Genomic DNA, 57,671 nt, shown 5'->3' on the forward strand with positions numbered 1-57,671 from the left:
AGTGCACCTGCACTAATGAAAGCTGCTTTTTTACCACGTTGCAAGTTTTCCATCATTCGTTTACCATCAATTACTTCATCTTCTCGTCCTTTAGGAGCATCAGCAATTTCTGAAGCAATAGAAACATAACCACCCAATGGTAATAGTCTTAAAGTATAACGTGTTTCTTTTTTACCTCACTGCAAAAGTTTTGGTCCCATACCAATAGCAAATTCATATACATATGCTCCTGATAATTTAGCAATTACAAAATGAGCAAATTCATGCAATGTAATTAAAAATAATATTGTAAATAAACCAATTAAAATGGCTAAAAATATATACATAACTTCATCCTTAAATTTTATATATTAAGCAATAGCTGCTAGAGTAATTAGAGAACCAAAAATAACTACTGTTGAAAATGAATCTAAACGATCTAATAATCCTCCATGTCCAGGTAAAATATTTGAAAAATCCTTAACATGATAATTACGTTTCAAATAAGAAAATAATAAATCACCCATTTGACTAACGATTGAAAGAATAAAACTAGTAGCAAAATAAGCAATATAGATTGGTGCTTTACTATTAACTTCTAAAAAAGGCAATGGATTATAATTACTTGTTTCTAAAAAAACAGTTACTGTTATCATACTTAAAATAACTGCTGTTATTAAACCAGTAATAGCACCTTCTCAAGTTTTATTTGGTGATATACTTGGTTCCATTTTTGTTTTACCATAAATTATACCACCAATAAAAGCACCAACATCATTAGACATAACAATAATGAATAAAAACAATAATGTTGGTCATCCTAGTTTTGAAAGTTTAATTTCTGATAACATTAAAAAATTAACAGCTTTAACAACAAATACTAAATAAATAATTCAAGTAAAAATAAAAATAACATCACTTAATTGAAAATTTTTACTTCGTCAAGCAATTAAAATAAAAATACAAATGAAAAATAATAAAGTTAATAAAGTCATTCAAGTTTCAAATCAATAATGATTATAAATATATGGACCAAAAGTTTCTTTACCAAGCGGAACTCATAAAAGTATGACTCCTGTTAAAATTATAGAAATTTTAAGTACAATTGATCAATTTGATTCTTTTTTTAAATTAATAATTTCTCATAAACAACCAATAAAAATTAAAGTATTAATTATCATAAATGTATAGGCTGATCACTGTGGTTTATTACCAAAAATTGGTTCTAAATAAACTGCCCCAATAAACATTCATAATACACCACAAGCAATTAACATAAAGCTTGTAAGAATACGATTTCGATAGGTTCTAAAAAAATTACTAAGTTTTGCAAAAAAAGAAATTTTAGATTTTATATTTTCTTTATTTATTATCTTTTTTTTCACAATATTTAACCCCTAACTTTTTATTGCTTTATTGCTAAATTTTCATTAAATCGGCTTTTTTATTGTTTTCTATTAATACAAGTTCTTTAATTTTACTATCAGTTAAATCTTGAATTGTAGTTTCTGCATGCTTTTCTTGATCTTCTGGTAATTTTATTTTTTTCAGATTTTGAACAGCATCACGTCGACAATTACGGATTTTAACTTTATATTCTTCAGTTTTTTTACTCAAATCTTTAACTAAAGATTTACGAACGTCTTCTGTTAATTGTGGGAAAATTAAACGTATATTCTCTGCTTCGCTTTTAATTTGTAATTTCAAATCAGCTTTTGTAACAGCTTCTGTAATGTCTTTAATTAAACTGCGATCATATGGTTTAATTAATAATTGATGTGCTTCTGCTACTTTAACTTGCGCAATATTACTTAAACTATCAACACCACCATAACATTTAACATTAACTCCTTCTAAGATATTAGGATTAGCTCTTCCGGTGCGAATTTTGTTAATTTCATTTTTATAACGTAAAATTATTTCATTCATCAGATTTGTGGCTTCTAAAATAATAACTTCCATATTTGTTTTCCTCCTAGTTAATAATTTTAAGTTGTTTTTAAATCAAACTATAAAAATTATATAATAATTTTTATTAAAACCAATGGAAAACTATTTAAAAAAATAAAAAACATCATTAATTAATGATGTTTTTTTATTAATATCTTTGGATTTTATTTTCATCATTGTTTAAATCAACTAGGGCGGTTGTCAAAGTTACGAAATAATTAATTATCATATTAGTAACTTATTTCCGAAATTACCATTTAAAAATGATGATAGACAAATTAAATTCTCTTTTACCCTTAAATTTATATTCGACGTACTTTAAAAAATATAGATTTTATAAGATAAAATAAAAATTATTAACAAGGAAAAAGACAAGAAATAATCTTGTCTTTTTTTGTAATTGTAAAATTTTAAAATTTTTAATAACCGTCTTTAACGCTATTATCAACACGTGTTAGGGAACTAAAAAAGTGAACTACAACACAGTTGTTAAAAATAGTAGCTAGAACATGTGGACTTGCATGAATAAATAAAAAGTGGAGTGATACCTAATAAATTATACTAACCATTTAATGGTAATTCTTGGGGTGGGAGCGAATTGGAAACTAGTATATATAGACCTACTAGGGAACCTACTATATTAATTCTATTCTTTATTTAACCAACCTTGCCACTCCCCAGTGAGCAAGTGTTGGTTTTATTTTTTATTTTTTTTGAAAAATTTTTTTGGGCGAGAAAATAAATTTCAAACTTGTAAAAAAAATTGAGCGGTGCCGGTTCAATTAAAATATTAATTTGTTTAACACAAATTAAATAAATATTGAATCGAATGCCTCAATGTTTTTTAAAATTTCACAATTTATTTTTGAGCCCAGAATTTCTGGAATGAATAAAACTAATAATAGTATTATTAATAATTTAAAAATCAAAATATATGTCCTTTATGCTAGAAGCAACAGGACATATTAGGAAAGGATTATTATGCAAATAGAATTTAAAAAAGAACAAATTGTTAAAGATAAACCACAATCTATTCTTATTGATTATGTTGAATATAAATTATCACTTCCAAAATGAATGATTAAAAATAATTCTTTTATTGTTGATAATAATTACACATATTGGGTTTTTAATTCTGAAAATATTAAAAGAGAATTAAATGGTGATGAATTAACAAAATTATTAGAACCATATATTTCTGAACAGAAAATAACTGTTAATAAACAAGAAACACCCAAAGAATATTATCTTAATGATATAAAACTTGAACCATTAACATTTTATGAACAGCATAATAGTTGATTTATTGGTGAAATAACTGATAGTAAAACAAAGATTACTAATCCTTGTTTTAAATATAATGTTACATGAGAAGAAAACAGAAAAGGTTTTAAACTAAATAATCCATATAACCATAATGATTTGTCAATTAATTATATAGTCACTTCTTATAAACATATTTCAACTCATAATGAAAAGATATTTTATTTATAAAGAAAAAAAACTATGAATAATAAAAATAAAAAATGTGAATTAAGAGTTTGTATGGATAAAGTTTGAAAAGAATGTATTAATAATTCTACTAAAACTATTAAATATAAAAATTGACCAATACCTTATTTAATATGTGACAGTTGTTATAACAAAATACCTAAATACCTTAAACAAACAGCAAAAATAATTGAAAAGGGATGATTTACATAATGGAAAAAAAGATTATTGAATATAAAGTAGGATTAATCAAACAAATTGATAGTTTACAAAAAAATAATTTAGTTTGTGGACATAAAGAGTTTATCGAAGAATGTAAATATTGCTGAAGTAATTGTGATTTAGAAATTATTAAAACAATTGTTAGAGGTTAATTTGATTAATGCAATATGACTTAATTATTGGAATTGACCCTGCTGGTATTGGTAGTAATGGAATTATTATATACTCAAATGAAACTAATAATATTGTTTTTAATGAAACATTTAAAACTAAAACAGTTTTAAAAAGCAAAAATCTATTTAAAGAATACTTTTTATTAATTAAAAAACATTTTGATAATAAAAAAATATTAGTTATTGTAGAAAATTTCTTTTTAAATTCAAAACAATTATTAACAAATCCATTAGCAACTCCTAAAATTATTGGTGCTTTAATAGTATTAGCAGAAGATGTTATGAATTGAGATTATTTAGAAAGTGAACCAAAAAATAAAAACAAAATAGAAAATTATAAAGGAAATATAAAATTAACAAAACATGAACAAGATGCATATAAGCATATTAAATATTATTTAAGGAATTATAAAAATGAAAGAGAAAGCCAATTATGTCAAATTAACAGTAAAACTGAGTAACACTATTGAAACAAAATATTACGAAAAAGGTAATAAAGAATTATATTATAGTGTTCGAGGTCAATGAAATGGATTAAACTATGTTACTTTAATTTTTAACAACCCAAAATTTTATAGACGCTGTATTTTATTAAACAAAAACGATGAAATTATTGTAACTGGTCAAATTTTTAACACTTTAAATATTCCTAAAAATCGTGCATTTTGTTCAATAAATGTTAAATGATTTAAAAAATGAAAAGAGTAAAAAATGATATTATGAAAAATTTTATTAATAGTACCAATATTAATAACAAGCATAACACTAATAATATTTTTAATATTTATTAGTAAAGAATTAAAAAATGAATATAAAGTATTAAAAATATTAAGTGAAATTGCTAATCAAATTGAAAATAAGGAGAATAAATAATGAATAGATGTACATGAACTGAAACAATAACATTTGAAAAATTTATTCATGAACCACATTATGATGAAATTAAAAATGAACAAAGACAAAGACAATGTGAAAATATGACAGAAGAGCAATTTGATGAATATTGTAGAGCATATTGTAAAGAACATAGAATTAAAGTTGATGAAATTAATAAATCAAGACATAAAAATTGTATTAATAAAGAAAAATTAGTATCTTTTTTATCTGAATTTTATAATAATTTTAATCAAGTTGAAGACAAATGATTTCAATCAAAAGCAGATACTTATGCAAATATATTAGAATATTTAGAAAGTAATGAATTTTATAATGATAATAAAAATTAAAAAGAATAATAAATGTGGTTATGGTAGAGTTTTTGCTCATAAATGTAATAACTTATGTAAACAAAAACAAAATAAAAGAGTTAGGAAAGAAAGGTTAAATTATGAATAAAGAAAAATTAATTAAAGATTTAGAAGAACGAATAACATGACTTACAAATGAAATATCTAATGTTAAATATTTTAAACAAATAGAATTTTATATATGAGAAAAAATATGTTTAAAAAATCTATTAATTAAAATTGAACAAGGAGAATTTGACTAATGTGTTTTTGTTATGAAGATGAAGCAATAAAATGTGATAAAGGATATTGTGATAACTGTTGTGAAAAATATTGTAATCAAGGAGATGAACATTAATGATAATATTACCTACTTTGTTTGAAAATAAAGATGAAATTGAAATATTGTCACCATTTCCAAAATCAATTCATACCAGTAATGATATTAGAGCAATTATTTTAAGACAATACCCAAATGTTAAATCAAAACACATAATTGTTTCTGACCCAGAAAGTAATGTTGCATTAATAGTTGGTGATAATGATGTTTATCAAGGTTGAATTAAAGTAACCATTAAAAAATTAGAAAATTAAAAAAATTAAAATTAGAATTCATGAATTTGAATTATATGATTATCAAGTAAATACTTTATTAGATATTGTAAGAGAAATGTTAAAAGCAAATAAAGGAGAATAGAAATGGAAACAAATAATTATACATTAACAAAAATAATACGCTCTTCAATAAGTCCTTTAAGTGCAATGATTGGTACAAGTGCTTATTATGGTCAAGTAATAAGTAATCCAGTATTAGGTTCAATTAATAGTTTATTATTTGGTAAAAAATTAGGTTTAGATATATGAAATTTAAATCAAAGACCAAATACTAAAACTAAATTAATTAATAGTTCTAAAAAAATCTTATTAGGTTTAGGAACAATTGGTTTAGCAAATTATAGTAAATGAACAGAAAATAATATTAATCCTATTATTCCAACAACACCAATGCCAATAACTACTACAACTACAACTGAGGGTCCTCCATGATTATTATTAAATAAACAAGAACATCAGTCATTAATGGATTGAGATACTTATATTTCATTAAATGCTTATGGTATTTCAAATCTTATTAGTGGATTAACTGAGTTAATACCTAATAAATTTGAAGCGATAAGAAAGATTTGTAATATGGCTACTGGTGGATGTTTAATATCAAGTGGTGTTGCAATGGGAATTAATAATGATTTTAATAATGCTTATGCAGTACCTACTATTATTGCTGGTGCAAGTGAAATAATCAATAATTTACTACCTATGGAAACAACACATCATAATCAAGAAATGCAAGAAACATCATTTAATGATGAAACTACAAGATTAATTAATGATAATAGATTTACTATTAATAGTGAAACAACTAGTCAATATGGTAGTGATAATATGAGCGAAGTACCATTAAATAATGATAATGCTTCATTAAATTGAGATTATAATCACATGAGTTTATAAAGGAGGTGAATAATTTATGAATAAAGAAAAAATAATTGAATATTATAATCAGGAAATAAAAACATATAAAGAAAGAATAGAAGAATTCAATAAAGAAATATCTGTATTAGTAGAAATTATAAGTAATTCACAATCAATGATTGAAAGAATTAATGGTGGTCAATTTGATGAATAATTAAAAATAAACAATTGAAAGGAAAATATTCAGATGAAAGAATTTTTACATGAATTAATAATTATTGGAACAAATGTTGGAACATTAATTTGCAGAGAAATTATTGTTTTATTAAAAAGATTTATCACAACTCCAAAACATGTTAGAGCAAATAACAAAATTATAAAACATCAAAAAAAATTAGCAAAATTAAACGAAAAAATTAATAAAGAAAATAAATAATAAAGGGTGATGTAAATGTTAGAAAATGAAGATAATGTTCAACAAACAACTGAACCTTTAACTGAAAATAATGCTCAACAAGAAATAGAAAATAAAGTTAATGAAGCAGAAAATAAGTTAAATAAACTTAATCAAGAAATTAAAGAAAAAGAAATAATTAATATATTTAAAAAATATCAAGTTAAAACTGAATTTTATGATTTTTTAAAATTTAAAACTAATAATTTAGAAAATTCAAAAATTGAAGAAACTATTAAAAAAATTATTAAAGAACAACCAGTATTTAAAGAAATAATTAATACAGGTGGTAAACAACAAACAATAATAACAAATCAACAAAATTCAATAAAAAGTACATTATTGGATTATAAAAAAAATAATAATTTATAACAGAAAGGAAATCAAAAAATGGCAATACAATTCAATAAAAATTTAGATAATACCGAAAAATTAGTAGAAGCACCAGAGTTTATAGAATTTTATAAACAATCAAATTCACCATGAGCAAGTTTTTTTCCTATCGAAATGGTTAATTCAACAAAAATTGAATTTATAGTTAAAAAACCAAAAAATTCAGAAATTAAAGTATTAAAATGAAATGATAAAAGCAAAGGATTAGATGTTAGTTATGCTGAAACTGTTAAAATTTTAAAAGAAATTAAAGAAGAAGCGGTTGCGGGTGAAATAATTGCTAATGTTGATTTAAATGCTGAAAATGGACAAAATTTATTAAATACAATGCAATATGAAGTTGCTAATGACTTAGCAGATTATTTAGCAAATAATGATACAAATGTAATTGCAAAATATGCAACTAAAATAGACATTACTGATAAAACACCATTAGGATATTTAAAATCAATGTTAGATGCTTGAAATACTTTATTTCAACTAAGAAATAGTAATAATTGTCGTTTTTTTATTACTAATAATCTTTATGATACTATTGTTTATTTAGCCAATAATAAAGGTCTAATTACTGATAATCAAATTGCTCAACAATTAAGATTAAATGGAAATGATTTATACATCAAAGGTGTACTATGTCAAATTGTAATGGATGATTATATGACATTTACTGATAATAATGAAACTAAAATTATGTCTTTTGTTTTAGCAACACCAAGAGCAATGAAAAGATATATGTTACAAAATACAGTTGTATATGTTCAAGATATTGCTGATGGTAAAGTTGGAAGAAGATATTTAGTTGGTGGAGAAGTAACTGGTGAATCAATACCCTATATAACAGATGAAGAAACAACTTCACGCTGAATGTTATGTGCAATTGTTAATAATGATAAAAATGATTTAAAGAGGCTTTTTAATAATCTGTGTATCTTTGTTTTACAAAGTTACTAATTTAGATTAATTCTGTCTTCAAATTTTATCATAAAATGAGCAATTGCTGTATTTCAATTTTGAATAGGCAATGTTCATTTTTTTGTTATATTTTCAATTGCCAAGTAAAATATTTTGAAAACTGCCATATCATTAGGAAAAACTTTTTTATTTCTGATGATTTTTCGTAATTGACTATTAACAGATTCAATAGCATTTGTAGTATAAATCACTCTTTTGATTTCTACTGGATAACTAATAAAAACCATTAAATTATCTCAATTTTTATATCAAGATTTAGTAATTTGAGGATATTGTTTATTTCATTTACTTTCAAACGATTCTAAAGCTTGCATTGCTTGTTCTTCACTACATGCACTATAAATTGGTTTTAAATCTGCAAATAGACCTTTTCGATGTTTGTATGAAACATATTTTAAACTATTTCTAATTTGATGAACAATGCATAATTGATGTTCTGTTTTAGGATAAACTGATTGTATTGCTTCTGACATGCCTGTTAAATTATCACTACAAGCAATAAGAATATCATTTAAGCCTCGATTTTTCATTTCTGTGAAATTAGATAATCAAAACTTAGAACCTTCATTTTCACTAATTCATAATCCTAAAACATCTTTTTTGCCTTCTAAATCAACTCCTAATGCTATATAAACTGATTTGTTAATAATCCGTTTATCTTGTCGTACTTTAACTACTATACAATCAAAATAAACAATAGGATAAATACTTTCTAATGGTCGATTTTGTCATGCTTTAACATCATCAATAACATCATCAGTAATTTGACTAATAACACTTTCACTAATATCAGCACCATGATATAACTCTTGCAACTGCATTCTAATGTCAGATAATGTCATTCCTTTTGCATACAAGGAAAGAACTTGTTGATCAAAACCATCAAATCTTCTTTGCCTTTTAGGAACTATTACAGGAGTAAAATTACTATTGCGATCTCTTGGTACATCAATTTCAATTTTACCTTGTTGAGTTATTAATTTTTTTGAACTTGTACCATTACGAGCATTTTCAGTAGTACTATGTTGATTTTTTTCATATCCTAAATAATTTTGTATTTCAGAATTCAACATTTTTTCAACTAATCTTTTTGTTAATTCTTTATATAAACCGCCAGGTTTAAAAACTGTTGTTAAATCTTCAGTATTTTCTAGTAATAAATCTACTGCTTTTGATATTGGATCATTATTATTAAAGTTATCTTTTTTAGCCATCTGTAACTCACTCTTTCTAGTCATTTAATTATATTTACTAGAATTAATTAAACATAGTTATTTTTGTAAGTTACACAGATTACTAAACATTTCCGATTTAAAAACTAAAATTACAAGTTTAACAACTGATATTACTGCAAATGTTAATAACAATAATAGTGAATTAAATACACAAATAAAAAGTTGGAATGGCAACCCTTTTTAGGACTATTTTTTGGTAGACATTTGTTTTTGATAACTAATTGGAGTTAGGTAGTTTAGAGTACTGTGAATTCTTATGTTGTTATATCAATTGATGTAATCAAATAATTCTAATTTTAATTGGATTAATGATGTAAAATTTTATCATTAATAAATTCAATTTTGAAAGTTTTAAAGGTTGCTTCAGCAACAGCATTGTCATAAGGACATCCTTTTTTGCTTAAAGATCGAGTTATGTTGAAAGCTAATAAAAGTTTATCAATAGTTTTATTATTGAATTCATTACCGCGATCAGTATGAAATATTTCAATATCTTTTAAACAGTGATTTGATTGCATAAATGCTTGATATACTAATGATGCATCTTTTTTAACTCCAACACTATGTCCAATAATTTCGCGGTTAAATAGGTCGATTAATAGGCAAATATAGTTTCATTTACCATTAACTTGAACATAAGTTAAATCACTAACAATAACTTCATTTTTAATTCTATTATTAAAGTTTCTATTAACAAGATTGGTTATTTGACTATCATTGACTTTATTATGATAATTTTTGAATGATAATTTAGTGTATTTTGATATTAAATTATGCTTATTCATAATTTCTTTAATTTTTCTGCGTGATAAATAAATTTCTTGGTTTGCTAGTATGACTTTTAATCTTCTAGTACCATAAACTTCTTTATTTTCTTTAAAAGCACTAATAACAGCTTGTTCATAAATATTATTTTGAATTTTATTTTTTTTCTTTAAATTAAAATAATATGTTGATTTAGAGAGTTTTAAAAAATGACACATTGTGCGAATTTTATATTTAGATTTATTATTTGCAATAATCTCTACTTTCTGCCTATTATTAGTGCTGCTTGCTTTAAAATATCAATTTCCATTCGTAACTGTTTTAATTCTTTATTTGCTTGAATTAATTGTTTTTCTAAGTCTGAAAGATTATCTTTAGTTTTAAAACTACCTGAATTAGTAAATTGCTTAATTCAATTGTAAGTAGCTGCTCTTGTAACATTGTATTCTTTAACAAGGCAAGATACTGATTTGCCACTTTGATATAAAGCTACTATTTGTTTTTAAATTCATCTGAATATGAGTTAATATTGACCATAATTATAATTCCTTTCTTTTAACTAATTTGTTCACTTGTCTATGCAATTAGTGTCCAATAAAGTGTAACCCATCCAAGTACTAATGAACTTAAATCATTAAATCCTAATTTAACAAATCCAACTATTAAATATTTTAGTGATGCACAAGGCAAAACTGATGTAAGTAATCAAAATCAAAAAGCAGGAGATTTATATGTAATTATTACTGCAGATATTAATGATGCAAATTATCAAGGTTCAACAAATCCTATAAAAATAACTCTTAAATAATAAGGACATTAATTATGCCTATTGGTACAGCAAATACAGCCACACTCTTAAAAATAAATAAACCCAAACATACTAGAATTAGTCAACAACAAGAACATAAAAGTTTATGATGAGAAATTTTAGAAATGATTGGTGTACAAGTTATAGCAGTAGCACTTGCTCCTTTTACTGGTGGTTTAAGTGAAGATTTAGCACTTGGATTAGGTGCAAGTGATTTAATTGCTAGTATTAGTGCTGTTGGTGTAGAATTTTTAACTGATTTTACTATTAATCAAGTTTATGATTATTTAAAAGGAAATGTAACACCATTAAATACTTTTTTTAATATATTACCAGCATTTGCTGGACTTAATAAAATTAGTCGTGGTTATCGTACAACTAAATTTATTAAGTTAGCACAAAAAACTAAAACATTAGAACAAGTTGGTATTAAAGAAGCAAAAAACTTACAAGAAATTATTAGTCAAGTAAGTGGAAAAGAAATTTTAACAGATAAAATTATTGGTAATAAACGTTATTTAATGAAGTATAGTTTTACTCCTAATCGTGAAACAGTATTACGAGATTTAGGATATGTTGCTGAAAGACAATATAAGAATAATTTTCAAAAACTAGAAACAGAAAAATTAATGGAACACTTATTATTACAAAATACATTAATAAAATTAAGTCCACAATTAACTCCTAAATTTAAAATTAAAGATATTGAAAAAGCAAATAACTTTTTAAAAAAATTTAATACTGATTTAAAAGAAGTATTAAAAATGAATCAACATGATTGATTAAATTTAGTTCATACAATACATACAGAAAATAGATATGGAAAAACTTTAATTTTAGATTTACAAAAAATTTGTGCTAATGCTATTAAATTTAATTTTAAAAATAATGTTATTCATCAACTTGTTTTAAAAGCAAATCAAACTTTTAAATATTTTGATATTAGATTTTATTTAAAAAAAGGTTTAAATAAATTTTGAAAAGATACACCATATTTTGAAAAAATACGAGAAAGTATATATAAATTACAAGAAAAATTTGAAAAGTTAGAAAAACAAGTATTTGAAAAAATTAATTAAGGAAATGTTTAGTAATCTGTGTAACTTACAAAAATAACTATGTTTAATTAATTCTAGTAAATATAATTAAATGACTAGAAAGAGTGAGTTACAGATGGCTAAAAAAGATAACTTTAATAATAATGATCCAATATCAAAAGCAGTAGATTTATTACTAGAAAATACTGAAGATTTAACAACAGTTTTTAAACCTGGCGGTTTATATAAAGAATTAACAAAAAGATTAGTTGAAAAAATGTTGAATTCTGAAATACAAAATTATTTAGGATATGAAAAAAATCAACATAGTACTACTGAAAATGCTCGTAATGGTACAAGTTCAAAAAAATTAATAACTCAACAAGGTAAAATTGAAATTGATGTACCAAGAGATCGCAATAGTAATTTTACTCCTGTAATAGTTCCTAAAAGGCAAAGAAGATTTGATGGTTTTGATCAACAAGTTCTTTCCTTGTATGCAAAAGGAATGACATTATCTGACATTAGAATGCAGTTGCAAGAGTTATATCATGGTGCTGATATTAGTGAAAGTGTTATTAGTCAAATTACTGATGATGTTATTGATGATGTTAAAGCATGACAAAATCGACCATTAGAAAGTATTTATCCTATTGTTTATTTTGATTGTATAGTAGTTAAAGTACGACAAGATAAACGGATTATTAACAAATCAGTTTATATAGCATTAGGAGTTGATTTAGAAGGCAAAAAAGATGTTTTAGGATTATGAATTAGTGAAAATGAAGGTTCTAAGTTTTGATTATCTAATTTCACAGAAATGAAAAATCGTGGCTTAAATGATATTCTTATTGCTTGTAGTGATAATTTAACAGGCATGTCAGAAGCAATACAATCAGTTTATCCTAAAACAGAACATCAATTATGCATTGTTCATCAAATTAGAAATAGTTTAAAATATGTTTCATACAAACATCGAAAAGGTCTAGTTGCAGATTTAAAACCAATTTATAGTGCATGTAGTGAAGAACAAGCAATGCAAGCTTTAGAATCGTTTGAAAGTAAATGAAATAAACAATATCCTCAAATTACTAAATCTTGATATAAAAATTGAGATAATTTAATGGTTTTTATTAGTTATCCAGTAGAAATCAAAAGAGTGATTTATACTACAAATGCTATTGAATCTGTTAATAGTCAATTACGAAAAATCATCAGAAATAAAAAAGTTTTTCCTAATGATATGGCAGTTTTCAAAATATTTTACTTGGCAATTGAAAATATAACAAAAAAATGAACATTGCCTATTCAAAATTGAAATACAGCAATTGCTCATTTTATGATAAAATTTGAAGACAGAATTAATCTAAATTAGTAACTTTGTAAAACAAAGATACACAGATTATTAAAAAGCCTCTTTATTATGATAATTTTTGAATGATAATTTAGTGTATTTTGATATTAAATTATGCTTATTCATAATTTCTTTAATTTTTCTGCGTGATAAATAAATTTCTTGGTTTGCTAGTATGACTTTTAATCTTCTAGTACCATAAACTTCTTTATTTTCTTTAAAAGCACTAATAACAGCTTGTTCATAAATATTATTTTGAATTTTATTTTTTTTCTTTAAATTAAAATAATATGTTGATTTAGAGAGTTTTAAAAAATGACACATTGTGCGAATTTTATATTTAGATTTATTATTTGCAATAATCTCTACTTTCTGCCTATTATTAGTGCTGCTTGCTTTAAAATATCAATTTCCATTCGTAACTGTTTTAATTCTTTATTTGCTTGAATTAATTGTTTTTCTAAATCTGAAAGATTATCTTTAGTTTTAAAACTACCTGAATTAGTAAATTGCTTAATTCAATTGTAAGTAGCTACTCTTGTAACATTGTATTCTTTAACAAGGCAAGATACTGATTTGCCACTTTGATATAAAGCTACTATTTGTTTTTTAAATTCATCTGAATATGAGTTAATAGTGACCATAATTATAATTCCTTTCTTTTAACTAATTTGTTCACTTGTCTATGTAATTAGTGTCCAATAAAGTGTAACCCATCCAGTTATTAAAAATTTTAAAATTTTACAATTACAAAAAAAGACAAGATTATTTCTTGTCTTTCTCCTTGTTGATAATTTTAATTTAACTTACAAAATGTATATTTTATTTTTTTTTAAATACGTCGAATATAAAATATAAATTTAATGTTTTAAGAAAAGAGAGTAATTTTGTCTAATTTTCATTATTTTTCAAATAATTCATTTTTGGAAATAAGTTACTAATATGATAATAAATTATTTCGTAACTTTGACAACCGTCCTTTTAATTATTAATAATATTTTTTAAATGATAAAAAAAGAATATAAATTAAAAAAGATTGCAATTGCAATCTTTTAAAATATATTTAAGCTTGTGGAGTTCCAAAATCTAGAGTATTTGTAACTTTTACTTCTCCAAATTTTACGGTTAAGTATACTTTTTGAGCTGTATACTTAGGTATCACTGTTTGACCTTGATCATCAGAAGTTCAAACTAATGATACTTTATCTTTGCTAAATAAGTTAACTAAAGAATTATATAGATTTTTTTCTTTAGAATTATCAGTTTTTCAAGGTAAAGACTTAAGTACATCTTTGCCTTGTTCAAATCCATTAGCTTTAGTTAAATCCAATTTTGCTAATTGTACAAGCGTATCTACTTGAGCAGGAACACCTAATGTATCTTTCTTAAGAGTACTAATAGTATATTTTTTTACAGATTTGGCATCATCTTCAGTTGCCTTATCCATAATATTAATTTGACAAGTACCAGCTGCAACTTTAAAATCAGTTGTACCAACAGCTTCAATTTTACCTGCTTCAGTACTTTCAACTTTTGCAGATAAAGCAGTAATAGATGTAACTTCTTCAGCTTTATAAAAAGCAGTAGTGCTACCAGATGTAAATCCTAAATCTTTTAAAAACGCTGCAGCATCAGCATCTTTTGCTTTAAATTTGCCAACATCAGCACCGTCACCTGCTTTTAATAATTTTTCGTTAAATTTAGTTGTTGTAATTTTTGTACTATCAGCAGCAGGAACAGAAATTGAATAACTTTCTTTACCAGCAGTATCATCCTTTTTTAGTTCTTGATTAATTGTACTTGTATTTTCATCACTATATCATTCTAGTAATGCTGCATATTTGCCATCTAATGTTGGCGCTTTTGTTTGAGTTCCACATGCAACAACTGAACTTGCTGCAACTGTTGTTAAAGCAGCAGCACCCATTAGTCGTAGTAATGTTTTCATGTTTCTCATATTGTTTTTCCCCCTTAGATAATTTTTCTGAAAAATATAAACTATTTTCTGTTCATAATTATACATTCTTTTTTATTTGGTGTTCTTTTTATAATATTTTTCATTATTAAGTGTTATTTTGCTTTTTTTAAAAAAATAATTTCAAAAATGTTAGGATTAAATTGTTCATTAACTGAACATTCTTATTATTTTTTATATATACTCTACAGTACTTCCAAGATTATTGAGTAATATAATGTAAAAAGACCTGAAAATTTTTCAGGTTTTTTTATATTTAAAAATTAAGAACAGAAAATAAAAATACATTTTTTTAATTAAAATTTCAAGGACAGAAGATTATTAGAAAAATTAATTTATTAAATTTTGTTCGCTTATAACTGTGTTTTTAATAGTCTAATTGTTCTTTATGAATTTGAATGTTTTCTGGATTATTATTATTTAAAATAATTTGATTCATTATATTTCTTTGAATATTAGAAGAAGAAGTACATTTTCCTGAATTTTCTTCAATTTTATTTTTAATATATTCAGATAATTCAAATAAATTTAATGCTTTCTCATTTATTTTTAAGTTACTATTTTCAGTAATTTGTAAATTATTTTGAACAAATACTACAAGACTAAAAAATTTAAATTGTTTTAAATTAATGTTTTCTTTTTTTAAAAGATACAGAATAGTTCTAACATGACTTCTATTTTGATAAAGAGGTGATGGAATAAATTCTTGTCTTTCACCATGATATTGGATTCAATTTTTTTAAAATAATCTCCATAAGTTTTTAAAGATCAATTTTTAGTCTCAATTATAAAAATACAACTATTTAAAATTAATAAATGATCAATTTGATTAATTTTTCCTTCAATAGATGGTAAATATAAATTGTTAAATAATTGTAAATCTTCTTCATTAAACATACTTATTATTTTTTCTTTAACAATTAATTCACCTTTAATACCTAACGTATTATTTAAATTATCATTATATTGATAAGGATGTTCAAAATTTTTTAAATTTGGATAAATTTTTTCATAATTTTTAATTCGATTTTCTAATTCTATTATTTGATAAGAATATTCTATTTCTTTACTTTTTTCTAAATTAAAATAATTTTTTTTATATTTTAAATATTTATTTGCCAATATAATAGTAGTTAAAATTGAAACAATAATTATAGAAAATATAATAATTATAGTTATTCAAACATTATTAACAATTCATTTTTCTAAACCTTTAAATAATGACTTAATCAAAAATATAATAGTGATAATAATTATTAATGAAATAAAAACTACAATACTAATATTTTCATTCTTTTTCTTATTTTTACTCATAATATTTACTCCAAATTTTTATTATTTAATAAAATTTAATAAATAAATCTTAACATTTTTACTAATGTTTGAAAATATTTTAAAAAAATGTCTAATCTTTGATAAGCAGAATATATAGGAAATTAATATCAATATAAGAACAAATTAGTATTGAAAATCGATTTAGTTCCCCTTGATTTTAAAAAAATAGAAACTTTAAAATGAATGTTATATCTTTCAATGATAATAGAACATGGATGGGTTACACTTTATTGGACACTAATTACATAGACAAGTGAACAAATTAGTTAAAAGAAAGGAATTATAATTATGGTCACTATTAACTCATATTCAGATGAATTTAAAAAACAAATAGTAGCTTTATATCAAAGTGGCAAATCAGTATCTTGCCTTGTTAAAGAATACAATGTTACAAGAGCAGCTACTTACAATTGAATTAAGCAATTTACTAATTCAGGTAGTTTTAAAACTAAAGATAATCTTTCAGATTTAGAAAAACAATTAATTCAAGCAAATAAAGAATTAAAACAGTTACGAATGGAAATTGATATTTTAAAGCAAGCAGCACTAATAATAGGCAGAAAGTAGAGATTATTGCAAATAATAAATCTAAATATAAAATTCGCACAATGTGTCATTTTTTAAAACTCTCTAAATCAACATATTATTTTAATTTAAAGAAAAAAAATAAAATTCAAAATAATATTTATGAACAAGCTGTTATTAGTGCTTTTAAAGAAAATAAAGAAGTTTATGGTACTAGAAGATTAAAAGTCATACTAGCAAACCAAGAAATTTATTTATCACGCAGAAAAATTAAAGAAATTATGAATAAGCATAATTTAATATCAAAATACACTAAATTATCATTCAAAAATTATCATAATAAAGTCAATGATAGTCAAATAACCAATCTTGTTAATAGAAACTTTAATAATAGAATTAAAAATGAAGTTATTGTTAGTGATTTAACTTATGTTCAAGTTAATGGTAAATGAAACTATATTTGCCTATTAATCGACCTATTTAACCGCGAAATTATTGGACATAGTGTTGGAGTTAAAAAAGATGCATCATTAGTATATCAAGCATTTATGCAATCAAATCACTGTTTAAAAGATATTGAAATATTTCATACTGATCGCGGTAATGAATTCAATAATAAAACTATTGATAAACTTTTATTAGCTTTCAACATAACTCGATCTTTAAGCAAAAAAGGATGTCCTTATGACAATGCTGTTGCTGAAGCAACTTTTAAAACTTTCAAAATTGAATTTATTAATGATAAAAATTTTACATCATTAATCCAATTAAAATTAGAATTATTTGATTACATCAATTGATATAACAACATAAGAATTCACAGTACTCTAAACTACCTAACTCCAATTAGTTATCAAAAACAAATGTCTACCAAAAAATAGTCCTAAAAAGGGTTGCCATTCCAACAAAAACAATTACGACTATATAAATAATTATATTTAATCAATTTAAAACTTGAAAATTACCATTAATATAATGAAAGATATTTCTATAATATAATCTACGATAATAAAACTCTATCCTTTAATAAATTTCTATTGTTTTCAAATTAATAATATTGTATAATGAACAATGAATTAGAATTATAGCAAGACAGCTACCAGCTGTCTTTATTATTTCTAGTGTAATATATTTTTTTATTTAAGTATATTTTCATTTTGAAATAAATCTATTTCAAATACTATTAAATAATAAACAACAATGTTTATAAAAAACAAGGAGGAGAAAAAGTGGACAAAGAAATTAGTCAAATCATTTTAAATGCCATAAATGAAATTGCTGAAGAAAAACAAATAGCAAAAGAAGATATCATTGAAGCTTTAAAAGAAGGACTAAAAAAAGCATATGAATATCAAAGTCATCGTGATGATAGTACAAATATCAGAATTGAAATTGATCAAAATAAAGGTACTATTAAAATTTTAAAGGATTTAATTGTTGTTCCAAAAGTTGAAGATCCTGAATTAGAAATTGCACTTTCAACTATTAAAACAAAGAATCCCGGCTTAACAATTGGTGATACATATACGCAAATAATTCCTAGTGATCAATTCTCTCGTTTATCAATTTTTAAAGCCATTCAAGTAGTTAAACAATCAATTCGTGAAGCAGAAAAAACATCAATTTATGATGAATTTATTGATAAAAAAGATCACATATTAATTGGTACTATTGAAAGCGTTGAAGAAACTTATATGTTAATTAAAATTGGTAGAGCCTATGCTTTCTTACCAAAACAAAATCAAATCCCTAGTGAGATCTTACCAAAAAATAAACCAATCGCTAATAATACTTATATCAAATTTTATGTTGAAGATATTATTAAAAATAAAAACTATGGTCAAATTTTAGCATCAAGAACTCACGTTAATTTTTTACGTTGTTTACTAGAATTAGAAGTTCCTGAAATCGCACAAGGTGTAATCGAAGTTAAAGATATTGCTCGTATTCCTGGAATTAGAGCTAAGGTTGCAATTGTTAGTCATGATCCAAGCATTGATGGGATTGGTGCATGTATTGGCCCAAAATGCGAAAGAACAAAACTAATTACGCAAGAATTAAGTGGCGAAAAAATTGACATTATTGCCTGAAATCCTAATATAAAAGAATATATAATTAACGCTTTAACACCAGCTAAAGTTATTTCAATTGATATTAATGAAGAAGAAAAACAAGCAAATATTATTGTTCCTACTGAACAATTATCATTAGCTATTGGTAAAAATGGTATGGCTGCTAAATTAGTTGCCGGTGTAACTCACTGAAATATTAATATTACTTCATTAGAACAAGCAAAAGAAAATAATATTAAATTTACTTGAAATGGTAATATTAAAGAAAGTGAATATGAAAAGTTTATATCTGAATTATTAAAAAAAACACAATGAAAAAATAAAAATCAATAAACAATAAAGTAGGTCGTTATGAATAAAATACCTTTAATTCAACGTAAAAAAATACCAATGCGTAAATGTATAGTTACAAATACTATTTTACCTAAACGTGAATTAATTAGAATTGTTATTAATAAAGAAGGACAATTATTCATTGATAAAACTGGCAAACAAAATGGTCGAGGTGCCTACATCCAACCTAAACTTGAATTAATACCTTTGCTTATTAAAAAGCAGGCATTAGAACGAGCATTAAAAACAAAAATTCCAAATGAATTTTATGAACAATTAATTAATGAAATTAAAAAAAATTGAGATTAATTTTCCCAAGCGAAAGGCGGGATGCAAATGGCAAAAAAACGAATATCTCAACAAACACAAAATATTAATCAACAACTAAAACAAAAAACATCTCAAATTAATGAAAAAGGAGTATTTTTATATAACGAACCATTAACTATTTCAGAATTTGCTAAAGCATTGCATCATCCAGTAACTGACATTATTAAATACTTCATGAAACAAGGCAAACTATTTAATCAAAATCAAATATTAACTCAAGAATTAATGCTTGAACTTTGTTTGGAATGAAATATTGATTTTGAAAAAGCTAAAGTGGTAACATATGAAAACTTATTAGAAAATATTAATCTCGAAGATGATAAAAAAAATTTAGTAACTCGACCACCTGTTGTTACAATTATGGGCCACGTTGATCATGGAAAAACAACACTATTAGATACTATCCGTAATTCTAAAGTTACTAATCAAGAACACGGTGGTATTACTCAACATATTGGTGCTTATCAAATTAAAACTAATAATAAATTAATTACTTTTATTGATACCCCAGGTCACGAAGCATTTACTGAAATGCGTTCACGTGGTTCTAAAATTACTGATATTGTTGTTTTAGTAGTTGCTGGTGATGATGGTGTGATGCCACAAACTCGTGAAGCAATTGACCATGCAAAAGTAGCTGGTGTTTCAATTATTGTTTTTGTTAATAAAATGGATAAACCAAATGTTAATACTGATCGCATTATGAATGAACTAGCTAATTGTGATTTAACTAGTGAAGAATGAGGTGGCAATACTATTTTTGTTTATGGTAGTGCTTTAAAAAATCAAGGAATTGATGAATTATTAGAAGCAATATTAGTAATTGCTGAATTAAAAGAACTAAATGCTAATCCAAATCGATTTGCTAATGGAACTGTTATCGAATCTCATCATGATAAAAATGTTGGTTCAATTTGTACTTTATTAATACAAGGTGGAACACTAAAAGTTACTGATATTGTAGTTGCGGGTAGTGTTAAAGGAAAAATTAAACGCCTTATTAATGATACTGGTAAAATAATTACTAAAGCCGGACCTTCAATGCCTGTTCAAGTTTTAGGATTTGAAACAGCCCCTACTCCTGGTGAATCTTTTATTGTTTTTAATGATGATAAATTAGCAAGAAAAGTAGCACTAGTACGCCAAACAGAAGAAACAAATAAAATTAGAAATAATCGACAAATTAGTTTAGGTAATTTAACACAAGATGTTGCTACAGGTGAATTAAAACAAATTAATGTTATTTTACGAGCAGATACTCAAGGTTCAGTGCAAGCAATCGTTCAAGCAGTAAATAAAATTAATGTTAATGATATTACTGTTAAGTTTATTAGAGCAACTATTGGTGGTATTAGTGAATCAGATATTAAACTTGCTCAAACTTCACGAAGTATTATTTATGGTTTCAATGTTCGCCCCAATCATGTTATTCGTGAAGCTGCTAACAATGCCGGTGTTGAAATTAGATTACATAATATCATTTATAAAATAACTGAAGAATTAGAATTGGCTGCTAAAGGTTTATTAGAACCAACTTATGAAGATAAAATTCTTGGTCAAGCACGAGTTATTAAAACTTTTCATTTTTCAAAAGTAGGAACAATTGCTGGTTGTGTTGTCATTAATGGTTTCATTCAACGTAATAGCAAAGTTCATATCATTCGTGATGATGTTGTTATTTATAACGGTGAAATCAGTGGTTTAAAACATGAAAAAAATGATTTAAAAATTGCTAAAAAAGAAACTCAATGCGGTATTACTATTAAAAATTTTAATGACTTAAAAGAAAATGATATTATTGAATCATATTTAGTAGAAGAAGTGGAGACAAAATAGGATGTCTATCATTAAATTTGAACAACAAGAAAGTTTCTTAAAAAAAGAAATTACTAATATATTAAAAAAAGAATCAAAAAATATTCTTTTCAAAGATATCACTATTACTAATGTAAAAATAACAAAAGATAACAGTTATGCTACCATTTATTGAACAGTTTACTTAGATAATTTAGATATTAAAACCATTAGTACTGCTTTAGAAAAAGCGAAAGGTTTTTGTCGAAGCGCACTTGCTAAAACAAGTAATAAATATAAAGTTCCAGAATTACGCTTTAAATATGATAATACCAACACTAGAGTTAAAAACATTGAAGAAATATTAAAAAATATCAAAAATAATAATTCTTCAAATGAATAAAAAAATAAAATGAGATTATAAATCTCATTTTATTTTTTTAAATTTAAAATTTTTTTATAATAATTATTTAATAATTACTATAAAACACTATTTAAAAAAATAAAATTATTAGTATAATAAAAAAAGGAATCATCAATAAAATAAGGGAATTATTCAGTAGCTACTAAGTAAGAAAGGAAAGCTACTATTAATGGCACAAAAAATTTATTCAACACCAAATAGTGATGATTTTTATGTTATTCCTGAATTTTTAGAACATCAACAATGTTGAATGGTATGACCAGAAAGAACCGATAATTGAAGATTAGGCGCTAAACCAGCACAAGAAAAAATAAGTAAACTTGCTAATATTATTAGTGAACATGAACATGTAAATATGATTGTTAGTAAAAATCAATTTAATAATGCTAGAAATTTATTAAATAAAAATATTACAATTTGGATGGGTTACACTTTATTGGACACTAATTACATAGACAAGTGAACAAATTAGTTAAAAGAAAGGAATTATAATTATGGTCACTATTAACTCATATTCAGATGAATTTAAAAAACAAATAGTAGCTTTATATCAAAGTGGCAAATCAGTATCTTGCCTTGTTAAAGAATACAATGTTACAAGAGCAGCTACTTACAATTGAATTAAGCAATTTACTAATTCAGGTAGTTTTAAAACTAAAGATAATCTTTCAGATTTAGAAAAACAATTAATTCAAGCAAATAAAGAATTAAAACAGTTACGAATGGAAATTGATATTTTAAAGCAAGCAGCACTAATAATAGGCAGAAAGTAGAGATTATTGCAAATAATAAATCTAAATATAAAATTCGCACAATGTGTCATTTTTTAAAACTCTCTAAATCAACATATTATTTTAATTTAAAGAAAAAAAATAAAATTCAAAATAATATTTATGAACAAGCTGTTATTAGTGCTTTTAAAGAAAATAAAGAAGTTTATGGTACTAGAAGATTAAAAGTCATACTAGCAAACCAAGAAATTTATTTATCACGCAGAAAAATTAAAGAAATTATGAATAAGCATAATTTAATATCAAAATACACTAAATTATCATTCAAAAATTATCATAATAAAGTCAATGATAGTCAAATAACCAATCTTGTTAATAGAAACTTTAATAATAGAATTAAAAATGAAGTTATTGTTAGTGATTTAACTTATGTTCAAGTTAATGGTAAATGAAACTATATTTGCCTATTAATCGACCTATTTAACCGCGAAATTATTGGACATAGTGTTGGAGTTAAAAAAGATGCATCATTAGTATATCAAGCATTTATGCAATCAAATCACTGTTTAAAAGATATTGAAATATTTCATACTGATCGCGGTAATGAATTCAATAATAAAACTATTGATAAACTTTTATTAGCTTTCAACATAACTCGATCTTTAAGCAAAAAAGGATGTCCTTATGACAATGCTGTTGCTGAAGCAACTTTTAAAACTTTCAAAATTGAATTTATTAATGATAAAAATTTTACATCATTAATCCAATTAAAATTAGAATTATTTGATTACATCAATTGATATAACAACATAAGAATTCACAGTACTCTAAACTACCTAACTCCAATTAGTTATCAAAAACAAATGTCTACCAAAAAATAGTCCTAAAAAGGGTTGCCATTCCAAATGTTATATATGATTGTAAAAAATTATTGACGTTGAACATATATTATTGTATATCATAATATTTATATAAATTAATACATATAAGTATTAAGTTTAATATATAATTTTATTAATTTCTTTTTCTGTAATAAACTTATCAATCTTCCCTTGCGCTAAGATTGGGCTACCACCACCCTTACCATTATATGTTTTTAATATTTTTTGTAAAATATTATTACTTTGATACTGTTTATTATTATGCAATTCTTTACTTGAAGCAACTAATACTAAATATTCTTGATTATTAATTTTATTAATAAAAATAATAATAATATTTTGATATTGATTACGATAATGTTCAATTATTTCTCTTAATGTTTTAATATCTAAATTTTCAAAATTTGCAATTAATAATTTATAATTATTTTCATTTTTTGGAACTAAAGTTAAATATTTTTTCACTATCTTCTGACGATTTAATTCTTCAAAATTAATTTGTCATTTTTTAAATAAACCATGTAATTCTAGTAATAACATTTTTCCTTTTCTTCAATCAGCAGCTACCACTTTTAAATTATTAATAGTATCATATATTTTTTCAATTTCTTCTTCTTGCATACAATTATCTTTATTTTTTTGATATTGAATAAATAAACTATTTCTTTGTTCTTTAATCATCATTATTTGTTGTGTTAAGTATTCATTAATAGTTTTTAATGATGTTAAAGCATGAATTCGATAAGAACCAGATCCTTTTGACTCAACATTAGTTATTAATAATTGTTCTACTTCTTGTGAATTATAACAATGAGTACCCCCACAAAGTTCAATTGAAAAATTACCAAACTTAATTACTCGAACTTTTTCTTCATATTTTTCACCAAAAAAAGCTAAAGCTCCAATTTTGATTGCTTCTTCATATGTACAATAAATAATTTCACAAGGATATTTACCTTTAATTCATTTACTTACTTGTTGTTCTATACTTATAATTTGTTCTAAAGTTAACATTTGATAATGACTAAAATCTAATCGTAAATATTGATAATTATTAAAACTTCCAGATTGCATAACATGTAAACCTAATAATTTTCTTAAAGCAGCATGTAATAAATGAGTTCCTGAATGATTTTTTCTTGTATAAAAACGATGTGAACTATTAATTTGTGCTTCAACAATTTCTGTTTGTGTTAATTCACCTTTTACTTCCACTTGATGAATATGCTGTTTTTGTGGTCCTTGTTGTACATCAATAACAGAGGCCGTTCCATTTTCTCCTGTGATAATGCCATCATCAGATGCTTGTCCCCCCTTTTCTGCATAAAAAGGTGTTTCATTTAAAATTAAATAACCTTTTTCATTTTTTAAAAATTTTACCTCATGCTCTGATTTAAACATAAAAACAATATTTGTATTTATTTGTTCTTTATCATAACCAACAAAGGTTGAAGGAACTTTTAAATTAGTTAGTAATGAAGATTGAATTGTTAATGCTTGATGATTAATTCTTACTTTTCTTGTATTATCTTTACTGTTATCCAATAACTTTTGAAAACCTTTTAAATCAACAGTAGCATTTTCTTCATTTGCAATCTCTAATATTAATTCAATAGGATAACCATAGGTATCAAATAATTTAAAAGCCGCAGTTGCATCTACTTTTTTATTATCACTAATAACTTGTAATAATAATTGTTTTCCTGTTATTAATGTTGTTCAAAATTTTAATTCTTCGCTTTTAATAATATTAGTTACTAAATCGACTTTTTCATGTAATTCTTGATAATGTTGACCCATAACTTTTATAATAATTGAAACTAACTTAAACAAAAATGGTTCATTAATATTAAGTTTTTGTCCATATACAACAGCTCTTCTAATCAATCTTCGTAATACATAACCACGATCTTTATTACTAGGAAAAACACCATCACTAATTGCAAAAACTAAGCAACGAATATGATCAGCAATAATTTTAAATGCAGTATTAATAGTTTTTTGCTTAATCTCTTGTGTAAAATAATTATTAATATCATAACGAAAATTTGTCAATTTTTCACATTCATGAATAATATTTTGAAATAAATCAGTATCAAAGTTAGTTGGCACATCTTGTAAAATTGCTACTAGTCTTTCTAATCCTGCACCAGTATCAATATTTTTTCTTGGTAAATCAGTATAATTATTTTTGCCATCATTATTAAATTGTGAAAAAACAATATTTCAAATTTCAATATAACGATCATTTTCAATATCATCTTTTAATAATTTAATACCAATATTTTTAGGATCATATTTAATACCACGATCATAATAAATTTCAGTATTAGGACCACAAGGACCTTGACCCATATCTCAAAAGTTAGTAGATCTTGTACCTTTAATAATACGTTCTTTTGGTAATTTAATAATATTTAATCATAAATTATATGTTTCTTCATCTTCATTAAAAACTGTTACATATAATAAATTAGCATCTAAATTTAATCATTTTTTACTAGTTAAAAATTCTCATCCTCAAATAATAGCTTCTTTTTTAAAATAATCACCAATTGAAAAATTACCTAACATTTCAAAAAAAGTTTGATGTCTTGCTGTAATACCAATATTTTCAATATCATTAGTTCTAATTGCTTTTTGTGAATTTGCTAATCTTTTAGCAATTGGGGTTTGTCGTCCATCAAAATATGGTTTTAATGTAGCAACTCCAGAATTAATCCACAATAATGAAGGATCATCATTTGGAACAAGTGATGCACTTTCTAAAATGTGATGATCATAACTTTTAAAAAAATTTAATCAAGTTGTTCTAACTTTATCTGTTGTTCATTTTATTGACATAATAATTTCTCCTCAAAATAATAAAAATTCCTATCAAAATAGGAACGTTTTTTAACGCGGTACCATCCTAATTCACTTACAAAGTAAATGCGCTTAATTAATGATTAAAATTGTTAAATTAGGAGCTTCTAATTAATAATGGTTAAGTGCTTACACTATTCACTCTCGCTGAAAACTAATTATTATTAATTATACTTATCTAATTTAGATTAATATAAATATTAATTTCAATTTTAATATTAACCATAAATATTAGTTATTACAAGCAAAAAGATAAAATTATGAAATATTTTTATAAATTAAAAAGAAAAAATATTAATTATTAACTTTATATAATAAAAATTACAAGAAAGATTTTTTCTATTTAATTAAAAATATAATTTAACTGGTATTTTTTTTATTGTATATTCATTTTTTCAGATATAAACTTTAGTTAAGATTTGCTTAGAATAACTTTTAAAAAATAAAAATTTATCATTAAATTATATAAAATTAATTCATTTAATTCAATATTACTTACTATTTAATATAGTAACTAATTTAATATATTAATGCATTTTTTATATTTTTAAATCTATAATTTTAAATAAAAAAATATTTTAAGTAAATCTTAAATATAAAAAATAAAAATGATAATTAATTGAAGTTTTATAATCAAATCTAGCATTAAAAATTTTATTAATTTATTAAAATTAATCCTTGTAAGAACAATAACTATTAAATTACTATTCATTTTTTTAAAATGAAATTTTAAACAACTGAATTTATTTATTATTTCAAAAAACAAAAAAATAATTTAATTTCTACTCTAAATTTGTGTTTTATTAAAATATTACTATAAAAGGAGTCCAAAAATAAATCAAATTAATAAATAAAAAGGAGACAAATTTTATGTCAAGTAAACTAAATAATAATGAAATAGATAATACAATAAATGAATTTGAAGAAGAAACTGAAGAAGAAAAAGAAGAGGAAGAAAAAGAAACTGAAGAAGGAGAAAAAGAAGAAGAAAAAGAAGAGGAAAAAGAAGAGGAAGAAGAAACCGAAGAGGAAGAAAAAGAAGAAGAAAAAGAAGAGGAAGAAAAAGAAACTGAAGAGGAAGAAAAAGAAACTGAAGAAGGAGAAAAAGAAGAAAAAGAGGAAGAAAAGAGGCTTTTTAATAATCTGTGTATCTTTGTTTTACAAAGTTACTAATTTAGATTAATTCTGTCTTCAAATTTTATCATAAAATAAGCAATTGCTGTATTTCAATTTTGAATAGGCAATGTTCATTTTTTTGTTATATTTTCAATTGCCAAGTAAAATATTTTGAAAACTGCCATATCATTAGGAAAAACTTTTTTATTTCTGATGATTTTTCGTAATTGACTATTAACAGATTCAATAGCATTTGTAGTATAAATCACTCTTTTGATTTCTACTGGATAACTAATAAAAACCATTAAATTATCTCAATTTTTATATCAAGATTTAGTAATTTGAGGATATTGTTTATTTCATTTACTTTCAAACGATTCTAAAGCTTGCATTGCTTGTTCTTCACTACATGCACTATAAATTGGTTTTAAATCTGCAACTAGACCTTTTCGATGTTTGTATGAAACATATTTTAAACTATTTCTAATTTGATGAACAATGCATAATTGATGTTCTGTTTTAGGATAAACTGATTGTATTGCTTCTGACATGCCTGTTAAATTATCACTACAAGCAATAAGAATATCATTTAAGCCACGATTTTTCATTTCTGTGAAATTAGATAATCAAAACTTAGAACCTTCATTTTCACTAATTCATAATCCTAAAACATCTTTTTTGCCTTCTAAATCAACTCCTAATGCTATATAAACTGATTTGTTAATAATCCGTTTATCTTGTCGTACTTTAACTACTATACAATCAAAATAAACAATAGGATAAATACTTTCTAATGGTCGATTTTGTCATGCTTTAACATCATCAATAACATCATCAGTAATTTGACTAATAACACTTTCACTAATATCAGCACCATGATATAACTCTTGCAACTGCATTCTAATGTCAGATAATGTCATTCCTTTTGCATACAAGGAAAGAACTTGTTGATCAAAACCATCAAATCTTCTTTGCCTTTTAGGAACTATTACAGGAGTAAAATTACTATTGCGATCTCTTGGTACATCAATTTCAATTTTACCTTGTTGAGTTATTAATTTTTTTGAACTTGTACCATTACGAGCATTTTCAGTAGTACTATGTTGATTTTTTTCATATCCTAAATAATTTTGCATTTCAGAATTCAACATTTTTTCAACTAATCTTTTTGTTAATTCTTTATATAAACCGCCAGGTTTAAAAACTGTTGTTAAATCTTCAGTATTTTCTAGTAATAAATCTACTGCTTTTGATATTGGATCATTATTATTAAAGTTATCTTTTTTAGCCATCTGTAACTCACTCTTTCTAGTCATTTAATTATATTTACTAGAATTAATTAAACATAGTTATTTTTGTAAGTTACACAGATTACTAAACATTTCTGAAATAAACAATATCCTCAAATTACTAAATCTTGATATAAAAATTGAGATAATTTAATGGTTTTTATTAGTTATCCAGTAGAAATCAAAAGAGTGATTTATACTAGAAATGCTATTGAATCTGTTAATAGTCAATTACGAAAAATCATCAGAAATAAAAAAGTTTTTCCTAATGATATGGCAGTTTTCAAAATATTTTACTTGGCAATTGAAAATATAACAAAAAAATGAACATTGCCTATTCAAAATTGAAATACAGCAATTGCTTATTTTATGATAAAATTTGAAGACAGAATTAATCTAAATTAGTAACTTTGTAAAACAAAGATACACAGATTATTAAAAAGCCTCAAATAATACGATCAGCAATAATTTCTGTATAGTAAAAATCATTAGATTTATTAGCAAATGTTTGAATTCTACCTTTAATACCAATAATTGCATTCTTTTTTAATAGTGTTTTTAATTCCTCTGTATTAGCTATTCAAGTTTTAATAGTGATAAAATCAATTTCAAATTGATTTTGACGATTTTTAAAAGGTCTTTCAACTGTCATTATAAACTTGGTTCATTTTGTTGGAATTTGTTCTCTGGTTGGTATTATTTCTGGTTCATTCATTAATTTACCTACTAATACAACATTATTTATCATTTTAACACCCCCTCTTATTTGATAATTATAAATTTAGTTCATAAATAAAATATCAAATTATTTTATTTATGAATAAAAGAAAAAATAAATTAATTCAACAAACTCAAATATTAAAATAAGATTAGATAAAATAATTTATTAATTAACACAAAAAGAGCATTGTCAACTGCTCTTTTTGTAAAATATAATTGTGTTAATATAGTTTTAATCTAAAACTGGTAATGATCCAATTCTTGAATCTTTTAGTGCATTTACTTTCCCAAAATCTACTTGTAATCACACTCTCTGAACATTAATAAATCTAGTAATTTTATTACCATTTTTAGCGGCATCATAAAAAAATGTATAAACTTTTGTATTTAATAAACCAATTAAAGCTTCTCATTGCTTTTGTTTATATGGTGAAAATTCTAATTTAAAACCAGAGGCTAAACTTCCTTTTTTAACTCCCAGATTATTATAAAGTTTCAAATCAGGTAAAATTTTTCGAAATTCTTCACTAACATCTAAATCCTTATTGTCGGCTGTATTAATAATATAAGATTTTAAAATTTCATTATTTTTGATAATATCAATTTGACATTTACCTGCTTCTAATTCAAAACCATCTTCGGTATATTTTTCTTTAATTTCTCCTGGAAAAGTATTTTTAATACTAACAGTTAAACTAACAATTTCAGCATATTCTTCATCTGAATAAACACCAATTTCATCACCAGTTTTGAAACCTAAATCTTTTAAAAATGTGCTGCATTAGCATTTTCTGCCCTATATTTATGAGGTGGTACACCTGTTCTTAACAATTTATTTTTAAAAAGATCATTAATTTTCATTAAGTGATCATCTGCAATAACCGAATATTTTTCACTATCAGATGTATTATCATAGTTTAATTTTTGTAAAATTAAACTTTTACCATCAGTATCATATCAACCTAATAATTGTGCATATTTACTGTCTAATTGTGGTAATGAATAATTATCACATGCAACTGTACTAAGGGTTGCTGTTGTTGATATTCCCACAGTAGCTGTCGTTGCTAATATTTTTTTAAATTTATACAAAACTGTTTCAACAAAATTAAGTATTAATCTACTTTTTTAAATCTATAACAAAACTAGTAATATATTATTGATTAAATTATATATATATATATATGATGTTATTATTACTATTTTAACTTTATAAATAATATAAAAAGACTAATTTTTATATGAATTAAATTAATTAACAATATTTTACATTTTTTTTCTAAACCTACGATATTAAATAATAAAAAATCAAATTTTTGGTAAATCTTAATATTAAAAATTAATATTTATATTAATTTAAAGAAAGAGGTACTTATTAAAAAATGATAAATAATAAAAAGAAAATATTAGAAAAAGAAAGTCTAACTAATAATAAATATAAAACCAAAATTGAAAAATTAAATAAAAAACTACAAGAAACTCTTGATGATTTAAAAGAAATAAGTGATCTCTATGCAAAATCAGAAAGAGATGCATTAGATAAAAGAAAAATAATTATAAATCTTGCAAATAAAATTACAGAATTAGAAACACAGTTAACAGAAACTCAACAACAAGCAGAAATAAAAAATAATAATAAAAAAATTATAATTCCAAAAATAAATTTAATAATACCTGGTGAAATATGTTCTTTAGCAACTGATACAAAAAGTAATCTTTATCTTGGAACTAGAAATAGTTCTTGACATGGTGCTTTTTATAAATGTTTAGCAGGAGAAACAAACTTTAAACCAATATTAGGAATATATGGTGAAATATGAACAATAGCTATTGATAAAAATGAAAATGTTTATATAGGTACTAGAGAAAGTAGTTTTAAAGGTAACGTTTATAAATATCAAAAAAATCAAAATACTTTTAAAAAAATGGATGGTATAAATAAGAGGCTTTTTAATAATCTGTGTATCTTTGTTTTACAAAGTTACTAATTTAGATTAATTCTGTCTTCAAATTTTATCATAAAATGAGCAATTGCTGTATTTCAATTTTGAATAGGCAATGTTCATTTTTTTGTTATATTTTCAATTGCCAAGTAAAATATTTTGAAAACTGCCATATCATTAGGAAAAACTTTTTTATTTCTGATGATTTTTCGTAATTGACTATTAACAGATTCAATAGCATTTGTAGTATAAATCACTCTTTTGATTTCTACTGGATAACTAATAAAAACCATTAAATTATCTCAATTTTTATATCAAGATTTAGTAATTTGAGGATATTGTTTATTTCATTTACTTTCAAACGATTCTAAAGCTTGCATTGCTTGTTCTTCACTACATGCACTATAAATTGGTTTTAAATCTGCAACTAGACCTTTTCGATGTTTGTATGAAACATATTTTAAACTATTTCTAATTTGATGAACAATGCATAATTGATGTTCTGTTTTAAGATAAACTGATTGTATTGCTTCTGACATGCCTGTTAAATTATCACTACAAGCAATAAGAATATCATTTAAGCCACGATTTTTCATTTCTGTGAAATTAGATAATCAAAACTTAGAACCTTCATTTTCACTAATTCATAATCCTAAAACATCTTTTTTGCCTTCTAAATCAACTCCTAATGCTATATAAACTGATTTGTTAATAATCCGTTTATCTTGTCGTACTTTAACTACTATACAATCAAAATAAACAATAGGATAAATACTTTCTAATGGTCGATTTTGTCATGCTTTAACATCATCAATAACATCATCAGTAATTTGACTAATAACACTTTCACTAATATCAGCACCATGATATAACTCTTGCAACTGCATTCTAATGTCAGAAAATGTCATTCCTTTTGCATACAAGGAAAGAACTTGTTGATCAAAACCATCAAATCTTCTTTGCCTTTTAGGAACTATTATAGGAGTAAAATTACTATTGCGATCTCTTGGTACATCAATTTCAATTTTATCTTGTTGAGTTATTAATTTTTTTGAACTTGTACCATTACGAGCATTTTCAGTAGTACTATGTTGATTTTTTTCATATCCTAAATAATTTTGCATTTCAGAATTCAACATTTTTTCAACTAATCTTTTTGTTAATTCTTTATATAAACCGCCAGGTTTAAAAACTGTTGTTAAATCTTCAGTATTTTCTAGTAATAAATCTACTGCTTTTGATATTGGATCATTATTATTAAAGTTATCTTTTTTAGCCATCTGTAACTCACTCTTTCTAGTCATTTAATTATATTTACTAGAATTAATTAAACATAGTTATTTTTGTAAGTTACACAGATTACTAAACATTTCCGCATTGTTTTCAGTTAAAGGTTCAGTTGTTTGTTGAACATTATTTTCATTTTCTAACATTTACATCACCTCTTTATTATTTATTTTCTTTATTAATTTTTCATTTAATTTTGCTAATTTTTTTTGATGTTTGATAATTTTGTTATTTGCTCTAACATGTTTTGGAGTTGTGATAAATCTTTTTAATAAAACAATAATTTCTCTGCAAATTAATGTTCCAACACTTGTTCCAATAATTATTAATTCATGTAAAAATTCTTTCATTTCAATATTTTCCTTTCAACTATTTATTGTTTATTTTTGATTATTCATCAAATTCACCTTTATTAATTCTTTCAATCATTGATTGTGAATTACTTATAACTTCTACTAATACAGATAGTTTTTTTCTAATTCTTCTATTTGTTCTTTATATGTTTTTATTTCATTATTATAATATTCAAGTATTTTTTCTTTATTCATAAATTATTCACCTCCTTTATAAACTTATGTGATTATAATCTCAATTTAATGAAGCATTATCGTGATTTAATGCTACTTCGCTCATATTATCACTACCGTATTGACTAGTTGTTCACTATTAATTGTGAATCTATTATCATTTACTAATCTTGCAGTTTCATCATTAAATGATGTTTCTTGCATTTCTTGAATATGATTTGTAGTTTCCATAGGTAGTAAATTATGGATTATTTCACTTGCACCAGCAATAATAGTAGGTACTGCATAAGCATTATTAAAATCATTATTAATTCCCATTGCTACACCACTTGATATTAAACATCCACCAGTTGCCATATTACAAATCTTTCTTATTGTTTCAAATCTTATTAGATATTAACTCAGTTAATCCACTAATAAGATTTGAAATACCATAAGCATTTAAACTAATATATGTATCTCAGTCCATTAATGACTGATTTTCTTGTTTATTTAATAGTAATCATGGCGGACCTTCTGTTGTAGTTGTAGTAGTTATTGGAATTGGTGTTGTTGGAATAATAGGACTAATATTACTTTCTGTTCATTTACTATAATTTGCTAAACCAATTGTTCCTAAACCTAATAATATTTTTTTAGAACTATTAATTAATTTAGTTTTAGTATTTGGTCTTTGATTTAAATTTCATATATCTAAACCTAACTTTTTACCAAAAAATAAACTATTAATTGAACCTAATACTGGATTTGCAATTACTTGACCATAATAAGCACTTGTACCAATCATTGCACAAATTGGACTTATTCCAGTTCTAATTAATTTAGTTAAAGTATAATTATTTGTTTCCATTTTTATTCTCCTTGTTTTTAATTTTTTCCCATTTTTGGTGATTTTCATCTTATTTTTCTAATTTTTTATTTATTAAGTCTAATTTGAATATTGGCATTTTCTATTCTCCTTTAATTTTGATAACATAATCAATTGTTATATTTTTGTAATTATTAAAATGAGTTTTACATAATCCTAATTTTTTATCTTTTTTAATTGAGCAAACATATATTTCTTGATTACTATTGTTATTTTTACAACCATAACTATCACAATATCATAGTCATTCATAATTATTAATCATTTTATTGTCCTTTAATTTCTAATTTTTTAACTGTTACTTTAATTCAACCTTGATAAACATCATTATCACCAACTATTAATGCAACATTACCTTCGGGGTCAGAAACAATTATGTGTTTTGATTTAACATTTGGATATTCTCTTAAAATAATTGTTCTAATATCATTACTGGTATGAATTGATTTGGGAAATGGTGATAATATTTCAATTTCATCTTTATTTTCAAACAAAGTAGGTAATATTATCATTATTCAAATTCTCCATTTTCTATTTTTATAATCAGTTCTTCACGTATTATTAAATTCGTTGCAATAATTGTTTGTTTTTCTCAATTATCAGTTTCCATAAATAAAGTTTTTAAATATTTAATTAATTTTTCTTTATTCATAATTTAACCTTTCTTTCCTAACTCTTTTATTTTGTTTTTGTTTACATAAGTTATTACATTTATGAGCAAAAACTCTACCATAACCACATTTATTATTCTTTTTAATTTTTATTATCATTATAAAATTCATTACTTTCTAAATATTCTAATATATTTGCATAAGTATCTGCTTTTGATTGAAATCATTTGTCTTCAACTTGATTAAAATTATTATAAAATTCAGATAAAAAAGATACTAATTTTTCTTTATTAATACAATTTTCATGTAATAATTTATCTTCTTTAATACTTTCAATTTTACCTATTTCATTAAATACTCATTGTTCTAACTCTTCTTTATTCATTATTATTTCTCCTTAGTTTTAATTTGATTAGAAATTTCACTTAATATTTTTAATACTTTATATTCATTTTTTAATTCTTTAATAATAAATATTAAAAATATTATTAGTGTTATGCTTGTTATTAATATTGGTACTATTAATAAAATTTTTCATAATATCATTTTTTACTCTTTTCATTTTTTAAATCATTTAACATTAATTGAACAAAATGCACGATTTTTAGCAATATTTAAAGTATTAAAAATTTGACCAGTTACTATAATTTCATCGTTTTTGTTTAATAAAATACAGCGTCTATAAAATTTTGGGTTGTTAAAAATTAAAGTAACATAGTTTAATCCATTTCATTGACCTCTAACACTATAATATAATTCTTTATTACCTTTTTCGTAATATTTTGCTTCAATAGTATTACTTAGTTTTACTGTTAATTTGACATAATTTGCTTTATCTTTCATGTTTATAATTTCCTTAAATAATTATCAAAAATTAATATTTTTTTATGATTTTTTAAATAATATTGAATATGCTTATAAGCATCTTGTTCATGTTTTGTTAATTTTATATTTCCTTTATAATTTGTTATTTTATTTTTATTTTTTGGTTGGTTTTCTAGATAATCTCAGTTGAAAACATCTTGAACTAATACCATTAATGCACCAATGATTTTAGGCGTTGATAATGGATTAGTTAGTAATTGTTTTGAATTTAAAAAGAAATTTTCTACAATAACTAATATTTTTTTATCAATAAATTTTTCTTTATACATATTTTTAGTTCATAAAACAGTTAATGTATTGAATGTTTCATTAAAAACAATATTATTAGTTTCATTTGAATATATAACAATTCCATTATTACCAATTCCAGCGGGGTCAATTCCAATAATTAAATCATATTGCATTAATTAAGTTAACCTCTAATAACTGTTTTAATAATTTCTAAATCACAATTACATCAACAATATTTACATTCTTCAATAAATTCTTTATGACCACAAACTAAATTATCTTTTTTTAAATCATCAATCAGTTTAATTAGTCCTATTTTAAATTCAATATCATCACTGTCTGGTATGCAAATCGTTCCTCTTTTAGTTAAATATTCTTTATCCATATTTATACCTCCTACTTAACCTAATATTTAAAATACAATCATAACAAATCACTTTACTATTTTTATCTCTTAAAAAATATTTTCTTGTTTTTATATCATTAGTATTAAAGAATAAATAATCTAATTTATTTTGTTTACATGTTCAACAAAAATATTTTTTCATTATGAGTTGAAATTTCCTTATAAGAAGTAACTAGATAATTAATTGGTAAATCATCATGTTTATATGGATTATTTATTTTAAAACCTTTTCTGTTTTCTTCTCACGTAATGTTATATTTAAAACAAGGATTAGTAATTTTAGTTTTGTTATCTGTTATTTCACCTATAAATCAACTATTATGCTGTTCATAAAATTTTAATGGTTCAAGTTTTATATCATTAAGATAATATTCTTTTGGAGCAGTTGGTTTATTAACAGTTATTTTTTGGTCTTTAATATATGGTTCTAATAATTTTATTAATTCATTACCACTTAATTCTCTTTTAATATTTTCTAAATTAAAAACTCAATATGTGTAACTGTTATCAACAATAAAAGAATTATTTTTAATCATTCATTTTGGAAGTGATAATTTATATTCAACATAATCAATAAGAATAGATTGTGGTTTATCTTTAACAATTTGTTTTTTTTAAATTCTATTTGTATAATAATCCTTTCCTAATATGTTCTGTTGCTTCTAGCATAAAGAACATATATTTTGATTTTTAGATTATTAATAATACTACTATTCGTTTTATTCATTTCAGCAATTCTGAGCTCAAAAATAAATTGTGAAATTTTAAAAAACATTGAGGCATTCGATTCAATCTTTATTTAATTTGTGTTAAACAAATTAATATTTTAATTGAACCGGCACCGCTCAATTTTTTTTACAAGTTTGAAATTTATTTTCTCGCCCAAAAAAATTTTTCAAAAAAAATAAAAAATAAAACCAACACTTGCTCACTGGTAAGTGGCAAGGTTGGTTAAATAAAGAATAGAATTAATATAATAGGTCCCTACAACAGGTCTATATATACTAGTTTCCAATTCGCTCCCACCCCAAGAATTACCATTACTGGTTAGTATATTTTATTAGGCATCATCCACAATATCTTGAACATATACAATTGTATTTTGTAACATATATCTTTTCATTGCTCTTGGTGTTGCTAAAACAAAAGACATAATTTTAGTTTCATTATTATCAGTAAATGTCATATAATCATCCATTACAATTTGACATAGTACACCTTTAATATATAAATCATTTCCATTTAATCTTAATTGTTGAGCAATCTGATTATCAGTAATTAATCCTTTATTATTAGCTAAATAAACAATACTATCATAAATATTATTAGTAATAAAAAAACGACAATTATTACTATTTCTTAGTTGAAATAAAGTATTTCAAGCATCTAACATTGATTTTAAATATCCTACTGGTGATTTATCAGTAATGTCTATTTTAGTTGCATATTTTGCAATTACATTTGTATCATTATTTGCTAAATAATCTGCTAAGTCATTAGCAACTTCATATTGCATTGTATTTAATAAATTTTGTCCATTTTCAGCATTTAAATCAACATTAGCAATTATTTCACCCGCAACTGCTTCTTCTTTAATTTCTTTTAAAATTTTAATAGTTTCAGCATAACTAACATCTAATCCTTTGCTTTTATCATTTCATTTTAATACTTTAATTTCTGAATTTTTTGGTTTTTTAACTATAAATTCAATTTTTGTTGAATTAACCATTTCGATAGGAAAAAAACTTGCTCATGGTGAATTTGATTGTTTATAAAATTCTATAAACTCTGGTGCTTCTACTAATTTTTCGGTATTATCTAAATTTTTATTGAATTGTATTGCCATTTTTTGATTTCCTTTCTGTTATAAATTATTATTTTTTTTATAATCCAATAATGTACTTTTTATTGAATTTGGTTGATTTGTTATTATTGTTTGTGATTTACCACCCGTATTAATTGTTTCTTTAAATAGTGGTTGTTCTTTAATCATTTTCTTAATAATTTCTTCAATTTTTGAATTTTCTATATTATTTGTTTTAAATTTTAAATAATCATAAAATTCAGTTTTAACTTGATATTTTTTAAATATATTAATCATTTCTTTTTCTTTAATTTCTTGATTAAGTTTATTTAACTTATTTTCTGCTTCATTAACTTTATTTTCTATTTCTTGTGAAGAAGCATTATTTTCAGTTAAAAGTTCAGTTGTTTGTTGAACATTATTTTCATTTTCTGGAATGGCAACCCTTTTTAGGACTATTTTTTGGTAGACATTTGTTTTTGATAACTAATTGGAGTTAGGTAGTTTAGAGTACTGTGAATTCTTATGTTGTTATATCAATTGATGTAATCAAATAATTCTAATTTTAATTGGATTAATGATGTAAAATTTTTATCATTAATAAATTCAATTTTGAAAGTTTTAAAAGTTGCTTCAGCAATAGCATTGTCATAAGGACATCCTTTTTTGCTTAAAGATCGAGTTATGTTGAAAGCTAATAAAAGTTTATCAATAGTTTTATTATTGAATTCATTACCGCGATCAGTATGAAATATTTCAATATCTTTTAAACAGTGATTTGATTGCATAAATGCTTGATATACTAATGATGCATCTTTTTTAACTCCAACACTATGTCCAATAATTTCGCGGTTAAATAGGTTGATTAATAGGCAAATATAGTTTCATTTACCATTAACTTGAACATAAGTTAAATCACTAACAATAACTTCATTTTTAATTCTATTATTAAAGTTTCTATTAACAAGATTGGTTATTTGACTATCATTGACTTTATTATGATAATTTTTGAATGATAATTTAGTGTATTTTGATATTAAATTATGCTTATTCATAATTTCTTTAATTTTTCTGCGTGATAAATAAATTTCTTGGTTTGCTAGTATGACTTTTAATCTTCTAGTACCATAAACTTCTTTATTTTCTTTAAAAGCACTAATAACAGCTTGTTCATAAATATTATTTTGAATTTTATTTTTTTTCTTTAAATTAAAATAATATGTTGATTTAGAGAGTTTTAAAAAATGACACATTGTGCGAATTTTATATTTAGATTTATTATTTGCAATAATCTCTACTTTCTGCCTATTATTAGTGCTGCTTGCTTTAAAATATCAATTTCCATTCGTAACTGTTTTAATTCTTTATTTGCTTGAATTAATTGTTTTTCTAAATCTGAAAGATTATCTTTAGTTTTAAAACTACCTGAATTAGTAAATTGCTTAATTCAATTGTAAGTAGCTGCTCTTGTAACATTGTATTCTTTAACAAGGCAAGATACTGATTTGCCACTTTGATATAAAGCTACTATTTGTTTTTTAAATTCATCTGAATATGAGTTAATAGTGACCATAATTATAATTCCTTTCTTTTAACTAATTTGTTCACTTGTCTATGTAATTAGTGTCCAATAAAGTGTAACCCATCCAAACTCATGTGATTATAATCTCAATTTAATGAAGCATTATCATGATTTAATGCTACTTCGCTCATATTATCACTACCATATTGACTAGTTGTTTCACTATTAATTGTGAATCTATTATCATTTACTAATCTTGCAGTTTCATCATTAAATGATGTTTCTTGCATTTCTTCATTATGATGTGTAGTTTCCATAGGTAGTAAATTATGGATTATTTCACTTGCACCAGCAATTATGGTAGGTACTGCATAAGCATTATTAAAATCATTATTAATACCCATTGCTACACCACTTGATATTAAACATCCACCAGTAGCCATATTACAAATCTTTCTTATTGCTTCAAATTTATTAGGTATTAACTCAGTTAATCCACTAATAAGATTTGAAATACCATAAGCATTTAATGAAATATATGTATCTCAATCCATTAATGACTGATGTTCTTGTTTATCTAATAGTAATCATGGAGGACCCTCAGTTGTAGTTGTAGTAGTTATTGGAGTTGGTGTTGTTGGAATAATAGGATTAATATTATTTTCTGTTCATTTACTATAATTTGCTAAACCAATTGTTCCTAAACCTAGTAATATTTTTTTAGAACTATTAATTAATTTAGTTTTAGTATTTGGTCTTTGATTTAAATTTCATATATCTAAACCTAATTTTTTACCAAATAATAAACTATTAATTGAACCTAATAATGGATTACTTATTACTTGACCATAATAAGCACTTGTACCAATCATTGCACAAATAGGACTTATACCAGTTCTAATTAATTTGATTAAAGTATAATTATTTGTTTCCATTTTTATTCTCCTTTAATTTGTTTTAAATCATTTAATAATTCTATAAATTTTTTCATCTCTTTTGAATAATAATCAATGCTTAAATAATTATCATTTCAATTAAAAATTATATGTGTATCTGAATGTAAAAATTCAACATTATTAATAAATCATAATTTTTCATCTACATTTCATTTAATTAAAAATTCGCGTTTAGTCATGTTTATTCTCCTTTATTTGTTTTTATCAGTTCTCTTATAACATCTAATAAAGAATCTACTACATAAGAATTTAATTCAAATTCATAATTTCTAATTTTAATTTTTTCCTTTTGCATTTGTTTATTCTCCTTTAATTTTCTAATTTTTTAATTGTTACTTTAATTCAACCTTGATAAACATCATTATCACCAACTATTAATGTAACATTACTTTCTGGGTCAGAAACAATTATGTGTTTTGATTTAACATTTGGGTATTGTCTTAAAATAATTGCTCTAATATCATTACTTGTATGAATTGCTTTTGGAAATGGTGATAATATTTCAATTTCATCTTTATTTTCAAACAAAGTAGGTAATATTATCATTAGTCAAATTCACCCTTTTTTATAGAATCTATAATACTAATAATTACCGCTTTTGCTCATCAATTATCACCAGTAAGTTTTAAATATTCATCTAATTTTTTAATTATTTTTTCTTTATTCATAATTTAACCTTTCTTTCCTAACTCTTTTATTTTGTTTTTGTTTACTAAGTTATTACATTTATGAGCAAAAACTCTACCATAACCACATTTATTATTCTTTTTAATTTTTATTATCATTATAAAATTCATTACTTTCTAAATATTCTAATATATTTGCATAAGTATCTGCTTTTGATTGAAATCATTTGTCTTCAACTTGATTAAAATTATTATAAAATTCAGATAAAAAAGATACTAATTTTTCTTTATTAATACAATTTTCATGTAATAATTTATCTTCTTTAATACTTTCAATTTTACCTATTTCATTAAATACTCATTGTTCTAACTCTTCTTTATTCATTATTATTTCTCCTTAGTTTTAATTTGATTAGTAATTTCACTTAATATTTTTAATACTTTATATTCATTTTTTAATTCTTTAATAATAAATATTAAAAATATTATTAGTGTTATGCTTGTTATTAATATTGGTACTATTAATAAAATTTTTCATAATATCATTTTTTACTCTTTTCATTTTTTAAATCATTTAACATTAATTGAACAAAATGCACGATTTTTAGCAATATTTAAAGTATTAAAAATTTGACCAGTTACTATAATTTCATCGTTTTTGTTTAATAAAATACAGCGTCTATAAAATTTTGGGTTGTTAAAAATTAAAGTAACATAGTTTAATCCATTTCATTGACCTCTAACACTATAATATAATTCTTTATTACCTTTTTCGTAATATTTTGCTTCAATAGTATTACTTAGTTTTACTGTTAATTTGACATAATTTGCTTTATCTTTCATGTTTATAATTTCCTTAAATAATTATCAAAAATTAATATTTTTTTATGATTTTTTAAATAATATTGAATATGCTTATAAGCATCTTGTTCATGTTTTGTTAATTTTATATTTCCTTTATAATTTGTTATTTTATTTTTATTTTTTGGTTGGTTTTCTAGATAATCTCAGTTGAAAACATCTTGAACTAATACCATTAATGCACCAATTATTTTAGGCGTTGATAATGGATTAGTTAGTAATTGTTTTGAATTTAAAAAGAAATTTTCTACAATAACTAATATTTTTTTATCAATAAATTTTTCTTTAATTAATTGAAATTTTTCTTTATACATATTTTTAGTTCATAAAACAGTTAATGTATTGAATGTTTCATTAAAAACAATATTATTAGTTTCATTTGAATATATAACAATTCCATTATTACCAATTCCAGCGGGGTCAATTCCAATAATTAAATCATATTGCATTAATTAAGTTAACCTCTAATAACTGTTTTAATAATTTCTAAATCACAATTACATCAACAATATTTACATTCTTCAATAAATTCTTTATGACCACAAACTAAATTATCTTTTTTTAAATCATCAATCAGTTTAATTAGTCCTATTTTAAATTCAATATCATCACTGTCTGGTATGCAAATCGTTCCTCTTTTAGTTAAATATTCTTTATCCATATTTATACCTCCTACTTAACCTAATATTTAAAATACAATCATAACAAATCGCTTTACTATTTTTATCTCTTAAAAAATATTTTCTTGTTTTTATATCATTAGTATTAAAGAATAAATAATCTAATTTATTTTGTTTACATGTTCAACAAAAATATTTTTTCATTATGAGTTGAAATTTCCTTATAAGAAGTAACTAGATAATTAATTGGTAAATCATCATGTTTATATGGATTATTTATTTTAAAACCTTTTCTGTTTTCTTCTCACGTAATGTTATATTTAAAACAAGGATTAGTAATTTTAGTTTTGTTATCTGTTATTTCACCTATAAATCAACTATTATGCTGTTCATAAAATTTTAATGGTTCAAGTTTTATATCATTAAGATAATATTCTTTTGGAGCAGTTGGTTTATTAACAGTTATTTTTTGGTCTTTAATATATGGTTCTAATAATTTTATTAATTCATTACCACTTAATTCTCTTTTAATATTTTCTAAATTAAAAACTCAATATGTGTAACTGTTATCAACAATAAAAGAATTATTTTTAATCATTCATTTTGGAAGTGATAATTTATATTCAACATAATCAATAAGAATAGATTGTGGTTTATCTTTAACAATTTGTTCTTTTTTAAATTCTATTTGCATAATAATCCTTTCCTAATATGTTCTGTTGCTTCTAGCATAAAGAACATATATTTTGATTTTTAGATTATTAATAATACTACTATTCGTTTTATTCATTTCAGCAATTCTGGGCTCAAAAATAAATTGTGAAATTTTAAAAAACATTGAGGCATTCGATTCAATATTTATTTAATTTGTGTTAAACAAATTAATATTTTAATTGAACCGGCACCGCTCAATTTTTTTTACAAGTTTGAAATTTATTTTCTCGCCCAAAAAAATTTTTCAAAAAAAATAAAAAATAAAACCAACACTTGCTCACTGGGGAGTGGCAAGGTTGGTTAAATAAAGAATAGAATTAATATAGTAGGTTCCCTAGTAGGTCTATATATACTAGTTTCCAATTCGCTCCCACCCCAAGAATTACCATTAAATGGTTAGTATAATTTATTAGGTATCACTCCACTTTTTATTTATCCATGCAAGTCCACATGTTCTAGCTACTATTTTTAACAACTGTGTTGTAGTTCACTTTTTTAGTTCCCTAACACGTGTTGATAATAGCGTTAAAGACGGTTATTAAAAATTTTAAAATTTTACAATTACAAAAAAAGACAAGATTATTTCTTGTCTTTTTCCTTGTTAATAATTTTTATTTTATCTTATAAAATCTATATTTTTTAAAATACGTCGAATATAAATTTAAGGGTAAAAGAGAATTTAATTTGTCTATCATCATTTTTAAATGGTAATTTCGGAAATAAGTTACTAATATGATAATTAATTATTTCGTAACTTTGACAACCGCCCAAATTATTTAAAAATGTAATTGATTTAAATAATTATAAAAGTATAGATGGTAATGAATAATGATTTTTTTTAGAAAAAGTACTTATTTATTAGGGAGTAGTTCAATTTTTCTTTTTTTAAGACTCTTATTAGGTTTAAAAATTATTAATATTCCTCATGTTTATGCTGGTAATGGTCAAACTATTTTTATAAGTGAGACAAGATATGAAAATAAGGGACACTTTGCTTATTTATTAGATTTTAAAAGAGAAGAATGTTTAAAGTTTAATAGTTTTAATCAAATTACTATTTTTTTCTCTATTAATAAATGTTATTTAACAATTTTTTTTCCAAAATGAAATGATAATAATCAACTTTTAATTGAAGAAAATATTAATTCTAATACATATTTAAATCAAATGGTATTAATAATTATTGGTGAAGAAAGTTTGTTAACATTTATTTGAAATAATATTACAACATAAATGTAAATATTGATATAATTTAATCAAAAAGAAGTTAGGTAGATAAATGCCAGCAAAAATTAATATTGTAAATATTTACAATGATCATAACTATGACATTAAAAATTTTAATATTTTATCAGAAAAAATTTTAAATGCAGTAGCTATTAAGTTAAAACAGAAAATTACATGGTGTATTGCTGCTATTTTTAATGACGAACAGACTAGTATTGAATTAAATAAAATGTATCGTCATAAAGATTATGTTCCTGATGTTTTATCATTTGGAAATAATGATGATGATTTTCCAAATATTAATATTGATATTAGAGATTTAGGTGATGTTTATATTTGTTATTCAAAGGCAGTAGCGCAAGCACAAGAATATGGCCATAGTTTAATTAGAGAATTATCATTTCTTTTTATTCATGGATTACTTCATACATTAGGATATGATCATCAAAATAGCGTAGAAGAAAAGGTTATGTTTGATTTACAAGATGAAATTTTAAATATTCTTGGTATTACTAGAAAATAAGGGGTGGTATAATGGAACAAGATATAGATTTATTAGTATTATTGAAAAAAGCAAAAGCAATACAAAAAAATGCTTATGCTCCTTATTCTTTATTTAGAGTTGCTGCAATAGTACTTTTGAAAAATAGTAAAGAAGTGTTAGGAGTAAATGTTGAAAATGCTGCATACTCAGTAGGCATTTGTGCTGAAAGAGCGGCTTTGTCACAAGTTATTGCTCAAGGTTATAAAAAAGAAGATATTATTAGTCTATTTTTAATTACTGATAGTGAAACTGTTGGTTCTCCTTGTGGTATGTGTCGTCAATTTATGATTGAAATTATGCCAGAAACATGTCCTATTTATATTAGTAATAAAAATGAAAATAATGATACTAAAACAATTTGTAAAATATTAGTAAAAGACTTATTACCTTTAGCGTTTAAACCAAGTTCATTGAAAGGGAATTAATTTATGAATAATAATTTTAAATCAGGTTTTGTTAGTTTTATTGGTAGAAGTAATGTTGGAAAATCAACTTTATTAAATACCATTCTTCAAGAAAAAAAGGCAATTGTGTCTAATAAACCACAAACAACCAAAAATCAAATTCAAGGTATTTATAATAGTGATGATATGCAAATCATATTTTTTGATACTCCCGGCATTCATAAACATAATAACCAACTTGGACGAATGATGAATCGCGATGCTAATCGCGCCATTAAAGAAACTAACATTATTTGTTTATTAGCGCCATGTAATGAATACATTGGAAATAGCGATAAACATATTATTAAATTATTATCAGAAAGGGTAAATACAACTATTCTACTTTTATTAACTAAGGTTGATTTAGTAACAAAAGAAAAATTAATGGATAAAATTAATGAGTGAAAAGATTTATTACTATTTAAAGAAATAATTCCAATTTCTGCTATAAAAGAAATGAATTTAGATATATTATTGAAAAAACTATATGAGTATTTACCAATTGGTGAAAAGAATCATTTAATCGAAAATAACGATGATGTTTCAGATAATACTTTAATTAAGGAAATTATTCGTGAAAAAATTTTAAATTTAACAGAAGAAGAAATTCCTTATAGTGTAGCAGTATTAATTGAAAGTATTAATTATAATCCAAATACTAATATTACTGATATTAATGCTGTTATTGTTGTTGAACGAGACTCACAAAAAGGAATTATTATTGGTAAAGGAGGTAGTATGATTAAAGAAATTGGAATAAGAGCTAGAACAGATTTAGAAAGTATTTTTGATTCTCATATTATATTAAAAACTTTTGTAAAAGTAATACCTGATTGAAGAAATAATCCTAGAAAATTAAAAGAGTTAGGTTATAGTTAAAATATGTTTAATATTGATACTGGTTTGATTTTAAACATTAACTACATTAAATCAATAAATAATGTTACTATTTTAACATCAAATTATGGTGTTAAAATAGTTTCTTTACCAGAAATAAAAATCAATTTAAATAAATATAGTCTTTTAGATTGTTGAAATTTTGGGAGATTGTCAAAAATCCGGAATAAATTAAATCTATATAGTCTTATTATATTTTAGACAAGAAATAATTTGGATTTTTATGAAATTGTATTTAAATAATATAATTTTTTTAAATTTATTGCAACTAAAATACTTATAATTAAATTTAGTAAGTGCTAAAATTTTAAAGTAAATTAAGGAGAATTTAAAAATGAAACTTAAAAAATTACAGTTATTAACTGTATTAATATTTATTTTAACTATTTTAATTATGATTGCAGGATTATTATTACTAAGTTTATTTCATGGAAAAGAAGTAGTGACTATTAAAAATAATCATTTATTTAAAAATACAAAATCTTTAATTTATGAATATAATGGGTTTAATTTATGAAGTAAATATAGTTGATATTACATATTAACTAATAACAATATTTGCCTTAATAATTTTGGAAGTTATTATATTATTCATAATTTTTATAATTATTCTTTATTATGGTTAAAAGTTGGTATTATCTTTTCTACAATTGTAGTTCCAGTTTTTGTGTCTATAATTTTGTCATTAACATTCTTAATTATTGGTTTAAAAAGAAAAATGAAAAATAATAATTTTTGAGATGCTATTGCAAATTGTGAAATAATAAGTAATTATTACATTCATTAAATTATGTTTCTAAATTTATCTTATTACATTTAAAAATAACCATTTTAATATAAATTGAAATATTATAAGTTCTATTACCAAGCATTTCTTTCAAATATCTAAACCTAATTTTTTACCAAATAATAAACTATTAATTGAACCTAATACTGGATTTGCAATTACTTGACCATAATAAGCACTTGTACCAATCATTGCACAAATTGGACTTATACCAGTTCTTATTAATTTAGTTAAAGTATAATTTGATTGATTTTCTATATTTGGCATTTTTTTCTCCTTTAATTTTCTAATTTTTTAATTGTTACTTTAATTCAACCTTGATATACATCATTATCACCAACTATTAATGCAACATTACTTTCGGGGTCAGAAACAATTATGTGTTTGGATTTAACATTTGGGTATTGTCTTAAAATAATTGCTCTAATATCATTACTTGTATGAATTGCTTTTGGAAATGGTGACAATATTTCAATTTCATCTTTATTTTCAAACAAAGTAGGTAATATTATCATTAATGTTCATCTCCTTGATTACAATATTTTTCACAACAGTTATCACAATATCCTTTATCACATTTTATTGCTTCATCTTCATAACAAAAACACATTAGTCAAATTCTCCATTTTCAATTCTTTCTTTTAAAGAAAAGACATATTCTGTATAAGTTCTATGTGGATTTTTATCATTTATAATTTCATCGATATCTAAAATTAATTTTTCTTTATTCATAATTTAACCTTTCTTTCCTAACTCTTTTATTTTGTTTTTGTTTACATAAGTTATTACATTTATGAGCAAAAACTCTACCATAACCACATTTATTATTCTTTTTAATTTTTATTATCATTATAAAATTCATTACTTTCTAAATATTCTAATATATTTGCATAAGTATCTGCTTTTGATTGAAATCATTTGTCTTCAACTTGATTAAAATTATTATAAAATTCAGATAAAAAAGATACTAATTTTTCTTTATTAATACAATTTTTATGTCTTGATTTATTAATTTCATCAACTTTAATTCTATGTTCTTTACAATATGCTCTACAATATTCATCAAATTGCTCTTCTGTCATATTTTCACATTGTCTTTGTCTTTGTTCATTTTTAATTTCATCATAATGTGGTTCATGAATAAATGGATGGGTTACACTTTATTGGACACTAATTACATAGACAAGTGAACAAATTAGTTAAAAGAAAGGAATTATAATTATGGTCACTATTAACTCATATTCAGATGAATTTAAAAAACAAATAGTAGCTTTATATCAAAGTGGCAAATCAGTATCTTGCCTTGTTAAAGAATACAATGTTACAAGAGCAGCTACTTACAATTGAATTAAGCAATTTACTAATTCAGGTAGTTTTAAAACTAAAGATAATCTTTCAGATTTAGAAAAACAATTAATTCAAGCAAATAAAGAATTAAAACAGTTACGAATGGAAATTGATATTTTAAAGCAAGCAGCACTAATAATAGGCAGAAAGTAGAGATTATTGCAAATAATAAATCTAAATATAAAATTCGCACAATGTGTCATTTTTTAAAACTCTCTAAATCAACATATTATTTTAATTTAAAGAAAAAAAATAAAATTCAAAATAATATTTATGAACAAGCTGTTATTAGTGCTTTTAAAGAAAATAAAGAAGTTTATGGTACTAGAAGATTAAAAGTCATACTAGCAAACCAAGAAATTTATTTATCACGCAGAAAAATTAAAGAAATTATGAATAAGCATAATTTAATATCAAAATACACTAAATTATCATTCAAAAATTATCATAATAAAGTCAATGATAGTCAAATAACCAATCTTGTTAATAGAAACTTTAATAATAGAATTAAAAATGAAGTTATTGTTAGTGATTTAACTTATGTTCAAGTTAATGGTAAATGAAACTATATTTGCCTATTAATCGACCTATTTAACCGCGAAATTATTGGACATAGTGTTGGAGTTAAAAAAGATGCATCATTAGTATATCAAGCATTTATGCAATCAAATCACTGTTTAAAAGATATTGAAATATTTCATACTGATCGCGGTAATGAATTCAATAATAAAACTATTGATAAACTTTTATTAGCTTTCAACATAACTCGATCTTTAAGCAAAAAAGGATGTCCTTATGACAATGCTGTTGCTGAAGCAACTTTTAAAACTTTCAAAATTGAATTTATTAATGATAAAAATTTTACATCATTAATCCAATTAAAATTAGAATTATTTGATTACATCAATTGATATAACAACATAAGAATTCACAGTACTCTAAACTACCTAACTCCAATTAGTTATCAAAAACAAATGTCTACCAAAAAATAGTCCTAAAAAGGGTTGCCATTCCAATTATTAGTTTCACTTGAATATATAACCATTCCATTATTACCAATTCCAGCAGGGTCAATTCCAATAATTAAGTCATATTGCATTAATTAAGTTAACCTCTAATAACCGTTTTAATAATTTCTAAATCACAATTACATCAACAATATTTACATTCTTCAATAAATTCTTTATGACCACAAACTAAATTATCTTTTTTTAAATCATCAATCAGTTTAATTAGCCCTATTTTAAATTCAATATCATCACTGTCTGGTATGCAAATCGTTCCTCTTTTAGTTAAATATTCTTTATCCATATTTATACCTCCTACTTAACTTAATATTTAAAATACAGTCATAACAAATTGCTTTACTATTTTTATCTCTTAAAAAATATTTTCTTGTTTTTATATCATTAGTATTAAAGAATAAATAATCTAATTTATTTTGTTTACATGTTCAACAAAAATACTTTTTCATTATGATTTGAAATTCCTTTCCTAATATGTTCTGTTGCTTCTAGCATAAAGAACATATATTTTGATTTTTAGATTATTAATACTACTACTATTCGTTTTATTCATTCCAGTAATTCTGGGCTCAAAAATAAATTATGAAATTTTAAAAAACATTGAGGCATTCGATTCAATATTTATTTAATTTGTGTTTAACAAATTAATATTTTAATTGAACCGGCCCCGCTCAATTTTTTTTAAAATTTCATAATTTATTTTTGAGCCCAAAAAATTTTTCAAAAAAAATAAAAAATAAAACCAACACTTGCTCACTGGAGAGTGGCAAGGTTGGTTAAATAAAGAATAGAATTAATACAATAGGTCCCTACAACAGGTCTATATATACTAGTTTCCAATTCGCTCCCACCCCAAGAATTACCATTAAATGGTTAGTATATTTTATTAGGTATCATTCCACTTTTTATTTATCCATGCAAGTCCACATGCTAGCTACTATTTTTAACAACTGTGTTGTAGTTCACTTTTTTAGTTCCCTAACACGTGTTGATAATAGCGTTAAAGAGGGTTATTAATTATTAACTTTCTCCTACTTGGTCACTGCGTGTAGTAGATATTTAAAGGGTGCTAATAATAAAAAATTTTAAAATTTTACAATTACAAAAAAAGACAAGATTTTTATTCTCGTCTTTTGTCATTTATTTTTAATTCAAGGGTTAAAAAAATTAGGAAGTTATTTTTATAATATATTATATTGAATAAAATTTGTTAAATTTGTTATTCGCCCTTAATTTTTTACTTAGAAAATTAAAGTAATTATTATTTTTAAATAACCTTATTAATTTGATTTTTTGTTTTATATTCAACAAATATTTTTTGAAAAAGAGGATCTGTTAAAACATTATTTAATACTAGTTGTTCATATGTTTCATAGTTGTGATTTCTTTGTACATAATATGTTTCATAAGCAAATAAGTGCATAATCATATTACCAATGGTAGGATTACTTTCTTTGTTATTTTTTCAAAGTATTTTTTGTAGTTTAATACCGTGTTTTTTAAATAACATATTCATTGAATGTTTTATTTTATGTGGTCTAGTTAATATTAATTTTTCAATGGCACTACTAATATTAAGACCATTAGCAAATATATCATCTAAACTATGAATAAAATTTCTCAATTGAATTAATTCAAGATCTTCAAATAATTGTTCATTATCTTGCAAATTTTTTTTCATTAATAACATTTTAACATGACTATCATTTTGTTCAATATAAATAGGAATTTTAATCATATTAGTGAAACTTCTAATGATTGGAATTAATTCTTGTTTAAATTGATAGCCTAAATGGTAGTGAATTATAAAAAATAATAATAAAAGATTTTCATATATTTTATTTAAATTCAAAAAGGTAAGTGATTTTTTATGTTCATCTATTGTTTTAATAAATGACTGATGGAATTGAGTGATAATATTAATAATATCTTGTGAAGTATTTTCCAAACATACGTTTTTAAAATTGGTAAGTATAGTTTTTTTATATATAAGATTTGCATTATTAAATTCTTTTAAAGCATTTTTATAATAATCTGTTGTGAATGTTTCTGAAAGTTCTTTTTGTAAACTATTAATTTTTTCTTCATCACAAAGAATAACTGCATCTTGATAGTTTAAAAATAAAACAATTCAATTTATACACATTTTTTTTTGATCAACAGTTAAATTTGTATCAACGAAACATTGGAATAAAGCACCGCCAGTTTCAATGATACACTCATCAGCTGTTTTGTTAATTAACATTATTTGGCACCTAACTTTCTTTTTTTGTAGTTTTAATAATTTAATTAAAAAGTGTTTTAAGGTCAACTATTTTCTTTAATATTCTATCATTATAAATGACTTTTTTTAAATTTTAGTAAAAATTACCAATTTTAATATTTTTTAAACAAGTTAAAAAATATTATTAACTTTAAATTCTAAAATGTTATTTTTAAAATTATTTAATGATTTTAAAGTAGGTTATTATTATTATATTTATATAACATCAACATATACTTTAAAATTGAAGTAATGCTCATATTTTATCTCAAATTCTTTATACAAGGGAGTCTAATAATTTTTAAATAAGTATAATTTGTTATGCAAGTTTTTTATAAACTTTTATATTTTTTCTAATTTTTTAAATATTAATTTTATAATCAAAAACTTAGTTAAACACTTATGGGACAAGATGTGATAGTGTGAATCTTGTATTCTTATTCTAACACATAATATTTGAAACTTCTTCTTTTTGGAAATTATTATTAATTGTAAAAAAAACTTTAGTATTAGCGATAATTATTGGTTAAAAGCATTTTTTACTATAAATTAATTATAAAATAGATTATTAAAATCGTAGTATTTTGACTTTAATAAGAGTAAAAAACTAATTTTATGAAAAATAAATAAATTTTGTAAAACAAAAAATAATATGTACAATATAATTATTAAGTTTAATATAAGTTTTTTACCCATTGCTTTTTTTAAGTAAATGGGTTTATTAATAAAAAAAATAAGAGGTAAAGAAGAATGATAAATGATTTAGTTAATATAAATAAGTTTATAAAAAGTTTAAATACAAATAATATTAATAGTATAGATTTGATGCAACAATATTATTATCATGAAATAAGAGAAAATATAGAAATATATAATGAATTAATTGAAAAATTAAACAATATTTTTTCATTATTTAATATAACTATAGAAGAAGAACAAAAATATAATAATTTTTTTATTTTTTTAAAAGAAGAAATAATAAAAACTAAGAAAAAATATCAGGAAAATTATAAATATGAAATAGAACAAATTGCCAAAATTTTAGATCAAAATCAACAAACTATTGATAATTGTTTAGTAGTCAATAATAAATATAGTAATATTATTACAAGTTTAAATAATAAAAAAATTAGTAAATGAAAAAATAATTTTTTAAAAATTATTACTTTTGGTTTTTGAGATTGAAATAAAAAAATAACAGTTCAACAAGAAGAATTAGAAAATTATAAAATTAATAATGAAGAATTGATAAAAGCGAAAGAATTAGAAAATGAAAAACTAAAAGAAGAAAAAACTACTATTTTGATTGAAAAACTAAAGAAAAATATGTTTGAAATAACTAGTGTTCTTGCAGAAGTTGACATTTTAGAAGAAGAATTTAAAAAAATGCTCAGTGAAAAAACTAATAATGAACCTGAATGTGAAATTGCAGAGGAAGCAATTGAAGTACTAAGTAAAAAAAAGAAGGTCATTTTGTTCACAAGATAGTGGTTTTGACTCAAATGCAAGTAGCGATAGTGAAGAATCTTCTTATCCAGAAAAATTAAATCCATTTATTAATGATGATGATGTAAGTTCTCAATCAACCAGTATTTTTAGTAAACCAATTTTGCCAAAAATATAAATAGATAAATGTAGTTATTAAAATTAACAATTATTTTAATAATTAAATATTAATAAATAAATTATTTAAATACTTATATCAGTAAGTGTTTTTAATAAAAAAACTTATTTATTTAGAAAAAATATGTAACTTAGTAAAAATAAAGAAATTATTATTTTAAAATCTTTTTATCTGTTAAGTATTTTAACTTGACATCATTATGTGAATAAGATATTATTAAAAAGGTTTATTTGCCACAAATTAATAGAAGGAGGTAATTTATGGTTAAATTACGCTTAATACCAACAGGAAAAAGTAAATCAGTGCAACCTAGTTACAGAATTGTTGCGATTGATGCAAGAACAAAACTTAATGGTAGATATATTGATAAATTAGGTACTTATAATCCAACAAGCAAAGAAAAACAAGTAACTATCGATGAAGTAAAAGCATTAAAATTTTTATCAAATGGTGCTCAACCAACAGAAACTGTTCGTAGTTTATTATCAACAGAAGGAATTATGACTAAATTTCATAATTTAAGACAAGAGAGAAAAAGTAGCAAACCTAAAAAAATAACAAAAAAAGTTACTGTAAAAAATAAAAAAACTGCTACTACTAATTCTATTAAAAAAGAAGAAGCACCTGCTACTTAATATTAAAATATGCTACAAGTGATTAATTAATATGTATGTAACATTGTTAGAACATTTAATTGAACCAATTTTACTTGATAAAATTTGTGAAGTTGAGATTCGCGAATTAGTAGAAAAAAATCACTATGATTTAATATTAATGGTACCAAAATCATTAATATCAGTATTGATTGGTAAAAAAGGAAATACTATTCGTGCATTATCAACAATTATTGAAAGTAAAGCATATTTAGAAAATAATACTATTAAATTAGTAATTAATGAGTTTTAAGATGAAATATTTAGAATTAGGTACTATTGTTAATACTCATGGTCTTATTGGTGAAGTTAAGGTTTTATGTAATTATTATGGTAATAAATTTTCATGAAAAGAAAAAACAACAGTTTATTTAGAAGAAACTAAACAACTAACACCTTTAATTATTTCAAGAGTAAGAAATCATAAGCAGTTTTTATTATTAACATTTGAAAATTATAATACTATTGAGTTAGTAGAAGGTATGAAAAATAAAAATTTAGTTATTAATACTGAAGAAATAATTAATGACAACTTACCTTGATTTTATGAAGATATTCTAAATTATGAAGCATTTGATGCTAATAATAATGCTTTTTTAGGAAAAGTTATTGCTTTCTTAGATAATAATCATCAAGGTTTATGAGAAATAAAAATGACTAATAAAAAAACCTTTTTTATTCCTAATAATAAAGTATTTATTAATAAAATTAATAAAGAAGAACAAAAAGTTTATTTTAATATTATTGAAGGATTAATTAATAATGACTAAAAACCAATTCACAATTATAACTTTATTTCCCAATGCTTTTAATGATTTTATGCAAACATCAATTATCAAACGAGCTATTACTAAAAAACAAATTAGCATTGATATTATTGATATTAGAAATTTTGCTAATAATAAACACCAACAAGTTGATGATGCTCCTTATGGTGGTGGCAATGGTATGGTTTTACAAGCAATGCCAGTAATTAATGCTATTAATAGCGTAAAACTTAAATATCCTGAGGCTAAAACAATTTTACTTAGTCCACAAGGTCAACAATGAAATCAACAATTAGCTTATAAATATAGTCAAAAAAATATTAATTATATTTTAGTTTGTGGTCATTACGAAGGTATTGATGAACGCATTATGTCTTATATTGATGAAGAGATTTCAATTGGTGATTATGTATTAACTGGTGGTGAATTACCAGCAATGGTTATTATTGATTGTATTACTAGGTTAATTCCTAATGTTATTCAACATCAATCTCATCTTAATGATTCTTTTAATAATTCATTATTGGATTATCCAACATATACAAGACCAGAAGAAGTATTAGGTATGAAAGTTCCAGAGGTTCTAATTGGTGGTCACCATGAAAAGATAGCAGAATATCGTCATCAACAAGCATTAATTAATACTTATAAAAAAAGAATTGATTTATTTAAAAAATATCAATTATCTGCAAAAGATAAAATAATAATTGAAGAATATAAATCTTCACTTAAAAAAAATAAACGAAAGGAGAAATAAAACATGCAAAATGCAATTATTAAATTAGTTAGTGAAAGTCAACTAAATCATAATCTTCCTAATTTTAAATCTGGAGATACAATCCAAGTATTTTCTAAAATTAAAGAAGAAAAAAAAGAACGTATTCAAATGTTTGAAGGGGTAGTTATTGCTCGCAAAGGTTCAGGAATTACGCAAAATGTTATTGTTCGTAAAACTGTTGGTGGTAAAGGTGTCGAAAAAACATTTGCTTTACATTCACCATTAATTGATAAAATTAATGTTATTCGTAAGGGTAAAGTAAGAAGAGCACGTATTTTCTACTTACGTAAATTAAGCGGTAAAGCTGCTAGAATTAAAGAAATTAAAACAGTAAAACCTGTTAAATAATAATTAAACCACCGTTATTAAAATCAATGGTGGTTTTCTAAATTGATATAAAATAATAATAAAATGTATTAAAGGAGTTAAAAAAAATGCCTAATGAAAGTACCCATAATCAAATTCATTGATTCCCTGGTCATATGATGAAAGCCATTAAAGCAATTGAAACTAAGTTACCAATTATTGATGTTGCAATTGAAGTTTTAGATGCACGAGCACCATTAGCAACAAAAAGTACTTTATTAGATCGTTTATTAGAGAAAAAAATAAGAATTATTGTTCTTAACAAAGTTGATTTAGCAGATGATAATTTTACTAAAGAATGAGTTATTTTTTTTGAAAGTCAAGGTTTTTCTGTTTTATTGGCAAAATTATTAACTACAAAAATGAAACCGCAGTTATTAAATTTAATTACTAAATTAATGGAGCCACAAATGGAAAAACAATTGGCAAAAGGTATTGTTAATCCAAAAATTAAGGTATTAATTATGGGATTACCAAATACGGGGAAATCAACATTTATCAATAATTTATTACAACGTAAAGTAACACAAACTGCTAATATACCTGGTGTTACTAGAGGTCAACAATGAATTAAATTAAATCCAACGATTGATTTGTTAGATAGTCCTGGTATTTTACCACCAAAAATGAATGATCAAAAAGTAGTAATGATTTTAGCTTTAATTAAAGCAATTCCTGTTAAACATTTATTTTTAGAAGAAATGGCTAATTTTGCTTTAACCTTTTTACTTGAGAATTATGATGAAAGATTAGTAAAATATTATAATATTAATTTTGAAATTAAAAATATTAATGATGAAACATTATTTCTTTATTTTAAGAAATTAGCACAAAAATATCATTTAAAATTGGCTAATGATGAAGATAATACTCATCGTGCCATGAATTTATTTATTAATGATTTACAAGTAGGGAAATTAGGATTAATTTCATTTGAAATACCACCTAAGATTTTAAAACATGAAAAGTAGTTTACGATACGAAATTGATAATTATTCATCAGGAACATTAATTGCTGGTTTTGATGAAGTGGGAAGGGGAGCTATTGCAGGACCAATTGTTGTTGCAAGCGTTATTCTTAAACTAAACTTTAATCATCCTTTAATTAAAGATTCAAAACAATTATCAACAAAACAACGAATAGCAATGTATCAAATTATAATT

General features: G+C 23.2%; 83 protein-coding genes and 2 pseudogenes (2 of these 85 cut by a window edge). 39 read left to right on the plus strand and 46 right to left on the minus strand.

From position 1 onward, the window contains the following. The 3 genes in view from AAHM95_RS07955 to AAHM95_RS07965 are tightly spaced (at most 34 nt apart) and all read right to left on the minus strand, a layout consistent with a single transcriptional unit that may run on beyond the window. On the minus strand, positions 1–326 hold the 5' portion of the coding sequence (locus AAHM95_RS07955) for a site-2 protease family protein (protein WP_342274593.1). 796 nt of this gene lie to the left of the window's left edge; 326 of the gene's 1,122 nt are visible here — the first part of the coding sequence; its start codon is at positions 324–326; the stop codon falls past the left edge of the window. A 24-nt stretch (positions 327–350) separates the two neighbouring features. Then, positions 351–1,364 (minus strand): phosphatidate cytidylyltransferase, encoded by a 1,014-nt coding sequence (locus AAHM95_RS07960; RefSeq protein ID WP_342274594.1) that lies wholly within the window; start codon positions 1,362–1,364, stop codon positions 351–353. 34 nt (positions 1,365–1,398) lie between these two features. Further along, positions 1,399–1,908 (minus strand): ribosome-recycling factor, encoded by a 510-nt coding sequence (locus AAHM95_RS07965; protein ID WP_342274595.1) that lies wholly within the window; start codon positions 1,906–1,908, stop codon positions 1,399–1,401. 1,002 nt (positions 1,909–2,910) lie between these two features. Between AAHM95_RS07965 and AAHM95_RS07970 the strand changes: the two genes are divergently transcribed. The 13 genes from AAHM95_RS07970 (at position 2,911) to AAHM95_RS08030 (ending at position 8,312) form a co-directional block, all read left to right on the plus strand. Then, positions 2,911–3,423, plus strand: a complete 513-nt coding sequence (locus tag AAHM95_RS07970) for a hypothetical protein (RefSeq protein WP_342273800.1) — start codon at positions 2,911–2,913, stop codon at positions 3,421–3,423. Between the two features lie 209 nt (positions 3,424–3,632). Next, positions 3,633–3,794: a hypothetical protein gene (locus AAHM95_RS07975; protein ID WP_338975224.1), complete on the plus strand. Its 162-nt coding sequence runs from the start codon at positions 3,633–3,635 to the stop codon at positions 3,792–3,794. An 8-nt stretch (positions 3,795–3,802) separates the two neighbouring features. Further along, positions 3,803–4,276, plus strand: coding sequence for a hypothetical protein (locus AAHM95_RS07980; protein WP_338975223.1), 474 nt, complete (start codon positions 3,803–3,805; stop codon positions 4,274–4,276). After that, positions 4,230–4,523: a hypothetical protein gene (locus tag AAHM95_RS07985; protein WP_338975222.1), complete on the plus strand. Its 294-nt coding sequence runs from the start codon at positions 4,230–4,232 to the stop codon at positions 4,521–4,523. Before AAHM95_RS07980 ends, AAHM95_RS07985 begins: the two co-directional genes overlap by 47 nt. A 3-nt stretch (positions 4,524–4,526) precedes the next feature. Beyond that, positions 4,527–4,688 carry a hypothetical protein gene (locus AAHM95_RS07990; protein ID WP_338976082.1) on the plus strand — a complete coding sequence of 54 codons (162 nt, stop codon included), beginning with the start codon at positions 4,527–4,529 and terminating at the stop codon, positions 4,686–4,688. Continuing rightward, a complete protein-coding gene (locus AAHM95_RS07995) occupies positions 4,688–5,041 on the plus strand; it encodes a hypothetical protein (RefSeq protein ID WP_338960716.1) in 354 nt (117 codons plus the stop codon). Before AAHM95_RS07990 ends, AAHM95_RS07995 begins: the two co-directional genes overlap by 1 nt. Positions 5,042–5,142: 101 nt before the next feature. After that, positions 5,143–5,304: a hypothetical protein gene (locus AAHM95_RS08000; protein WP_338976085.1), complete on the plus strand. Its 162-nt coding sequence runs from the start codon at positions 5,143–5,145 to the stop codon at positions 5,302–5,304. 94 nt (positions 5,305–5,398) lie between these two features. Continuing rightward, positions 5,399–5,635 carry a hypothetical protein gene (locus AAHM95_RS08005; RefSeq protein WP_338976087.1) on the plus strand — a complete coding sequence of 79 codons (237 nt, stop codon included), beginning with the start codon at positions 5,399–5,401 and terminating at the stop codon, positions 5,633–5,635. Positions 5,636–5,740: 105 nt separating this feature from the next. Beyond that, the gene (locus tag AAHM95_RS08010; RefSeq protein ID WP_342274596.1) at positions 5,741–6,553 is read left to right on the plus strand and encodes a hypothetical protein; all 813 of its coding nucleotides are present in this window, start codon (positions 5,741–5,743) and stop codon (positions 6,551–6,553) included. 16 nt (positions 6,554–6,569) lie between these two features. Beyond that, a complete protein-coding gene (locus AAHM95_RS08015; protein ID WP_281749444.1) occupies positions 6,570–6,728 on the plus strand; it encodes a hypothetical protein in 159 nt (52 codons plus the stop codon). A 33-nt stretch (positions 6,729–6,761) separates the two neighbouring features. After that, positions 6,762–6,950, plus strand: coding sequence for a hypothetical protein (locus tag AAHM95_RS08020; protein ID WP_342274597.1), 189 nt, complete (start codon positions 6,762–6,764; stop codon positions 6,948–6,950). A gap of 15 nt (positions 6,951–6,965) precedes the next feature. Further along, complete coding sequence (locus tag AAHM95_RS08025) at positions 6,966–7,340, plus strand: hypothetical protein (protein ID WP_338961095.1); 375 nt, start codon at positions 6,966–6,968, stop codon at positions 7,338–7,340. Positions 7,341–7,358: 18 nt separating this feature from the next. Further along, complete coding sequence (locus AAHM95_RS08030) at positions 7,359–8,312, plus strand: hypothetical protein (protein ID WP_342274598.1); 954 nt, start codon at positions 7,359–7,361, stop codon at positions 8,310–8,312. On the opposite strand, the gene AAHM95_RS08035 is transcribed toward AAHM95_RS08030, so the two are convergent. Beyond that, a complete protein-coding gene (locus tag AAHM95_RS08035) occupies positions 8,309–9,547 on the minus strand; it encodes an IS256 family transposase (protein ID WP_342274698.1) in 1,239 nt (412 codons plus the stop codon). The genes AAHM95_RS08030 and AAHM95_RS08035 overlap by 4 nt on opposite strands. A 207-nt stretch (positions 9,548–9,754) precedes the next feature. Beyond that, positions 9,755–10,870: pseudogene (locus AAHM95_RS08040) on the minus strand (IS3 family transposase). Positions 10,871–11,155: 285 nt separating this feature from the next. Here AAHM95_RS08040 and AAHM95_RS08045 point away from each other — a divergent pair. Both AAHM95_RS08045 and AAHM95_RS08050 read left to right on the plus strand, forming a co-directional pair. Next, a complete protein-coding gene (locus AAHM95_RS08045; RefSeq protein WP_342274599.1) occupies positions 11,156–12,220 on the plus strand; it encodes a hypothetical protein in 1,065 nt (354 codons plus the stop codon). Positions 12,221–12,314: 94 nt separating this feature from the next. After that, positions 12,315–13,553 carry an IS256 family transposase gene (locus AAHM95_RS08050; protein WP_342274699.1) on the plus strand — a complete coding sequence of 413 codons (1,239 nt, stop codon included), beginning with the start codon at positions 12,315–12,317 and terminating at the stop codon, positions 13,551–13,553. A gap of 30 nt (positions 13,554–13,583) precedes the next feature. Here AAHM95_RS08050 and AAHM95_RS08055 read toward each other — a convergent pair whose 3' ends face one another. The 4 genes from AAHM95_RS08055 to AAHM95_RS08070 all read right to left on the minus strand — a co-directional run bounded on the left by AAHM95_RS08055 (position 13,584) and on the right by AAHM95_RS08070 (position 16,821). Continuing rightward, positions 13,584–13,856, minus strand: coding sequence for an IS3 family transposase (locus AAHM95_RS08055; RefSeq protein ID WP_342274600.1), 273 nt, complete (start codon positions 13,854–13,856; stop codon positions 13,584–13,586). A 41-nt stretch (positions 13,857–13,897) separates the two neighbouring features. Beyond that, on the minus strand, positions 13,898–14,176 hold the full coding sequence (locus AAHM95_RS08060; protein ID WP_342274601.1) for a transposase: 279 nt from the start codon (positions 14,174–14,176) through the stop codon (positions 13,898–13,900). 419 nt (positions 14,177–14,595) lie between these two features. After that, positions 14,596–15,489, minus strand: a complete 894-nt coding sequence (locus AAHM95_RS08065; RefSeq protein ID WP_342274602.1) for a hypothetical protein — start codon at positions 15,487–15,489, stop codon at positions 14,596–14,598. 660 nt (positions 15,490–16,149) lie between these two features. Beyond that, on the minus strand, positions 16,150–16,821 hold the full coding sequence (locus tag AAHM95_RS08070; protein WP_342274603.1) for a nuclease-related domain-containing protein: 672 nt from the start codon (positions 16,819–16,821) through the stop codon (positions 16,150–16,152). Positions 16,822–17,130: 309 nt separating this feature from the next. Between AAHM95_RS08070 and AAHM95_RS08075 the strand changes: the two genes are divergently transcribed. The 7 genes from AAHM95_RS08075 (at position 17,131) to AAHM95_RS08105 (ending at position 23,932) form a co-directional block, all read left to right on the plus strand. Then, positions 17,131–18,248, plus strand: a protein-coding gene (locus AAHM95_RS08075) for an IS3 family transposase (RefSeq protein ID WP_338975281.1) whose coding sequence is annotated in 2 segments (ribosomal slippage) — positions 17,131–17,401 and positions 17,401–18,248 — 1,119 coding nt in all. Because the reading frame shifts where the segments join, the coding sequence is not laid out codon by codon here. Between the two features lie 348 nt (positions 18,249–18,596). After that, positions 18,597–19,772 carry a transcription termination factor NusA gene (gene nusA / locus AAHM95_RS08080; RefSeq protein ID WP_342274604.1) on the plus strand — a complete coding sequence of 392 codons (1,176 nt, stop codon included), beginning with the start codon at positions 18,597–18,599 and terminating at the stop codon, positions 19,770–19,772. Positions 19,773–19,790: 18 nt separating this feature from the next. Further along, complete coding sequence (gene rnpM / locus AAHM95_RS08085; RefSeq protein ID WP_338977889.1) at positions 19,791–20,081, plus strand: RNase P modulator RnpM; 291 nt, start codon at positions 19,791–19,793, stop codon at positions 20,079–20,081. A 27-nt stretch (positions 20,082–20,108) separates the two neighbouring features. After that, on the plus strand, positions 20,109–21,938 hold the full coding sequence (infB, locus tag AAHM95_RS08090; protein WP_342274605.1) for a translation initiation factor IF-2: 1,830 nt from the start codon (positions 20,109–20,111) through the stop codon (positions 21,936–21,938). Position 21,939: 1 nt separating this feature from the next. Beyond that, positions 21,940–22,299 carry a 30S ribosome-binding factor RbfA gene (rbfA, locus tag AAHM95_RS08095; RefSeq protein ID WP_281747920.1) on the plus strand — a complete coding sequence of 120 codons (360 nt, stop codon included), beginning with the start codon at positions 21,940–21,942 and terminating at the stop codon, positions 22,297–22,299. 190 nt (positions 22,300–22,489) lie between these two features. Next, positions 22,490–22,792 (plus strand): agmatine deiminase family protein, encoded by a 303-nt coding sequence (locus tag AAHM95_RS08100; RefSeq protein ID WP_342274606.1) that lies wholly within the window; start codon positions 22,490–22,492, stop codon positions 22,790–22,792. Between the two features lie 22 nt (positions 22,793–22,814). Continuing rightward, a protein-coding gene (locus AAHM95_RS08105; protein WP_338975281.1) for an IS3 family transposase occupies positions 22,815–23,932 on the plus strand; the annotation gives its coding sequence in 2 pieces (ribosomal slippage) (positions 22,815–23,085 and positions 23,085–23,932; 1,119 coding nt in all). Positions 23,933–24,049: 117 nt separating this feature from the next. On the opposite strand, the gene alaS is transcribed toward AAHM95_RS08105, so the two are convergent. Continuing rightward, a complete protein-coding gene (gene alaS, locus AAHM95_RS08110; RefSeq protein WP_342274607.1) occupies positions 24,050–26,776 on the minus strand; it encodes an alanine--tRNA ligase in 2,727 nt (908 codons plus the stop codon). Positions 26,777–27,667: 891 nt separating this feature from the next. On the opposite strand from alaS, the gene AAHM95_RS08115 reads away from it, so the two are divergent. Continuing rightward, positions 27,668–27,970 (plus strand): hypothetical protein, encoded by a 303-nt coding sequence (locus AAHM95_RS08115; protein WP_342274608.1) that lies wholly within the window; start codon positions 27,668–27,670, stop codon positions 27,968–27,970. Here the strand turns inward: AAHM95_RS08115 and AAHM95_RS08120 are convergent. Next, positions 27,967–29,205: an IS256 family transposase gene (locus AAHM95_RS08120; protein WP_342274700.1), complete on the minus strand. Its 1,239-nt coding sequence runs from the start codon at positions 29,203–29,205 to the stop codon at positions 27,967–27,969. The genes AAHM95_RS08115 and AAHM95_RS08120 overlap by 4 nt on opposite strands. A gap of 93 nt (positions 29,206–29,298) precedes the next feature. Here AAHM95_RS08120 and AAHM95_RS08125 point away from each other — a divergent pair. Beyond that, positions 29,299–29,607, plus strand: a pseudogene (locus tag AAHM95_RS08125) (transposase); the annotation flags it as partial. On the opposite strand, the gene AAHM95_RS08130 reads toward AAHM95_RS08125, so the two are convergent. The 3 genes from AAHM95_RS08130 to AAHM95_RS08140 form a co-directional block, all read right to left on the minus strand. Then, on the minus strand, positions 29,594–29,950 hold the full coding sequence (locus AAHM95_RS08130) for a single-stranded DNA-binding protein (protein WP_342274610.1): 357 nt from the start codon (positions 29,948–29,950) through the stop codon (positions 29,594–29,596). The pseudogene AAHM95_RS08125 and the gene AAHM95_RS08130 sit on opposite strands and share 14 nt — an antisense overlap. Positions 29,951–30,154: 204 nt before the next feature. After that, positions 30,155–30,421: a hypothetical protein gene (locus AAHM95_RS08135; protein WP_342274611.1), complete on the minus strand. Its 267-nt coding sequence runs from the start codon at positions 30,419–30,421 to the stop codon at positions 30,155–30,157. Positions 30,422–30,687: 266 nt separating this feature from the next. Next, entirely contained in the window at positions 30,688–31,014 is a 327-nt protein-coding gene (locus AAHM95_RS08140) for a hypothetical protein (protein WP_342274612.1), read from the minus strand. 290 nt (positions 31,015–31,304) lie between these two features. Here AAHM95_RS08140 and AAHM95_RS08145 point away from each other — a divergent pair, with 290 nt between their 5' ends. Further along, complete coding sequence (locus AAHM95_RS08145) at positions 31,305–31,910, plus strand: hypothetical protein (protein ID WP_342274613.1); 606 nt, start codon at positions 31,305–31,307, stop codon at positions 31,908–31,910. Here the strand turns inward: AAHM95_RS08145 and AAHM95_RS08150 are convergent. The 26 genes from AAHM95_RS08150 to AAHM95_RS08275 form a co-directional block, all read right to left on the minus strand. Then, positions 31,907–33,145 (minus strand): IS256 family transposase, encoded by a 1,239-nt coding sequence (locus tag AAHM95_RS08150; RefSeq protein ID WP_342274701.1) that lies wholly within the window; start codon positions 33,143–33,145, stop codon positions 31,907–31,909. The two genes, AAHM95_RS08145 and AAHM95_RS08150, sit on opposite strands and share 4 nt — an antisense overlap. Before the next feature lie 153 nt (positions 33,146–33,298). After that, complete coding sequence (locus tag AAHM95_RS08155; RefSeq protein WP_342274614.1) at positions 33,299–33,502, minus strand: hypothetical protein; 204 nt, start codon at positions 33,500–33,502, stop codon at positions 33,299–33,301. Between the two features lie 270 nt (positions 33,503–33,772). Further along, positions 33,773–34,036 (minus strand): hypothetical protein, encoded by a 264-nt coding sequence (locus AAHM95_RS08160; protein WP_342274615.1) that lies wholly within the window; start codon positions 34,034–34,036, stop codon positions 33,773–33,775. Position 34,037: 1 nt separating this feature from the next. Then, on the minus strand, positions 34,038–34,529 hold the full coding sequence (locus tag AAHM95_RS08165) for a hypothetical protein (protein ID WP_342274616.1): 492 nt from the start codon (positions 34,527–34,529) through the stop codon (positions 34,038–34,040). Between the two features lie 100 nt (positions 34,530–34,629). After that, on the minus strand, positions 34,630–34,812 hold the full coding sequence (locus tag AAHM95_RS08170; RefSeq protein WP_338978120.1) for a hypothetical protein: 183 nt from the start codon (positions 34,810–34,812) through the stop codon (positions 34,630–34,632). Position 34,813: 1 nt separating this feature from the next. After that, the gene (locus AAHM95_RS08175; RefSeq protein WP_338978122.1) at positions 34,814–35,059 is read right to left on the minus strand and encodes a hypothetical protein; all 246 of its coding nucleotides are present in this window, start codon (positions 35,057–35,059) and stop codon (positions 34,814–34,816) included. Continuing rightward, positions 35,059–35,199 carry a hypothetical protein gene (locus AAHM95_RS08180; RefSeq protein WP_342274617.1) on the minus strand — a complete coding sequence of 47 codons (141 nt, stop codon included), beginning with the start codon at positions 35,197–35,199 and terminating at the stop codon, positions 35,059–35,061. Before AAHM95_RS08180 ends, AAHM95_RS08175 begins: the two co-directional genes overlap by 1 nt. Before the next feature lie 101 nt (positions 35,200–35,300). Next, positions 35,301–35,543 (minus strand): hypothetical protein, encoded by a 243-nt coding sequence (locus AAHM95_RS08185; protein ID WP_338975868.1) that lies wholly within the window; start codon positions 35,541–35,543, stop codon positions 35,301–35,303. 2 nt (positions 35,544–35,545) lie between these two features. After that, the gene (locus AAHM95_RS08190) at positions 35,546–35,704 is read right to left on the minus strand and encodes a hypothetical protein (RefSeq protein WP_338975867.1); all 159 of its coding nucleotides are present in this window, start codon (positions 35,702–35,704) and stop codon (positions 35,546–35,548) included. A 3-nt stretch (positions 35,705–35,707) separates the two neighbouring features. Further along, positions 35,708–36,001 (minus strand): hypothetical protein, encoded by a 294-nt coding sequence (locus AAHM95_RS08195; protein ID WP_281748670.1) that lies wholly within the window; start codon positions 35,999–36,001, stop codon positions 35,708–35,710. A 2-nt stretch (positions 36,002–36,003) separates the two neighbouring features. Then, on the minus strand, positions 36,004–36,447 hold the full coding sequence (locus tag AAHM95_RS08200) for a hypothetical protein (protein WP_338978871.1): 444 nt from the start codon (positions 36,445–36,447) through the stop codon (positions 36,004–36,006). A gap of 8 nt (positions 36,448–36,455) precedes the next feature. Continuing rightward, a complete protein-coding gene (locus AAHM95_RS08205; RefSeq protein ID WP_281748672.1) occupies positions 36,456–36,659 on the minus strand; it encodes a hypothetical protein in 204 nt (67 codons plus the stop codon). Positions 36,660–36,793: 134 nt separating this feature from the next. Continuing rightward, complete coding sequence (locus tag AAHM95_RS08210) at positions 36,794–37,216, minus strand: hypothetical protein (protein ID WP_342274618.1); 423 nt, start codon at positions 37,214–37,216, stop codon at positions 36,794–36,796. A gap of 524 nt (positions 37,217–37,740) precedes the next feature. Then, the gene (locus tag AAHM95_RS08215; protein ID WP_342274619.1) at positions 37,741–38,526 is read right to left on the minus strand and encodes a hypothetical protein; all 786 of its coding nucleotides are present in this window, start codon (positions 38,524–38,526) and stop codon (positions 37,741–37,743) included. Positions 38,527–38,544: 18 nt separating this feature from the next. Further along, positions 38,545–38,781 (minus strand): hypothetical protein, encoded by a 237-nt coding sequence (locus tag AAHM95_RS08220; protein WP_342274620.1) that lies wholly within the window; start codon positions 38,779–38,781, stop codon positions 38,545–38,547. A 158-nt stretch (positions 38,782–38,939) separates the two neighbouring features. After that, a protein-coding gene (locus tag AAHM95_RS08225; RefSeq protein ID WP_342274621.1) for an IS3 family transposase occupies positions 38,940–40,057 on the minus strand; the annotation gives its coding sequence in 2 pieces (ribosomal slippage) (positions 38,940–39,787 and positions 39,787–40,057; 1,119 coding nt in all). A 47-nt stretch (positions 40,058–40,104) separates the two neighbouring features. Then, positions 40,105–40,941 (minus strand): hypothetical protein, encoded by an 837-nt coding sequence (locus AAHM95_RS08230; RefSeq protein WP_342274622.1) that lies wholly within the window; start codon positions 40,939–40,941, stop codon positions 40,105–40,107. A gap of 2 nt (positions 40,942–40,943) precedes the next feature. After that, on the minus strand, positions 40,944–41,141 hold the full coding sequence (locus AAHM95_RS08235) for a hypothetical protein (protein ID WP_342274623.1): 198 nt from the start codon (positions 41,139–41,141) through the stop codon (positions 40,944–40,946). 130 nt (positions 41,142–41,271) lie between these two features. Continuing rightward, positions 41,272–41,508: a hypothetical protein gene (locus tag AAHM95_RS08240; RefSeq protein ID WP_342274624.1), complete on the minus strand. Its 237-nt coding sequence runs from the start codon at positions 41,506–41,508 to the stop codon at positions 41,272–41,274. Beyond that, positions 41,508–41,630: a hypothetical protein gene (locus AAHM95_RS08245; protein WP_342274625.1), complete on the minus strand. Its 123-nt coding sequence runs from the start codon at positions 41,628–41,630 to the stop codon at positions 41,508–41,510. Before AAHM95_RS08245 ends, AAHM95_RS08240 begins: the two co-directional genes overlap by 1 nt. 100 nt (positions 41,631–41,730) lie before the next feature. Continuing rightward, complete coding sequence (locus tag AAHM95_RS08250) at positions 41,731–41,973, minus strand: hypothetical protein (RefSeq protein WP_338975868.1); 243 nt, start codon at positions 41,971–41,973, stop codon at positions 41,731–41,733. Positions 41,974–41,975: 2 nt separating this feature from the next. Continuing rightward, positions 41,976–42,134 carry a hypothetical protein gene (locus AAHM95_RS08255; RefSeq protein ID WP_342274626.1) on the minus strand — a complete coding sequence of 53 codons (159 nt, stop codon included), beginning with the start codon at positions 42,132–42,134 and terminating at the stop codon, positions 41,976–41,978. A 3-nt stretch (positions 42,135–42,137) separates the two neighbouring features. Further along, positions 42,138–42,431 carry a hypothetical protein gene (locus AAHM95_RS08260; protein ID WP_281748670.1) on the minus strand — a complete coding sequence of 98 codons (294 nt, stop codon included), beginning with the start codon at positions 42,429–42,431 and terminating at the stop codon, positions 42,138–42,140. Positions 42,432–42,433: 2 nt separating this feature from the next. Beyond that, on the minus strand, positions 42,434–42,898 hold the full coding sequence (locus AAHM95_RS08265; protein ID WP_281748671.1) for a hypothetical protein: 465 nt from the start codon (positions 42,896–42,898) through the stop codon (positions 42,434–42,436). A gap of 8 nt (positions 42,899–42,906) precedes the next feature. Beyond that, positions 42,907–43,110 (minus strand): hypothetical protein, encoded by a 204-nt coding sequence (locus tag AAHM95_RS08270; RefSeq protein WP_281748672.1) that lies wholly within the window; start codon positions 43,108–43,110, stop codon positions 42,907–42,909. A 134-nt stretch (positions 43,111–43,244) separates the two neighbouring features. Further along, positions 43,245–43,763: a hypothetical protein gene (locus AAHM95_RS08275; RefSeq protein ID WP_338973560.1), complete on the minus strand. Its 519-nt coding sequence runs from the start codon at positions 43,761–43,763 to the stop codon at positions 43,245–43,247. Positions 43,764–44,611: 848 nt separating this feature from the next. Between AAHM95_RS08275 and AAHM95_RS08280 the strand changes: the two genes are divergently transcribed. The 5 genes from AAHM95_RS08280 to AAHM95_RS08300 all read left to right on the plus strand — a co-directional run bounded on the left by AAHM95_RS08280 (position 44,612) and on the right by AAHM95_RS08300 (position 47,684). Then, complete coding sequence (locus AAHM95_RS08280; protein ID WP_339043105.1) at positions 44,612–45,016, plus strand: hypothetical protein; 405 nt, start codon at positions 44,612–44,614, stop codon at positions 45,014–45,016. A 46-nt stretch (positions 45,017–45,062) separates the two neighbouring features. Beyond that, entirely contained in the window at positions 45,063–45,533 is a 471-nt protein-coding gene (ybeY, locus tag AAHM95_RS08285) for an rRNA maturation RNase YbeY (protein WP_281748062.1), read from the plus strand. Positions 45,534–45,544: 11 nt separating this feature from the next. After that, the gene (gene cdd, locus AAHM95_RS08290) at positions 45,545–45,979 is read left to right on the plus strand and encodes a cytidine deaminase (RefSeq protein ID WP_281748063.1); all 435 of its coding nucleotides are present in this window, start codon (positions 45,545–45,547) and stop codon (positions 45,977–45,979) included. A 3-nt stretch (positions 45,980–45,982) separates the two neighbouring features. After that, complete coding sequence (gene era / locus AAHM95_RS08295; RefSeq protein ID WP_342274627.1) at positions 45,983–46,879, plus strand: GTPase Era; 897 nt, start codon at positions 45,983–45,985, stop codon at positions 46,877–46,879. Positions 46,880–47,231: 352 nt separating this feature from the next. Next, positions 47,232–47,684 carry a hypothetical protein gene (locus tag AAHM95_RS08300; protein ID WP_342274217.1) on the plus strand — a complete coding sequence of 151 codons (453 nt, stop codon included), beginning with the start codon at positions 47,232–47,234 and terminating at the stop codon, positions 47,682–47,684. Positions 47,685–47,699: 15 nt separating this feature from the next. Here the strand turns inward: AAHM95_RS08300 and AAHM95_RS08305 are convergent, their stop codons facing one another. The 4 genes from AAHM95_RS08305 to AAHM95_RS08320 all read right to left on the minus strand — a co-directional run bounded on the left by AAHM95_RS08305 (position 47,700) and on the right by AAHM95_RS08320 (position 48,766). Continuing rightward, positions 47,700–47,951, minus strand: a complete 252-nt coding sequence (locus AAHM95_RS08305) for a hypothetical protein (RefSeq protein ID WP_342274628.1) — start codon at positions 47,949–47,951, stop codon at positions 47,700–47,702. An 11-nt stretch (positions 47,952–47,962) separates the two neighbouring features. After that, positions 47,963–48,199, minus strand: a complete 237-nt coding sequence (locus AAHM95_RS08310; RefSeq protein ID WP_174480108.1) for a hypothetical protein — start codon at positions 48,197–48,199, stop codon at positions 47,963–47,965. Between the two features lie 94 nt (positions 48,200–48,293). Next, positions 48,294–48,416 (minus strand): hypothetical protein, encoded by a 123-nt coding sequence (locus AAHM95_RS08315; protein ID WP_339042632.1) that lies wholly within the window; start codon positions 48,414–48,416, stop codon positions 48,294–48,296. Between the two features lie 101 nt (positions 48,417–48,517). After that, entirely contained in the window at positions 48,518–48,766 is a 249-nt protein-coding gene (locus AAHM95_RS08320; protein WP_342274629.1) for a hypothetical protein, read from the minus strand. A 139-nt stretch (positions 48,767–48,905) separates the two neighbouring features. Here AAHM95_RS08320 and AAHM95_RS08325 point away from each other — a divergent pair. Then, positions 48,906–50,023, plus strand: a protein-coding gene (locus AAHM95_RS08325; RefSeq protein WP_338975281.1) for an IS3 family transposase whose coding sequence is annotated in 2 segments (ribosomal slippage) — positions 48,906–49,176 and positions 49,176–50,023 — 1,119 coding nt in all. Because the reading frame shifts where the segments join, the coding sequence is not laid out codon by codon here. Between the two features lie 115 nt (positions 50,024–50,138). Here AAHM95_RS08325 and AAHM95_RS08330 read toward each other — a convergent pair. Both AAHM95_RS08330 and AAHM95_RS08335 read right to left on the minus strand, forming a co-directional pair. Then, positions 50,139–50,342: a hypothetical protein gene (locus AAHM95_RS08330; RefSeq protein ID WP_281748672.1), complete on the minus strand. Its 204-nt coding sequence runs from the start codon at positions 50,340–50,342 to the stop codon at positions 50,139–50,141. 981 nt (positions 50,343–51,323) lie between these two features. After that, entirely contained in the window at positions 51,324–52,301 is a 978-nt protein-coding gene (locus AAHM95_RS08335; protein ID WP_342274630.1) for a hypothetical protein, read from the minus strand. A 768-nt stretch (positions 52,302–53,069) separates the two neighbouring features. Between AAHM95_RS08335 and AAHM95_RS08340 the strand changes: the two genes are divergently transcribed. The 8 genes from AAHM95_RS08340 to AAHM95_RS08375 form a co-directional block, all read left to right on the plus strand. Then, entirely contained in the window at positions 53,070–53,807 is a 738-nt protein-coding gene (locus AAHM95_RS08340; protein WP_342274631.1) for a hypothetical protein, read from the plus strand. A gap of 396 nt (positions 53,808–54,203) precedes the next feature. Beyond that, positions 54,204–54,578 carry a 30S ribosomal protein S16 gene (rpsP, locus tag AAHM95_RS08345; RefSeq protein ID WP_338976133.1) on the plus strand — a complete coding sequence of 125 codons (375 nt, stop codon included), beginning with the start codon at positions 54,204–54,206 and terminating at the stop codon, positions 54,576–54,578. 31 nt (positions 54,579–54,609) lie between these two features. Further along, the gene (locus AAHM95_RS08350) at positions 54,610–54,849 is read left to right on the plus strand and encodes a KH domain-containing protein (RefSeq protein ID WP_338962636.1); all 240 of its coding nucleotides are present in this window, start codon (positions 54,610–54,612) and stop codon (positions 54,847–54,849) included. Between the two features lies 1 nt (position 54,850). After that, complete coding sequence (rimM, locus tag AAHM95_RS08355; protein ID WP_252319423.1) at positions 54,851–55,366, plus strand: ribosome maturation factor RimM; 516 nt, start codon at positions 54,851–54,853, stop codon at positions 55,364–55,366. Continuing rightward, entirely contained in the window at positions 55,359–56,120 is a 762-nt protein-coding gene (gene trmD / locus AAHM95_RS08360; RefSeq protein ID WP_338978963.1) for a tRNA (guanosine(37)-N1)-methyltransferase TrmD, read from the plus strand. The genes rimM and trmD overlap by 8 nt, the downstream gene beginning before the upstream one ends. A 3-nt stretch (positions 56,121–56,123) precedes the next feature. Further along, on the plus strand, positions 56,124–56,489 hold the full coding sequence (rplS, locus tag AAHM95_RS08365; RefSeq protein ID WP_252319419.1) for a 50S ribosomal protein L19: 366 nt from the start codon (positions 56,124–56,126) through the stop codon (positions 56,487–56,489). Between the two features lie 86 nt (positions 56,490–56,575). Continuing rightward, on the plus strand, positions 56,576–57,478 hold the full coding sequence (gene ylqF, locus AAHM95_RS08370; RefSeq protein WP_342274632.1) for a ribosome biogenesis GTPase YlqF: 903 nt from the start codon (positions 56,576–56,578) through the stop codon (positions 57,476–57,478). After that, on the plus strand, positions 57,468–57,671 hold the 5' portion of the coding sequence (locus AAHM95_RS08375) for a ribonuclease HII (RefSeq protein WP_342274633.1). 414 nt of this gene lie beyond the right edge of the window; the window shows 204 of its 618 coding nt (coding positions 1–204); the start codon lies at positions 57,468–57,470; its stop codon lies off the right edge, out of view. The genes ylqF and AAHM95_RS08375 overlap by 11 nt, the downstream gene beginning before the upstream one ends.

Source organism: Spiroplasma endosymbiont of Phycita roborella (genome assembly GCF_964031195.1).
GTDB classification, from domain to species: Bacteria; Bacillota_I; Bacilli_A; order Mycoplasmatales; family VBWQ01; genus Spiroplasma_E; species Spiroplasma_E ixodetis_A.